Origin of the sequence: Flavobacterium cupriresistens, from assembly GCF_020911925.1 — a bacterium.
Lineage (GTDB): Bacteria > Bacteroidota > Bacteroidia > Flavobacteriales > Flavobacteriaceae > Flavobacterium > Flavobacterium cupriresistens.
The window spans coordinates 3,286,121-3,343,791 of record NZ_CP087134.1 but is presented as its reverse complement, the minus strand read 5'-3'; the positions used below and the strand labels follow the sequence as shown (position 1 = coordinate 3,343,791).

General features: G+C 36.5%; 42 protein-coding genes (1 of these 42 cut by a window edge). 26 read left to right on the top strand and 16 right to left on the bottom strand.

Annotation, left to right across the window (positions count from 1 at the left end):
* From ligA to rpsF, 9 genes are all read right to left on the bottom strand, one after another.
* On the bottom strand, nt 1-658 hold the 5' portion of the coding sequence (gene ligA, locus LNP23_RS14225) for an NAD-dependent DNA ligase LigA (protein ID WP_230001700.1). 1,349 nt of this gene lie to the left of the window's left edge; 658 of the gene's 2,007 nt are visible here — the first part of the coding sequence; the start codon lies at nt 656-658; its stop codon lies beyond the left edge, outside the window.
* A gap of 246 nt (nt 659-904) precedes the next feature.
* Nucleotides 905-2,839, bottom strand: a complete 1,935-nt coding sequence (locus LNP23_RS14220; protein WP_230001699.1) for an OmpA family protein — start codon at nt 2,837-2,839, stop codon at nt 905-907.
* Nucleotides 2,840-2,850: 11 nt separating this feature from the next.
* Nucleotides 2,851-3,783 carry a PorP/SprF family type IX secretion system membrane protein gene (locus LNP23_RS14215; RefSeq protein WP_047779272.1) on the bottom strand — a complete coding sequence of 311 codons (933 nt, stop codon included), beginning with the start codon at nt 3,781-3,783 and terminating at the stop codon, nt 2,851-2,853.
* A 43-nt stretch (nt 3,784-3,826) separates the two neighbouring features.
* Entirely contained in the window at nt 3,827-17,860 is a 14,034-nt protein-coding gene (locus LNP23_RS14210; RefSeq protein ID WP_230001698.1) for an Ig-like domain-containing protein, read from the bottom strand.
* 1,263 nt (nt 17,861-19,123) lie between these two features.
* The gene (locus tag LNP23_RS14205) at nt 19,124-19,597 is read right to left on the bottom strand and encodes a DUF6495 family protein (protein WP_230001697.1); all 474 of its coding nucleotides are present in this window, start codon (nt 19,595-19,597) and stop codon (nt 19,124-19,126) included.
* Between the two features lie 109 nt (nt 19,598-19,706).
* Complete coding sequence (locus LNP23_RS14200; protein ID WP_230001696.1) at nt 19,707-22,904, bottom strand: TonB-dependent receptor; 3,198 nt, start codon at nt 22,902-22,904, stop codon at nt 19,707-19,709.
* Between the two features lie 99 nt (nt 22,905-23,003).
* Nucleotides 23,004-23,444 (bottom strand): 50S ribosomal protein L9, encoded by a 441-nt coding sequence (gene rplI, locus LNP23_RS14195; RefSeq protein ID WP_047775815.1) that lies wholly within the window; start codon nt 23,442-23,444, stop codon nt 23,004-23,006.
* A gap of 67 nt (nt 23,445-23,511) precedes the next feature.
* Nucleotides 23,512-23,808: a 30S ribosomal protein S18 gene (gene rpsR, locus LNP23_RS14190; protein WP_002987043.1), complete on the bottom strand. Its 297-nt coding sequence runs from the start codon at nt 23,806-23,808 to the stop codon at nt 23,512-23,514.
* Between the two features lie 5 nt (nt 23,809-23,813).
* Nucleotides 23,814-24,155, bottom strand: coding sequence for a 30S ribosomal protein S6 (rpsF, locus tag LNP23_RS14185; protein WP_047775818.1), 342 nt, complete (start codon nt 24,153-24,155; stop codon nt 23,814-23,816).
* Between the two features lie 177 nt (nt 24,156-24,332).
* On the opposite strand from rpsF, the gene LNP23_RS14180 reads away from it, so the two are divergent.
* Complete coding sequence (locus LNP23_RS14180) at nt 24,333-25,031, top strand: LytR/AlgR family response regulator transcription factor (RefSeq protein ID WP_026729423.1); 699 nt, start codon at nt 24,333-24,335, stop codon at nt 25,029-25,031.
* A gap of 2 nt (nt 25,032-25,033) precedes the next feature.
* On the opposite strand, the gene priA is transcribed toward LNP23_RS14180, so the two are convergent.
* From priA to nadC, 5 genes are all read right to left on the bottom strand, one after another.
* Nucleotides 25,034-27,484: a replication restart helicase PriA gene (gene priA / locus LNP23_RS14175; RefSeq protein ID WP_230001695.1), complete on the bottom strand. Its 2,451-nt coding sequence runs from the start codon at nt 27,482-27,484 to the stop codon at nt 25,034-25,036.
* A gap of 127 nt (nt 27,485-27,611) precedes the next feature.
* Nucleotides 27,612-28,367, bottom strand: a complete 756-nt coding sequence (bla-B1-FLAV, locus tag LNP23_RS14170; RefSeq protein ID WP_230001694.1) for a subclass B1 metallo-beta-lactamase — start codon at nt 28,365-28,367, stop codon at nt 27,612-27,614.
* Nucleotides 28,368-28,392: 25 nt separating this feature from the next.
* Nucleotides 28,393-28,824: a DUF2147 domain-containing protein gene (locus LNP23_RS14165; protein ID WP_047775828.1), complete on the bottom strand. Its 432-nt coding sequence runs from the start codon at nt 28,822-28,824 to the stop codon at nt 28,393-28,395.
* A 3-nt stretch (nt 28,825-28,827) separates the two neighbouring features.
* Nucleotides 28,828-29,748, bottom strand: coding sequence for a YihY/virulence factor BrkB family protein (locus LNP23_RS14160; protein WP_047775830.1), 921 nt, complete (start codon nt 29,746-29,748; stop codon nt 28,828-28,830).
* Nucleotides 29,749-29,852: 104 nt separating this feature from the next.
* Nucleotides 29,853-30,710: a carboxylating nicotinate-nucleotide diphosphorylase gene (nadC, locus tag LNP23_RS14155; RefSeq protein WP_047775832.1), complete on the bottom strand. Its 858-nt coding sequence runs from the start codon at nt 30,708-30,710 to the stop codon at nt 29,853-29,855.
* A 403-nt stretch (nt 30,711-31,113) separates the two neighbouring features.
* Between nadC and LNP23_RS14150 the strand changes: the two genes are divergently transcribed.
* The 11 genes from LNP23_RS14150 to rlmH all read left to right on the top strand — a co-directional run bounded on the left by LNP23_RS14150 (nt 31,114) and on the right by rlmH (nt 45,156).
* Complete coding sequence (locus tag LNP23_RS14150) at nt 31,114-32,211, top strand: DNA alkylation repair protein (protein WP_230001693.1); 1,098 nt, start codon at nt 31,114-31,116, stop codon at nt 32,209-32,211.
* 514 nt (nt 32,212-32,725) lie between these two features.
* A complete protein-coding gene (locus tag LNP23_RS14145; protein WP_053004236.1) occupies nt 32,726-33,052 on the top strand; it encodes a DUF6660 family protein in 327 nt (108 codons plus the stop codon).
* Nucleotides 33,053-33,146: 94 nt separating this feature from the next.
* Entirely contained in the window at nt 33,147-37,463 is a 4,317-nt protein-coding gene (locus LNP23_RS14140) for a CusA/CzcA family heavy metal efflux RND transporter (protein WP_230001692.1), read from the top strand.
* 11 nt (nt 37,464-37,474) lie between these two features.
* Complete coding sequence (locus tag LNP23_RS14135; protein ID WP_230001691.1) at nt 37,475-38,692, top strand: efflux RND transporter periplasmic adaptor subunit; 1,218 nt, start codon at nt 37,475-37,477, stop codon at nt 38,690-38,692.
* A 10-nt stretch (nt 38,693-38,702) separates the two neighbouring features.
* A complete protein-coding gene (locus tag LNP23_RS14130) occupies nt 38,703-40,700 on the top strand; it encodes a heavy metal translocating P-type ATPase (protein WP_230001690.1) in 1,998 nt (665 codons plus the stop codon).
* Nucleotides 40,701-40,991: 291 nt separating this feature from the next.
* Nucleotides 40,992-41,873: a pirin family protein gene (locus LNP23_RS14125; protein WP_047775839.1), complete on the top strand. Its 882-nt coding sequence runs from the start codon at nt 40,992-40,994 to the stop codon at nt 41,871-41,873.
* A 3-nt stretch (nt 41,874-41,876) separates the two neighbouring features.
* Nucleotides 41,877-42,272: an OsmC family protein gene (locus LNP23_RS14120; protein WP_230001689.1), complete on the top strand. Its 396-nt coding sequence runs from the start codon at nt 41,877-41,879 to the stop codon at nt 42,270-42,272.
* Between the two features lie 5 nt (nt 42,273-42,277).
* Nucleotides 42,278-42,562, top strand: coding sequence for a GNAT family N-acetyltransferase (locus LNP23_RS14115; protein ID WP_047775842.1), 285 nt, complete (start codon nt 42,278-42,280; stop codon nt 42,560-42,562).
* Between the two features lie 109 nt (nt 42,563-42,671).
* Nucleotides 42,672-44,090 (top strand): amidohydrolase family protein, encoded by a 1,419-nt coding sequence (locus LNP23_RS14110; RefSeq protein WP_230001688.1) that lies wholly within the window; start codon nt 42,672-42,674, stop codon nt 44,088-44,090.
* 65 nt (nt 44,091-44,155) lie between these two features.
* Nucleotides 44,156-44,461 carry an antibiotic biosynthesis monooxygenase family protein gene (locus LNP23_RS14105; protein ID WP_230001687.1) on the top strand — a complete coding sequence of 102 codons (306 nt, stop codon included), beginning with the start codon at nt 44,156-44,158 and terminating at the stop codon, nt 44,459-44,461.
* 221 nt (nt 44,462-44,682) lie between these two features.
* A complete protein-coding gene (gene rlmH / locus LNP23_RS14100; RefSeq protein WP_029269532.1) occupies nt 44,683-45,156 on the top strand; it encodes a 23S rRNA (pseudouridine(1915)-N(3))-methyltransferase RlmH in 474 nt (157 codons plus the stop codon).
* A gap of 71 nt (nt 45,157-45,227) precedes the next feature.
* On the opposite strand, the gene LNP23_RS14095 is transcribed toward rlmH, so the two are convergent.
* Nucleotides 45,228-45,875, bottom strand: coding sequence for a hypothetical protein (locus LNP23_RS14095; RefSeq protein WP_230001686.1), 648 nt, complete (start codon nt 45,873-45,875; stop codon nt 45,228-45,230).
* 47 nt (nt 45,876-45,922) lie between these two features.
* Nucleotides 45,923-46,756: a dihydropteroate synthase gene (gene folP / locus LNP23_RS14090; protein ID WP_230005161.1), complete on the bottom strand. Its 834-nt coding sequence runs from the start codon at nt 46,754-46,756 to the stop codon at nt 45,923-45,925.
* Between the two features lie 148 nt (nt 46,757-46,904).
* On the opposite strand from folP, the gene LNP23_RS14085 reads away from it, so the two are divergent.
* The 14 genes from LNP23_RS14085 (at nt 46,905) to LNP23_RS14020 (ending at nt 57,603) form a co-directional block, all read left to right on the top strand.
* Nucleotides 46,905-47,444, top strand: coding sequence for a DUF1599 domain-containing protein (locus LNP23_RS14085; RefSeq protein WP_047775851.1), 540 nt, complete (start codon nt 46,905-46,907; stop codon nt 47,442-47,444).
* Between the two features lie 67 nt (nt 47,445-47,511).
* Nucleotides 47,512-48,633: a BT_3928 family protein gene (locus LNP23_RS14080; RefSeq protein ID WP_230001685.1), complete on the top strand. Its 1,122-nt coding sequence runs from the start codon at nt 47,512-47,514 to the stop codon at nt 48,631-48,633.
* Nucleotides 48,634-48,857: 224 nt separating this feature from the next.
* A complete protein-coding gene (locus LNP23_RS14075; RefSeq protein ID WP_230001684.1) occupies nt 48,858-49,103 on the top strand; it encodes a type II toxin-antitoxin system ParD family antitoxin in 246 nt (81 codons plus the stop codon).
* The gene (locus LNP23_RS14070; RefSeq protein ID WP_230001683.1) at nt 49,100-49,399 is read left to right on the top strand and encodes a type II toxin-antitoxin system RelE/ParE family toxin; all 300 of its coding nucleotides are present in this window, start codon (nt 49,100-49,102) and stop codon (nt 49,397-49,399) included. The genes LNP23_RS14075 and LNP23_RS14070 overlap by 4 nt, the downstream gene beginning before the upstream one ends.
* Nucleotides 49,400-49,457: 58 nt before the next feature.
* Nucleotides 49,458-50,123: a YqiA/YcfP family alpha/beta fold hydrolase gene (locus LNP23_RS14065; RefSeq protein WP_047775857.1), complete on the top strand. Its 666-nt coding sequence runs from the start codon at nt 49,458-49,460 to the stop codon at nt 50,121-50,123.
* 297 nt (nt 50,124-50,420) lie between these two features.
* Complete coding sequence (locus LNP23_RS14060; protein WP_230001682.1) at nt 50,421-50,915, top strand: TlpA family protein disulfide reductase; 495 nt, start codon at nt 50,421-50,423, stop codon at nt 50,913-50,915.
* Nucleotides 50,916-50,985: 70 nt separating this feature from the next.
* Entirely contained in the window at nt 50,986-51,738 is a 753-nt protein-coding gene (gene tpiA, locus LNP23_RS14055; protein WP_047775861.1) for a triose-phosphate isomerase, read from the top strand.
* A gap of 142 nt (nt 51,739-51,880) precedes the next feature.
* Entirely contained in the window at nt 51,881-52,714 is an 834-nt protein-coding gene (gene prmA, locus LNP23_RS14050) for a 50S ribosomal protein L11 methyltransferase (protein ID WP_230001681.1), read from the top strand.
* A gap of 34 nt (nt 52,715-52,748) precedes the next feature.
* On the top strand, nt 52,749-53,024 hold the full coding sequence (locus LNP23_RS14045) for an ATP-dependent Clp protease adaptor ClpS (RefSeq protein WP_047775865.1): 276 nt from the start codon (nt 52,749-52,751) through the stop codon (nt 53,022-53,024).
* 66 nt (nt 53,025-53,090) lie between these two features.
* Nucleotides 53,091-54,362, top strand: coding sequence for a sterol desaturase family protein (locus tag LNP23_RS14040; protein WP_230001680.1), 1,272 nt, complete (start codon nt 53,091-53,093; stop codon nt 54,360-54,362).
* Nucleotides 54,363-54,374: 12 nt separating this feature from the next.
* Nucleotides 54,375-55,073: a lysoplasmalogenase gene (locus LNP23_RS14035; protein WP_230001679.1), complete on the top strand. Its 699-nt coding sequence runs from the start codon at nt 54,375-54,377 to the stop codon at nt 55,071-55,073.
* Between the two features lie 100 nt (nt 55,074-55,173).
* The gene (locus LNP23_RS14030; RefSeq protein WP_230001678.1) at nt 55,174-55,626 is read left to right on the top strand and encodes a 2-dehydro-3-deoxyphosphooctonate aldolase; all 453 of its coding nucleotides are present in this window, start codon (nt 55,174-55,176) and stop codon (nt 55,624-55,626) included.
* Nucleotides 55,627-55,911: 285 nt separating this feature from the next.
* Entirely contained in the window at nt 55,912-56,730 is an 819-nt protein-coding gene (gene kdsA / locus LNP23_RS14025; RefSeq protein WP_047775870.1) for a 3-deoxy-8-phosphooctulonate synthase, read from the top strand.
* Nucleotides 56,731-56,748: 18 nt separating this feature from the next.
* Entirely contained in the window at nt 56,749-57,603 is an 855-nt protein-coding gene (locus LNP23_RS14020) for a hypothetical protein (RefSeq protein ID WP_230001677.1), read from the top strand.
* Nucleotides 57,604-57,671 lie beyond the last annotated feature (68 nt).

The following is a 57,671-nucleotide window of genomic DNA, read 5'->3' as shown; positions in this document are numbered from 1 at the left end:
GGCATTCTAACGGACGTTTGGCAACCTCAGCACTATCCTGTAATTTTAAGCTTCCCGAAGCTGTATTTCTTGGGTTGGAATAAGGCGTTTCGCCAATTTCGATTAATTCCTGGTTCATTTTTTCAAAACCGGCATAAGGAAGTATAATTTCTCCACGGATATCAAATCGATCCGGGTAATTTCCTTTTAGCTGTAACGGAATTGATTTTATGGTTTTAATATTGTTCGTTACATCATCTCCCTGAAAACCATCACCACGTGTTAAAGCCTGAGTCAATTTTCCGTTTTCGTACGTAATGCTTATTGAAGCACCATCGTACTTTAGTTCGCAGGTATATTGCAAATCAACATTGCCCAGTACTTTCTGGATTCGGTTTTGCCAATCTTTCAAATCGTCTTTGGAGTAAGAATTGTCCAGAGAATACATTCGGTATTGATGTGCAATTGTTTTAAAATTCTTGGTAACCGTACCTCCTACTCGCTGCGTTGGTGAATTTTCGTCAAAAAACTCCGGATTCTTATTTTCTAAGTCCTGAAGCTCTTTTAATTTGATGTCAAATTCATAATCCGAAATTGTAGCATTATCAAGTACATAATAATTGTAATTGTGCTGATTAAGTTCGTTTCGTAACGTTTGAATGGTCTCTTGAATACTCATAAAATACTAAAATGATACAGATTGGAATGTTGTTTAATTGTACCTCAAAATTAGGATTATTTTTATTGAAAAACATCAAAAAATGAAAGTTTTAAAAAACCAAAAATCAGGCTGTAAATTCATACAACCTGATTTCCTTCATGTCCATCATTCTTAAAAAAAGAATTAATAAAAACCAACTTCCAATGGTATCTTCGTGTTGCACTTTTAAGCTCCTGATCAAACCACCAGAGCCGGAATACAAAACTATTTCTGGATAATGATAAAGTCAGAACGTCTGTTTAATAAATGCTCTGCTTCTGAACATTTTACACCATTTTTACATCTGTTAATTAGTCTGCTTTCCCCATACCCTATTGCACTTTCTATTCTGGAAGCGTCAATCCCCTGAGAAACAATATAATCACGGGTTGATTTGGCTCTTTTATCTGAAAGCACCATATTATAAGCATCCTTTCCGCGAGAATCGGTATGAGATTCTATTTTGATTCGGATGTTTGGAAATTTTTGCATGATAAAAACAACCTTAGTTAGCTCTTCGATAGCCAGAGGTGTAATATCGTACTTATCATAATCAAAATAAATTGGTTTTACGTCTACTTTTTCAACTCCTTTTTTCTTTACGACTAAGTCATCGTAATTACTAAGTTCAAAATTGACATCTTTGATTTCGCCTCCGTTTACCTTGGTAGTTTCTACTGTTTTTTCATCACTACTGTAGTTCATTTTTGCCGCAATCATTTTAATCACTTTCCCACAAGGAACTTCTATTGCATATTTGCCCTCATAGTTGGTTTTTGTTTCGCCCAGAACTTCGCTATAGGAATTGTAAGCCATAATTACAACATCGTCCAGTGGCAATTTGGTTTTTCTGTCGACTGCCATACCGGATATCGATTGATTGCAAATTGGTTTTCCTTTTTCAAAAGCGTAAATATCGTCGTCTCCTTTACCGCCGTCTCTGTTGGAAGAAATGTACCCCAATTCACCGGCCTTATCAATTATAAAAGAAAAATCATCTTTGTTACTGTTTATTGGCGCTCCTAAATTTCGGGGTGTAGTAAAACTTCCATCAGACAACATTTTACTTTCATAAATATCTAAATCTCCCCAGCCATAATGCCCGTCTGAAGAAAAATAAAGAACTCCGTTTCTGAAAAAAGGAAAAACTTCATTCCCAATTGTATTGATTTTTGGTCCTAAATTTACAGGAGAACTCATGGTTCCGTCGGCCGCAATTTTCACATAATACAAATCTGTTTCACCAAATCCGTTCGGCATGTCTGACGCAAAAAAGAGCAACTGCCCGTCATCACTTAAAGAAGGGTGTCCAACGGAATACTCTTCACTGTCAAAAAACACTTTTTGCGGATTCTCGAGTTTATTATCTACTATTTTTCCTTCGATAATTTGAAAATTGTTGATTTTGTTTTCATCTACAACCAGTTTGTTTTTCTTTACAATATTTGTTGAATAGTAAATGGTTTTCCCGCTACTGTCAAAAGTGGCTGTCGCCTCATGGTATTTAGTCATTACGTTTGCCAGAAACACTGTTTCGTTAAACAAACTACCATCGGCAGGATTTCTGTCGGCCAAATACAAATTCAGGAAAGGCTGGTTGTTCCAGGTGTATAACTTATCTCCGAATTTTGTTGTGTCTCGGGCAGAAGAGAATACAATTTTATCTACAAAATAAGTAGCTCCAAAATCAGATTTACTGGTGTTAATATCTAAATTTCTAATTTGATAAAGAGATTTCGTTTTAGCTAAACTATCCATTTGGGTTTTCTGAGCGACATAGCGATTGATCTCTTTTTGATCTCCTTTTTTATTTAAATATTCTTTTGTGACCCTATCTGCCTCGTCATAATCCATAACTGCTTTCATAGATTGAATGTAACGCAGGTAGTAGATATCTGTTAAATTATTGCCTTGCACTTCGTATAACTTCCTGTACCATTTGAGTGCATTCCTTGAATCGGAATTGAAGTAATACGAATCAGCAGCGTTCTTTAACGTTTGTGCTGAAGGACTTTTTATGTTTTGCAAACACTCCTCATAGGCTTTTGAAGCATCTAAATAGGAAAAGTTTTTAAACAATGCGTCCGCTTTCTTTAAATTCGTTTGAGCAAAACTAACCGTAAAACTCACGAATAAACTTAGTATATACAATTTTTTCATAAGCTTCATTTTTAGAAGAATCTTGGGGATTTGATTTTACTTTGATTTTTAGTAAACTGGTAGCGCAGAATGAATTCATGTGTACCATCGTTGTACTTATTTAACTGGCTGACCGTATAATCGAAAGCATATCCGAGGTAAAAACTTTTTGTTATTTGAAAGCCTGCCAAGATACTAACGGAATCATCCGTTCTGTAGGCACCTCCAATTACAAATTTTTCCGCAATCATAAAATTCGCCGACACATCAGCAGTAAGTGGAGCTCCATTTACTGCTTTTACTAAAAATGCCGGTTTAAATTTTAAATTTGGACTTAAGTCAAATACATATCCTCCCATTAAATAATAATGTAAGCGATCATAATCTATTGATTCTTGTACATCATCGTAATAATCATTCTGAATGAAGCTTGGAACTGAAAACCCAACATACCATTTGTCGGTGTAATAATAAATTCCCGCTCCAACTGCCAGTTTCATCTGGTTGCTAATGTTTTGATTTAACAAAACATCGTTCTCATCATAAAATCTCCCTTTAGACCAATCTATATCCAACATTCTAAAACCTGCTTTTAAACCAAATGCTAATCTTTTTTCATAACCAAGTGGCAATGAATAAGAGAAGTTTCCATCCAGATACAATTCGCTTGAAGGACCGATTTTGTCGTTTACGACACTTAGTCCCAGACCAATTTTCTCATTGCGGAGTGGTGTGTGAGCAGAAAACGATTGTGTTTCCGGAGCACCGGAAATTCCAACCCATTGAGAACGATGCAAAAGTGTTGCTTCTAAAGTTCCGGTAGATCCGGCATAAGCCGGATTTATCGCCATAGTGTTGTACATGTATTGCGTGTACTGTGGATCCTGTTGTGCGCTGGCACAAAATGTAATAAAAGAACATATTAGAATGAAATACGTTTCTAATAATTTTATATATAGTTTCATAACGATACTTATTTAGTTAATTAATTAGATGATTAATAGAAGCTTATCTCATTATAGATAACCAGCCTTTTTTAATCGTTCCGTCTCCAGTGTCTATCACATAGAAATAAGTACCTGTTGGTAACATATCTCCTCTATTCACAACTCCGGAAACGTTCGCAGTTCCATCCCAAGTATTTTCATAATTTCTTTTACTGTATACTAATGCACCATATCTATTGAAGACTTTTAGTTCATTGTCCGGATAGGTTTGGATACAATCAATTCTGAAAAAATCATTTAGTCCATCGCTATTTGGCGTAAACTCGTTGTACACTGTTAAACAGGTCGGAGTAATTGTTGCTGTAGCGGTGTTATTGAGTAAATTAACATCCAGAGGCATTGAAACCACAATTTTTGCGACATCTAAATAATAATCCGCAGGTATTGCCGCTGCCATTTTGCCTTGTGGAGAACTACCCATTTTATTAGTGTTAACACTTAAAGGTGGTAATACCTCAGCCGTGATTTCCAGTTTTACGGTCTGACCTGAATTTAAAGTTGGTATACTCCACATTCCGGTAGAAGCCGTATATACACCTGAAGTTACAAATGCTCCGATAAAACGATAGCCGGCCGGTAAAAAATTATTAATCTCTACATTAATAAAATTCCCCATTCCTACGTTTCCTATTACAATAGTGAACATTACAGTATCTCCAAAATTTGCTGTAGGATTACTAACAACATTCGATATGGTTAAGTCTGAGCAGGTAGCTACTATTACATCTAATGATTTATAAGTATTATCATTACAGGTATTTAAATAGGCAACCTCAACTTTACCAGGACCGATATCGGACCAAGAAACTGTTACTGAGCCGTCTGATGCTCCTCCACCTGAAAGAATCGTTCCATTAGTAATAGACCATACGTAATTTGATTTTCCATTGGCAATTGAGTAGGTTACCCCGTCAAAAACACATGGCGTATCGTCACTAGCTGTGATCAGAACCAAATCATCATTAGAGAAATTAACTACAACTGCTAATCGTACAGCATTATTACAGCCATTAGTCATATTGTCCTGTGCTGTAGCATAGTAGGTTCCTGCAACAAGAAGTGTTCCTGCCGGTAATGCCGTTCCTCCAGTAGCTGAAGTATACCAGATAGCGCCTGTTTCATTAACCTCGATATCTTCTATCGTTGGATTTGCAGATAAACAGAACGTTTGTACTGGTTTTGAAGTTGTAATAATTCCTTGTGAATTTACATCTACGATCACTTCTAATCTATCCGGGTTTTCACAATTAACAGCGCTTAAAATAACACCATAGTAAGTACCACTGGTCAAAGCTGTTGTTAATGGAATTATAGTTCCACCAGTAGGTGTACTATACCACCCCACATTAGGTTCATTTACCTGAATACTAGCAAAAGTAGGCGCATTAACTATACAGAAGTTTTGTGTAACTGAACCTGTAGTTGGTTTAGGACTAGGTTGTGCCACTGTTACTTTAACCTGTAATCTCACTAAGCTTTCGCAGCCGTTTGTGGCATCATAAATAGCTCCATAATACGATTGTGTTGTTAAGAGCGTATTTGCTGGAATTGGTGTACCACCGGAAGCGGTATAGAACCAAGCAACATTTGTTTCATTGACTACTATGTCTGCCACTGTAGCAGCAGCTGTAGAACAAAATACCTGTTGAGAGTTTGGTGTGGTCGGGTTATTTGGAGCTCCAACAGTAACCTGAACTTGTAATCTGTTAGCACTTGCACAACCCGTTACCGGATCCAGAATAGCTCCATAATAAGCACCTGTCGTCAAGAGTGTTGTTAACGGAATTACTGTTCCACCAACAGCAGTACTATACCAAACTACATTAGCCTGATTGGTTTTGATACTCGCAAATGTCGGTAAGCTTAACAAACAGAAGTTCTGAACTCCTGCAGTTACCAATGTTGGCGTGCCCGGATCGGTTACGCTGATGGTAACCTGTAATCTTACCGCACTTTGACAACCTGTTGTTGCATCTAACAAAGTAGCATAATAAACACCACTGGTTAAAGCTGTTGCCGGAGCAATCGCTGTTCCACCTGTTGCGGTACTGTACCAAACGACATTAGTCTGAGTGGTTTGAATACTAGCAAACGTTGGTGCATTTATCAGACAGAAGTTTTGAGTTCCTGCTGTTACTAATGTCGGTGTGCCCGGATCGGTTACACTAATAGTAACTTGTAATCTCACTGCACTTTGACAACCTGTAGTAGTATTTACCAAAGCAGCATAATAAACACCGCTGGTTAAAGCTGTTGCCGGAGCAATCGCTGTTCCTCCTGTTGCGGTACTGTACCAAACTACATTAGCCTGATTCGTTTGAATACTCGCGAATGTTGGTGCATTTATCAAACAGAAGTTTTGAGTTCCTGCATTTACTAGTGATGGTGTACCCGGATCGGTTACACTGATCGTAACTTGCAATCTCACCGCACTTTGACATCCTGTTGTTGTGTCTAATAAAGCAGCATAATAAGTACCGCTGGTTAAAGCTGTTGCCTGAGCAATCGCTGTTCCACCAGTTGCAGTACTATACCAAACTACATTAGTCTGATTCGTTTGAATACTCGCAAACGTTGGTGCGTTTATCAAACAGAAGTCTTGTGTTGCATCTGTCGTTGTTGGTGTGCCCGGATCGGTTACACTAATGGTAACTTGCAATCTCACTGCACTTTGACAACCTGTAGTAGTATTTACCAAAGCAGCATAATAAACACCGCTGGTTAAAGCTGTTGCCGGAGCAATCGCTGTTCCACCTGTTGCAGCATTGTACCAAACCACATTAGCCTGAGTAGTCTGAATACTCGCAAATGTTGGTGCGTTTACCAAACAGAAGTTCTGAGTTCCTGCATTTACTAATGTCGGTGTGCCCGGATCAGTTACACTAATAGTAACTTGTAATCTCACCGCACTTTGACAACCCGTAGTAGTATTTACCAAAGCAGCGTAATAAACACCACTCGTTAAAGCTGTAGTTGGAGCAATCGCTGTTCCTCCTGTTGCGGTACTGTACCAAACGACATTAGTCTGAGTGGTTTGAATACTCGCAAATGTCGGTGCATTTACTAAACAGAAGTTTTGAGTGCCCGCATTTACTAATGTCGGTGTGCCCGGATCGGTTACACTAATGGTAACTTGTAATCTTACGGCACTTTGACAACCAGTAGTTGCATCTAACAAAGCAGCGTAATAAGTACCGCTCGTTAAAGCTGTTGCAGGAGCAATCGCTGTTCCACCAGTTGCAGTACTATACCAAACTACATTAGTCTGATTCGTTTGAATACTCGCAAAAGTTGGCGCATTTATCAAACAGAAATCTTGAGTTGTATCTGTCGTTGTCGGTGTGCCCGGATCGGTTACACTAATAGTAACTTGCAATCTCACCGCACTTTGACAACCTGTAGTAGTATTTACCAAAGCAGCATAATAAACACCGCTGGTTAAAGCTGTTGCAGGAGCTATTGCTGTTCCACCTGTTGCAACACTGTACCAAACTACATTAGCCTGATTCGTTTGAATACTCGCAAATGTTGGTGCATTTATCAAACAGAAGTTTTGAGTGCCCGCGTTTACTAATGTCGGTGTGCCCGGATCGGTCACGCTGATCGTAACTTGTAATCTCACAGCACTTTGACAACCCGTTGTGGCATCTAATAAAGCAGCATAATAAACACCACTTGTTAGAGCTGTTGTCGGAGCAATTGCTGTTCCGCCTGTTGCAGCACTGTACCAAACGACATTAGTCTGAGTAGTTTGAATGCTTGCAAACGTTGGTGCATTTATCAAACAGAAGTTTTGAGTTCCTGCAGTTACTAATGTCGGTGTGCCCGGATCAGTTACACTAATGGCAACTTGTAATCTCACGGCGCTTTGACAACCTGTAGTTGCATCTAACAAAGCAGCATAATAAGTACCGCTTGTTAAAGCTGTTGCCGGAGCGATAGCTGTACCTCCCGTTGCCACACTGTACCAAACGACATTCGTTTCATTCGTTTGAATGCTGGCAAAAGTTGGCGCATTTACCAAACAGAAGTCTTGTGTTGCATCTGTTGTTGTTGGTGTACCCGGATCAGTTACACTAATAGCAACTTGTAATCTTACGGTACTTTGACAACCTGTTATCGCATTTAGCAGAGCAGCATAATAAGTACCGCTGGTTAAAGCTGTAGTTGGTGCAATAGCTGTTCCTCCTGTTGCAACACTGTACCACACTACATTAGTCTGATTCGTTTGAATACTTGCGAATGTAGGTGCATTTACCAAACAGAAATCTTGTGTTGTGTCTGTTGTAGTTGGTGTGCCTGGATTTGTTACACTAATGATAACCTGCAACCTTACTTTACTTTGACAACCTGTTGTAGCGTCTAACAAAGCTGCATAATAAACTCCGCTTGTTAAAGCTGTAGTTGGTGCAATGGCTGTTCCGCCTGTTGCAACACTGTACCAAACGATATTAGTCTCATTCGTTTGAATACTTGCAAAAGTTGGTGCATTTATCAAACAGAAATCTTGTGTAGTATCTGTTGTAGTCGGTGTACCCGGATCGGTTACACTTATAGTTACTTGTAATCTCACGGCACTTTGACAACCTGTTGTAGCATCTAACAAAGCAGCATAATAAGTACCGCTCGTTAAAGCTGTAGCCGGAGCAATAGCAGTTCCGCCTGTTGCAGCGCTGTACCAAACGACATTAGCCTGAGTAGTTTGAATACTGGCAAATGTTGGCGTATTTATTAAACAGAAGTTTTGAGTTCCTGCAGTTACTAATGTTGGTGTGCCCGGATCGGTTACACTAATAGTAACTTGTAATCTCACAGTACTTTGACATCCTGTAGTAGCATTTAGTAAAGCTGCGTAGTAAACGCCGCTGGTTAAAGATGTTGTTGGCGCAATGGCTGTTCCTCCTGTTGCAACGCTGTACCAAATAACATTAGCCTGATTCGTTTGAATACTCGCGAATGTTGGTGCATTTGCCAAACAGAAATCTTGTGTAGCATCTGTAGTCGTCGGTGTGCCCGGATCGGTTACACTGATGGTAACCTGTAATCTTACGGCACTTTGACAACCTGTAACCGGATCTACAATACCTCCATAGAAAATTCCACTGGTCAATGCCGCTGTTGGAGCAAAAGCAGTTCCTCCACTTGTCGCATTGTACCAAACCACATTTGGCTCGTTTACCTGAATACTTGCAAATGTCGGTGCGTTTACCAAACAGAAGTCTTGTGTGGCATCTGTAGTAGTTGGTGTACCCGGATCGGTTACACTTATAGTAACTCGTAATCTTTCGTTACTTTGACAACCTGTGGTAGCGTCTAACAAAGCTGCATAATAAACCCCACTGGTTAAAGCTGTTGTTGGTGCAATAGCGGTTCCACCTGTTACAACACTATACCAAACAACATTAGTCTGATTCGTTTGTATACTCGCAAACGTTGGTGCATTTGCCAAACAGAAATCTTGTGTAGTATCGGTTGTAGTCGGTGTGCCCGGATCAGTTACGCTAATGGTAACTTGTAATCTCACAGCACTTTGACAACCCGTTGTAGCATCTAATAAAGCAGCATAATAAGTACCACTCGTTAAGGCTGTAGCCGGAGCTATAGCTATACCACCCGTTGCAACACTATACCAAACGACATTAGCCTGAGTGGTTTGAATGCTTGCAAACGTTGGTGCATTAACTAAACAGAAGTTTTGAGTTCCTGCAGTTACTAATGTCGGAGTGCCCGGATCGGTTACACTAATGGCAACTTGTAATCTCACAGCACTTTGACATCCTGTTGTAGCGTCTAACAAAGCAGCATAATAAGTACCGCTGGTTAAAGCTGTAGTCGGAGCTATTGCTGTTCCGCCTGTTGCCACACTGTACCAAACCACATTGGCCTGATTGGTTTGTATGCTCGCAAATGTTGGTGCATTTACCAAACAGAAATCCTGTGTTGTATCTGTAGTGGTTGGTGTACCTGGATCGGTTACACTAATCGTAACTAATAATCTTACGTTACTTTGACAACCTGTTGTAGCGTCTAGCAAAGCAGCATAATAGGTACCACTCGTTAAAGCTGTTGTTGGTGCTATGGCAGTTCCTCCAGTTGCTACACTATACCAAACGACATTAGGCTGATTGGTTTGTATACTTGCAAAGGTTGGCGCATTTACCAAACAGAAATCTTGTGTAGTATCTGTAGTAGTCGGTGTGCCCGGATCGGTTACACTAATTGTAACTTGTAATCTTTCGTTACTTTGGCAACCTGTGGTAGCATCTAACAAAGCGGCATAATAAACACCACTGGTTAAAGCTGTTGTTGGTGCTATGGCAGTTCCACCTGTTACTACACTATACCAAACGACATTAGGCTGATTCGTTTGTATACTCGCAAAGGTTGGCGCATTTACCAAACAGAAATCTTGTGTAGTATCTGTTGTTGTTGGTGTACCCGGATCGGTTACGCTAATAGTAACTCGCAATCTTTCGTTGCTTTGACAACCTGTGGTAGCATCCAACAAAGCAGCATAATAAACCCCACTGGTTAAAGCTGTTGTTGGTGCAATGGCTGTTCCGCCTGTTACCACACTGTACCAAATTACATTAGCCTGATTCGTTTGTATACTTGCAAAGGTTGGCGCATTTATTAAACAAAAATCTTGTGTAGTATCTGTAGTGGTTGGTGTACCCGGATCGGTTACACTGATCGTAACTAATAATCTCACATTACTTTGACAACCCGTTGTAGCGTCTAACAAGGCAGCATAATAAGTACCGCTCGTTAAAGCTGTTGTTGGTGCAATCGCTACTCCTCCAGTTGCTACACTATACCAAACGACATTAGGCTGATTGGTTTGTATACTTGCAAAGGTTGGTGCATTTATCAAACAGAAATCTTGTGTAGTATCTGTTGTCGTTGGTGTACCAGGATCGGTTACACTAATAGTAACTCGCAATCTTTCGTTGCTTTGGCAACCTGTGGTAGCGTCTAACAAGGCAGCATAATAAACACCGCTGGTTAAAGCTGTTGTTGGTGCTATGGCAGTTCCACCTGTTACTACACTATACCAAACTATATTAGGCTGATTCGTTTGAATGCTCGCAAACGTTGGTGCATTAACTAAACAGAAATCTTGTGTAGTATCTGTAGTCGTTGGTGTGCCCGGATCGGTTACGCTAATAGTAACTCGCAATCTTTCGTTGCTTTGACAACCTGTGGTAGCGTCTAACAAAGCAGCGTAATAAACACCAGTGGTTAAAGCCGTTGTAGGCGCAATAGCTGTTCCTCCTGTTACAACACTGTACCAAACTACATTAGCCTGATTCGTTTGAATACTCGCAAAAGTCGGCGCATTTACCAAACAGAAATCTTGTGTAGTATCGGTTGTAGTTGGTGTACCAGGATCGGTTACACTGATCGTAACTAATAATCTTACATTACTTTGACAACCCGTTGTAGCGTCTAGTAAAGCAGCATAATAGGTACCACTCGTTAAAGCTGTTGTTGGTGCAATCGCTACTCCTCCTGTTGCAACGCTGTACCAAACGACATTAGGCTGATTGGTTTGTATACTTGCAAAGGTTGGTGCATTTACCAAACAGAAATCTTGTGTAGTATCTGTAGTAGTCGGCGTACCCGGATCGGTTACACTGATCGTAACTAATAATCTCACATTACTTTGACAACCTGTTGTAGCGTCTAACAAGGCAGCATAATAAGTACCGCTCGTTAAAGCTGTTGTTGGGGCAATCGCTACTCCTCCTGTTGCAACGCTGTACCAAACGACATTAGCCTGATTGGTTTGTATGCTCGCAAAGGTTGGTGCATTTACCAAACAGAAATCTTGCGTGGTATCTGTAGTCGTTGGTGTTCCCGGATCGGTTACACTGATAGTTACCTGTAAACGAACAGAACTCTCACAACTGTTTAAAAGGTCTAAAACAGCACCATAATAAACTCCGCTGGTCAATGCCGCTGTTGGTGCAAAAGCAGTTCCTCCCGTTGCTACATTATACCAAACTACATTACTTTCATTTACCTGAATACTCGCAAAAGTCGGAGCATTTATCAAACAGAAATCCTGAGTAGTATCGGTTGTAGTTGGTGTATTAGGATCAATTATAACTATTGTCGCTTCCTGAAGTGTACCGGCAATATTTTCGCAGGTTCCATCACTGGAAACGGCCACATAATATATAATTGGGCTCAAGGCTTTTGTTAAGCCAGTTGCTGTTAAAACACCTGTGCCGCTTATTGCGTAAGTAACCCCGCCAATAACAGCTCCATTTGTTATAGGCTGCGTTTTATTCGCATCCAAATACCACGTAAATACTGCATTTGTTAAAGTAGGTGCGGTTGGTGTCAAGGATGCCGCTATGTTATGACATACGGATGTCCCGTCAACCAGAATATCGGTCTTGATAGAAGGAGGCAGTATTGTAAATGTAATCTGTTTTCTATCTATCGCCGCGGTTTCACATAATTCATCTGAACTAACCCCTACATAATAAGTATAGGTTCCCGGTGTTAAACCATTTACAATTAATTGAGCAGTTGTTTCTCCCGCAATTAACTGACTTGTTGTTCCATCAAAACTATACCAATAATATATCGGATTTGTTAGTACCGGAGTACCACTTAAGCCAGTTGCTAAAGTTACGGTTCCAGATGGAGAACAAATAGAAGTAACTGCTCCTCCGTTTAAAGTAATATTTGTTAAAGTATTTACCGGGCTTGAAGCTCTAACCTCAACGGTTACTTCTCCTCTTGTAAAAGCTTCACAGTTGTATCTTACCGGTTGTATATAATATTTATAAATTCCTGCCGCCAAGGTAGTCGGAATAGTATAAGAAATACCGGTTGCCACAACATTACCTCCTGTTGGTGCGTCATACCATTTATAAGTTGAACAAGCTACTTCGGGTATCTGGAGCGTGACCGCCGTTCCCGGACAGACCGTGACCTTATTGTTTATATCACCCCCTACTACTTTCGTATTGGCTACTCGGTCAACGGTATGAACTCTTAGATTATCCAAGACTCCCGCAACACCACCAAAACGAATTCTAACTCTGTCATAAGGTTCAGGTTGCGAATTCACTAAAACGATAGCCATTGAATCACCTGCTAACAATTTCAAACTTAATAAGGTGCTTGTATTATCTATCGGAGTTCCAACCGCAACATCACCTAAATAACGTTGAATCGTAAATCCGGTAAGTAAATTAATTGCCAAAATAGTTCCCGGTTTTGAGATTACTATTCTTAAAGTATCACTTACTATTGAGGGAGTTTTAAATGCTACAGTTAAATCAGCCGCAGCAAGTGCCCCAACACCGCTGTACATAGTAGCAAAAGTACTGATATCGTTATCTGCTACATTCCATGCATCGCTAACACCCACTGTAGCAGTCAAAGCTCCTACTCCTAAATCTACTGCTCCGTAATAAATATCCTGAATATCTCCAGGAGTACAAACTACAGTAGAAACTGATCTTGTATAATAAGCATCATATACTTTTGTGCTTTGTGCTACACTTACAAGTGATGCCATTTGAATTTTTATTCCATCATAATCTTGTGGTCCGGTACCATCACTTGGAACAAAAGTAAACTCGAAAGCACTGTCTCCTGACAATAGGTTCAACAATGATCCTGAAACCGTTTGAAAAGTTCCTATGTTTACTCCATTTTTAGTTCCGATCACAGATAGGTTTTGTCCTAAGGCCAAAAGACTTAATTCAGTTCCCAACTTAACCGTTACCGGAGTTCCTTTTACAATATTAGCCGGCCATTTCAAATCTTGCCAGGTAGTCCCAACTCCTAAAAGTCCAATTCCGGTTGTAATGGTAGAGTACGTTCGAGTACTTCCGTCAACGGCATTACCCGGATTTGATACTCCTCCCGTTATATTAAACCCAAAGGTTTGTGTAGTAGCATAAACTCGTTCTGTTAATGATTGACAACTATTCAGGTCAATAACATTAATAGAAACAGTTCCGGTTCTTGTACAATTCGCATTACTTGCTACTACTGTATAAGTATAAATTCCAGGCGTGTTTAATACACCAGTTTCAAAGGCTGGTCCTACTAAAGCATTCCCTTGTGGATCAAACCATGCCAATGTTCCATCAGATACTGCGTTTAAAGCTACATTGCTTCCAGTATTCACAGATATCGAAGGTGTCACCACCAAAGTTGGTAAGGCATTGATCGTCACGGTTACCGTTTGTTTAGACGAAGGACAGGTAATTCCATTGCCCTGCGCCTGAATAGAGTAAACGCCGCTTGTGCTTACACTTGCTGCAGCGTCTGCAGTTATAATCGCATTTGACGGATCATAAAAAGTATAAGTTGTATTTCCTGAAGTATCGAAACCAACTATTGCATCTTTCAAATTAACGCTTCCACATCCTTGTAGTGGAACTGCTATTAAAGTTAAACCTGTCGTTGTTGGATAGGTAACGGTTACCTCTTTTAAATTTCCTGCTTCATTTTCGCAATTGGTTGCATTCACAACGGAAATAAAATAAGAGTAAGGCGACGCTCCAGCTGTTAAACCACTAACCGTCAAAGCATAGGTAGTTGGATTTATTGCATAAGTCTCACCTGATCCACCGGTACCCGCGTCTAAGATTGGAATAGTCTTAGCCTGATCTCCGTAATATTTAAATTGTGCTCCGACCAAAGCTGATGTCGGAGAAAGTGTAACTACTCCGGCACAAGAAGCTTCAACAGGACTTGCAATTGTAATATTTGCAGCTGTTGCAAATGGAGATACGGTCACCGTAATTGGTTCACGAACGGTATTGATACAACCACCACGTGTTGCTTCCAGATAATACGTTGTTGACGCTGTTAATGAAGGAGTAGTATAACTTGCTAAAGCAGAAAGCTCTATACCTCCGGTTGCGGAATCAAACCATTTAAATGTTTCTCCTATTGCAGTTGTACTGGCGTTCAAAGTAGCCGTTTGTCCACTGCATATAGGTGAAGAAGCTCCTGTAACGGTTGCATTTTTATATCTAAATGATGCATCATAAATATTCAGACTGGTCAGAACAGTAGCAAGTCCGTTTAATTGAACACGAACACTGGTAAAGGCCCCACCAGCTGTAAAACTAGCTTTAAAACGATTTCCTCCTAATAGTTGGATATCCACAAGTGAACTAATAGAAATCTGATCACTATTAGGAACACCTGAATTAAAACTTTGTAAAGTGATATTGGAAAGAAGACTAATATCAAGAAGTCCGGTAGGAATTCCCAATTCAACATCTATAATATCACCTGATTGACCAGAAGTAGTGAACGTTAATGTTTGCTCAATATGATCTCCTAATAATCCTAAAGGAATGTTAAGTGTTGAAGCTGTTGTTACATCCCCATCAGCAGCATTTCCATCATTATTTGAGCTACATAATAAACATATTGTCGTTCCTCCTTTAGTAACAACCTCCGAATTGGCTTGCAGACAAGAACTAATTGAAGCACTTACGACAACATTAATAGGTGTTCTTACACTACTTATACAGCTGGAAAGAAGACCTCTCGCTGTAACATAATAAGTTGTATTTGCTGTTAGCACTGGTGTTACATAAGTGCTTGTGGCAGTAGCTAATAATGTCCCGCCAACAGCTGCGTCATACCAATCAAATTCAACATTCGGTTCAGGACTTGATACTTGCAAACTAACACTTTGTCCGGACTGAATGATCACATTAGACGATGCCGCAATTGGAGCAGCCGGTAATGGATTAACAGTAACGTCGACTTGCGTTCTTAAAGCGCTTATACAACTGTTAATTCCCGCTTCTATATAATAACTGGTGTTTGCTGTTAAATTTGGTGTTACGAAAGAAGTTCCCGTAAACAACAAAGTTCCGGCAGCCGCCGCATCATACCATTTATAAATTGTACCAAGCACTGGAGATTGAATGGTTATAGTTGAAGTCTGTCCGCTACAAATACTTGCAGGAACAGCAGCCACTATTGGTGCCAACGGATTATCAATCAATACTTGCACCGGCGAGCGCTCACTATTTACACAACCATTTCTGGTGATCTGTATATAATTAGTTACCGCCGAAGTCAAAGCCGGAGTAGTATAGGATGCTGTACTGGCTAATAAATTTCCTCCTGTTAAAGCATCAAACCAAGCAATTGTTTCACCAACAGCAAGACCTGCCGTTAATGTTGTGGTTTGTCCACTACAAATTGTTGTATTTCCGGTAACAGTAGGTACTTTATATCGGTAAGCAGCCTGATAAATATTCACACTGGTTAAAAGAGTAGCCAAACCACCTAATCGAACTTCGACACGGTCAAAATTGGCTCCTGCAGTTACACTGGCTCTAAATTTATTTCCTCCTAATAATTGTATACTTACTATATTATTAATTGAAACTCTATCGTTATTAAAAGTCGCTCCATTATAAGTAGCCAAACTAATATAATTCAATAAAGACAAATCAAGAAGACCAGAAGGTAATTCCAAATCAACATCTACAATATCTCCTGCTTTACCCGGATTATTAAATTGAAGCGTTTGCTGAACCCATCCGTTTACTAAACCAACAGGAACCGTTAGCTGTGCTGCTGTTGTAGCACTACCATCTACAGAATTGTTAGGATTCGTTGAAGTACACAATAAACAAAGTCCATTTAAAGTAGTGACCTGACTATTTGCCTGTAGACAACTTCCCGGCGGCGTACTTATAACGGTTACTAATACAGGTACTCTGGTACTGCTCACACAACTACCTGCAGCACTTTGTGCCTCTGCGTAATACGTTTTAGTGGCTGTTAGTACCGGAGTCGTAAAGGTTGGAGAATTACTAGCCAGAACCGTTCCTCCGGTGGCTACATCATACCAATTTATAGTTACTCCCGGTTCTGAACTTGTTGCGCTTAATATCGCGTTTTGTCCTGATTGTATTGTTACACTTTGTGTTAAAACTGTAGGAAGTGCAGGGACTGCTGTTGACACCACATCAACTTGAGTTCGGGTTGAACTTAAACAAGAGCCTATAACTGCTTCTACATAAAAACTAGTAGTGCCCACCGAAACGGTTGGGCTATAGCTGCTTCCTGAAGCTAAAAGTGTTCCAGCACTTGCTGCAGTATACCAATTATAAGTAGTTCCTAAAATTGGATTTATGACCGATAAGGTGGTTTGCTGTGTACTGCCACTCGAACAAATTGCAGTTCCGGTTGTACTAATTACCGGTGCAACAGGATTCGAGACATTTACAACAACCGGTATCCTCTCATTACTTTCGCAACCTGCTGCCCTTGTAACTCCAATATAATAGGTTGTATTCGTCGTTAAAGCTGGACTTGAAAAAGAGTTCCCTCCTATTAAAGCCGTTGTAGAAGTTGCCGAATCGTACCATGCCAAAGTAGTTCCCACTGAAGGAGCTGCTGTTAATGTAATAGAATTTCCAGAACAAACAGTCTGACTTAAACCGCCTGTCACTGTTGGGTCTGCAAACTCTAAACGAACATCATAAATTCTTAAATTAACTAAGGCACTTAAAACACCTCCCAGCTGAATTTGAACCTGATTGGCATCACTTGTCAGCTTAAACTTTAATATTCCGGTTGTATTACCCGGAAGCAAACTTAAATTAAGCAAAGGACTATCCATTGCAACACTTGGCCCTGCATTAGTGCCATTTAACTTAGCCTGAATGGTACCCGTAGATAACAATCCTAAACTAAGTAAGCCACTGCCGTTACCAATGTAAAAGACAATTTCATCACCAGCTTTAGCTGTTTGGTTCAAGACCATTGTTTCCTGGACCGAACACAAAACCCCGACGACCGTATTCATAGTCGTAAAGGTGGTCAAACCGGGATCATTGTCGAAAGCCGCCGTAGGATTAGTTATACTTGAGCCAACACATATACCAGAAATACCATTCGTTTGTGATACTGGTCTACAAAATGTTTGCGCAAATGTTTTATTGCATAAAAACAATAAAAATAATAGTCCTAACAATCTCTTCATAAAATGGAGATCATAAAAAGTAAAATTTTTTTTCATAATTTGGAAGATTAGAAAATGGACAATAAAATACCTCTTGCGATAAGTACGTATACTTAGGCAATTCAAAAAAGCACTAATAATCAATTGATTAAAACAAAACCTAAAGCCTTAAAAAATAAGGACTTAAAATCTATTTCTTAAAAAAAATAATATTGTAATTTGGTTAAATTAAATATGCTGCCGAGCATTTCTTATTCAATGTGAATAAAAAACGGACTCAAAATTTTTTGGAATACTGACCTGGATCAATCTTCCCTATGAAGTGATTTGTTGTAGTATTAATTTTCAGCGATGAAAATTATAAGCTTGGAAGAATTGGGGAATTCTTTAAAATATTTGGTATGTTTCAATCACTATAGAAAGATGATTAGGCCTTCTATAAACTTCTTTATTTAGAGTTGACTCTAAAAAATTGAATACATTAATTTTAATAAATACTATTTCTTAATTAAAGAAATATCATTAGCATAAAACTGCTAATTAACAAACCGCTGACTGGGGTTTGAAAATACAAAATTGACGTAACGGGAAAATCTTTGGAAAAAGTTTACAATCCAATCAAAATCAAGATTCAAAGACGTCTTAATTTTAATTCTGTAAATAAAGAGTAAAGCTAAAATAATAAAAACACCAAATGTAAACTCGATAAAGAAAGTAAATGTCAATTCCATAAGCAGATTAATTTAAGTTATTACTAAAATCTTCAAATTTAAAATCCTGCAAAAAAAACATAAAATTGTAACCTGTCTCTTCTTTAATGAAGTAATCAGATTACTTACTATTTAATAGGTATTTTTGAAAAAGTACAAAAAAGCATTTTGTTTAACTTTCACTACTTAAAATTATAAAAAAGGAAAATATAAAACAAGTATGTTTTTTTGAGTATACGATAATAAATTCATACTAATGAACAAGGAAATGCTCTAAATGGCATATAAATCAATAGTTTTTATACCAAAAGCAACTTCGTTTAACGTTAAAAAAAATAAAAATAGTTTTACTAAAACACAAAAAGAAAGTAAAGTATTACAAATAAAACCCGACGATTGATCAAAATAACAGCTAAAGTGCAAATTTGAAAAGTAAAACTTACAATTTAACTCTAAAAACAGGCTGTATTGCATATTTCACAAAAAAGCACGTAGAAATACGGGGTCAAAAAAGAAAAAAAGTTTAAACAAAAGTTAAAAAACTAAAAAAAGGTAAACAATTTAACATCAATCGTTTACCTTCTCTATACTTTCAATACTTTCTAAATGGTTATGATTCTATAATCGTATTGATTTGTTTAAATAATTGCCCGTCACTTAAAAAAGCACCTTGCTGAATCAATTCAAAAATAGAAGCATTTCTGTCTTCTGTAAACACCTTTTTTCCAACTTTCATTTCAATATTGTCCGTAAACATATTGTCACTCAACCATTGTAAACCCTCTTTGGTCAGAAAATCAGTTTCAGGAACCAATGCTTTTAAAACTATTGATTGCACATGCGTTTCGAAACATTGAAACAAAAAGATATGGTTTCGGGAAAAATGCTCCAAGAATTCAGCTCTGGATAAAACACCTTCCCAGATTAAATCTGAAAAAACATCCAACTCCTGTTCTGCAACTTCAGGTTTGTTTTCTTTAATAGAATCCCACTCTGCTTTATCAATAGCTTGCGTGGCCAAAAAGTTTGAAAATTCTGCGTGTAGCTCGTCAAATTGCTCTTTTGTTAATCTTGCGTATTTCATTATTATTTTTTCAAATTAAACCCCTCTAAATAGCTTTATAAACGTCTAAATTTTTAAACAAAAAAAGCCCCCTCAATTGAGGGGGCAAATTTACAATATCTTTATTCGATTAGAAAATATATCTAACACCAAATTGCATTTGCCATCTGGAGTTCAGACTGGCATCATAGCTAAATGTTTTTGTTTGTGTATTGGTAAAGGTATAAGTTGGTGTATTTCCAACAACGGAAACACCGATAGGCTGAACACTTGTAGGCACCTGAACAACTCCCCAATCCGAATTAAGCAAATTTCCAACATTTAAAATATCAATACTAAACTGAATGGTATTCTTTTTTTCTGAGGCAGATGAGACTTTGAAATTAAAATCTTGTAAAATTTTCATATCCCATTTCCCTCTCCACGGAGAAATTGCGCCGTAACGTTCTGCATATTCTCCTCTCCTGTCTCTTAAATAATCATCCTGCTCAATAAATTTATCAAAAGCAGCTCCTTGTGCAGCTCCTCCCGTAAATGTCATTAGTCCTATTTCAGCAGTCGTTGGGATATAAATCAAATCATTCACACCCGATCCGTCGTTATTAATATCTCCTCCATAAGTATAGCTAAATCGTCCCCCTCTGGCATATTCAAAGAAAGTAGAAACTGTCGTAGCCCATTTATCGCGCCCGTATTTCCATTTTTTTGATGCTACACCAATAAAACGGTTGTTATCTCCATATTTAGAATTAGAAAGCACATCCTTGTTTACGTTTCCTAACGCAGGATTAAAAGCAAATGCATCTCCGGTAATCTCTGCTTCAATAGAGTTCACATCTTTAGACACTAAATAATTGTACGCTACACTGGCATAAAATCCATTCTCAAAAGTTTTCTGAAGTTTAATCGAACTATTAAACGCAAATCCTTTATTGGAATTCCCCATTACGTAGGCATTGTTTGTTCCTTTATCAGCTGCTGTATAAATTAGTCTGCTGTCAACACCACCTAAAGTTCCGGTCGGATCTTTTAAACCCCAGTTTTGCACGTGAACACCATTAATATCTTTATTATAAGACATATCAAGAGTTAAAATATAATTTCCTTCAAATTTATGGTCATAACCTACACTGGTTCTCCAAACTTGCGGCCATTTATAATCCGGATCCATAATCTGCAAAAAGCTATCATCAGCACCACTTACCTGGTTCCCTAGCCAAACAAAAGGAATTCGGCCTGTAAAAATTCCCGTTCCTCCACGAAGCTGTGATGTTGCATTACCACTTACATCCCAGTTAAAACCAAGTCTTGGCGACCACAAAATTTTATCACTAGGCAAATTGGTAGAAATTAACGGTGTCACTTGTCCGTTTGACGGATCATAATATTTAATACTATAATCTCTTCCTGCTCCGCCATTATCCGTATCTATATATTTTTGAATCAGATCTGCGGTATTAAAATACAAAGGTTTATCAGCTCTTAATCCTATTGACAATTTAAAATTATCTGTGATACTCCAATCATCCTGTGCATAAAAAGCCCATTGTCCAACGTTTAATTCTGCTAATTTCCAACCATGGTCTTCACCGGCTTTAAAATTCCCTTTAGCATTATACGTATCTATTGCATATTGCATGTTCTGAGCTATGATACTTGTCGCATAGGGTTTAGCCGCATCATCCAAAAAAGCCTGCGTAGTAAAATAAGGCGTAAAGAAAGTCCCCGCATACCCATTTGGATTTCCAAAATTATCATAACCTGCTAAATTGAAAGAATTCTCGAAGTTGAATTTCTCAAAAGAAGTTCCAAAAGTAAACACATGACTTCCATTAATATAGGTCAGGTTATCAGTAATCTGAATTACTCTTTGTTTAAGTGTATTGTTGATCGAAAAAGGTTCATGACCTGCTATAATATAATTTGATCCCGATCCGTCCTGAATATTAATAACCGGAGCAGGAGATGAAAACGGATCTCTAAAGTCGTTAAAATAAGTATATCCTGCCTGAAGTTTATTAGAAACAGATTCACTGAATTTTGAGTTTAGTTCCAATAAAAAAGAGCTCAGCTTATTGTTGATCTGATAACCTGCATTCTGAAATTGAAGAATAGAAGCATTTGGACCTCTGAATCCTAAAGCAGTTGGGTGTGCCGGTTTATCTTTTGAAGCATCAAGAAAATTGTAAATAAGCGCCAGTTTATGATTATCCGTAATATTCCAATCCAACTTGATAATTCCTTTTGTTGAATTTGATTCATGAATAAATCCCTGATAAGCACCCGGATTGTAATTAAAATTATTACCATTGGCGTCTTTTAAATTCATCAGCGCATTTGATACCGCAATTAAATCAGACTCTAAAACTCTGGATTCATTGATTCCGGTAACCCCATCATTATTGTTAGCGATAAAGTTAGAGCCTAAATCGTTTCTTTTATCAATTTCGAAATTCCCGAAAATGAATAATTTATCCTTAATAATCGGAGCACCTAAACTAAACCCGGCCTGAGTTTGTTCTAAAGAGGGTACAAATATTTTTTCTCCTTTAATTTTACTTCCCGTTAAATCCTGATTTCTATAAAATACATAAGCAGTACCATGATACTCATTACTTCCGGATTTGGTAACCGCATTTACAGAAGCCCCTGTAAAACCGGATAAGGTAACATCGTAAGGAGCAGTCGCCACCTGAATCTGATCGATAGCATCTAATGAAATAGGCTGAGCATTGGTTTGCCCACCCGGAGTTGCGGCGTCAAGTCCAAAAGGATTATTAAAAATCGCTCCGTTTAAAGAGTAATTGTTATACTGGTCGTTTCTACCTCCAAAGGACCCTCCGCTGGCCGTCGGTTCCAATCGAGTGAAGTCTTCTGCTGATCTCGAAATGGTAGGCAAGGCGGTTAACTCTCTTCTGCCAATTGTGGTTTCAGCGCCTGTTCTTCCACTTTGAAAAACTTTATTTTTAGACACTACTTTAACTTCTTCCAAAGCTTGGCTTTCGCTGGCTAAAAGAACATCTAAATTAAAAACTTTCCCTAAATCAAGATAAACATCATTGTACTCTTGATTTTGGTAACCAACAAAAGTGACAATAATCTTATAGGGGCCGCCAATTCTCATGTTCAAAATATTAAATCTTCCGTCTTCATTAGACAAAGAAGAGTACTTTGAACCCGTCGGAGTATGAATCGCCAGGATCGTAGCTCCGGGCAACAGTTCGTTGGTTGAACTTTTTACAATACCCTTGATACTCGATGTTGTAGTCTGCCCTAAACCAACAGTAAGGCTGAAAACACATAACAATAGTGCAAATAATTTTTTCATTTTCTTGGTTTTGTGTGAGTTATAATCTCAAAATTAACCAAAAAAAAATCACTCCGAGGAGTGATTCTTATATTTTATTAACAAAAAGTTAACGGTCTGTTATTTCTCTGCAATAATTTCGTACGCTAATTCAACAATAACATCTCTGTGTAAACGGATGCTAGCTGCATATTTTCCTGTACGTTTTACGATACCACTAGTGATGAATTTTCTATCAATAGCGTTACCAGATTTAGCTAATGCGTCAGCAATATCGATGTTTGTGATAGAACCAAAAAGTTTCTCTCCACCAGCTTTAGCAGTAAGTTTAATCTCTAGAGCTTTTAAAGTTTCAGCTAACGCTCTTGCATCAGCAACAACTTTAGCTTCTTTGTGAGCTCTTTGTTTTAGGTTTTCAGCTAATACTTTCTTTGCAGAAGGAGTAGCTAAAATACCAAATCCCTGAGGAATTAAAAAGTTACGTCCGTAACCTGGTTTTACTGATACTACATCATCTTTAAAACCTAAGTTTTGTACGTCTTGTTTTAAAATAAGTTCCATGTTGTTGTCCTTATATTTTAGAAGTTAGGTTCCGTTTTAACGGGAAACCAACAACTGAGTTTTTAAATTATTTTAATAAATCGGCCACGTATGGCATTAAAGCTAAGTGACGTGCTCTTTTCACAGCTACAGACACTTTTCTTTGGTATTTTAAAGAAGTTCCAGTTAAACGACGTGGAAGAATTTTTCCTTGTTCGTTAACGAATTTCAATAAGAAATCAGCATCTTTATAATCGATGTATTTGATTCCTGATTTTTTGAAACGACAGTACTTTTTAGTTTTGTTAGTTTCAATGTTTAAAGGCGTTAAATATCTGATATCTCCGTCTTTTTTTCCTTTTGCAGATTGCTCTATTGTAGACATAATAATTAAGCTTTAGTAGATTTTAATTTAGTTCTTCTTCTTTCAGCCCAAGAGATCGCATGTTTATCTAAACTTACAGTTAAGAAACGCATAATTCTCTCATCACGTCTAAATTCAGTTTCAAAAGCAATTAGGACTTCTCCAGCTACTTTGTACTCAAATAAGTGATAAAAACCACTTTTTTTGTTTTGGATTTCGTAAGCCATTTTTTTAAGACCCCAATCCTCTTTAGATACCATTTCAGCTCCTCTACTAGTAAGAAATTCTTCAAATTTCGTTACTGTTTCCTTCACCTGAACCTCAGATAAAACGGGATTTAAAATGAAAACAGTTTCATAATGATTCATAAATACAATATTTATTTGTTAAAATTGGGTGCAAAAGTAGACATTTTATTTATATATCCAACACTTTTTTACGTTTATTCGTTGTAAAGCAAAAAATAAAATCTAAATTTAGTTTTTTTACTAAAATAATAATATATTTACTACTGCTATCCTGAATTTATTCTAAATTTGAATGTTATGAAACTAAACTGTGTTGTTGTAGATGATAGTTCTATACAAAGAACCATTATCGCCAAACTAGTCAATAATCACCCAGGTTTGCATTTAATCGGTGACTTCTCGAATGCGATTGAAGCCAAAAGTTGTATCTCTTTAAATAATATAGATTTAATATTCCTTGATATTGAAATGCCTGTTATTAACGGTTTTGACTTCCTTGACGGACTAAAGTCCAAGCCGCAGATTATATTCATTACTTCTAAAGCTGAATATGCTTTGAAAGCTTTTGATTATGACGCTACCGATTATCTTCAAAAACCTATTGCCGTAGACCGTTTTAATGCTTCCGTAAAAAGAGCCATTGACATGCATCTGCTTAAAAAAGAAGTAAAAGAAGAAGAAGGTGAACATATTTTCATCAAAAGTAATCTTAAGAAACTTAAAATTTTTACTGCGAAAATCAAATGGATTGAAGCTTTTGGAGACTACGTAAGAGTAGTAACCGAAGACGACAGCAATTTGGTTCTTTCTACAATGAAATCTTTTGAGAATGATTTATCAAAAGACAAGTTTATTCGTGTACACAAGTCTTATATCATCAATATCGATAAAGTAGAACGATTTAACAGCAAATTTGCAGAAATAGGAATCACAAAAATACCTTTAAGCAGAAACAAAAAAGAAGACTTAGTGAAAGCTCTTTCTACTTCGTCTTAATTTTAATAGAAATCGACATTTATTACCACCTTAATAGGTCGGTATTGTCCAACCGCTTCAAAACTATTCAGCATTTTCTGAATAGTTTTTTTTGTACTTCCCAAAGGCAAATTTTGCGGAATTTTAATTAAGATCGTTCTGATGTATTCGTTCCTTATTCTGTTTATTGCAGGTTCTTCAGGGCCAAGCACAGGCATATTGAGGTTTTGACTCAATACCTGATACAACCACATTGAACCTTCTTTTAATTTATCAAAATCGCGATGCTTCAAAGTCAGCTTAATAATTCTAAAGTAAGGCGGATATTTATAGATCTGACGATCGTATAATTGTTCCTTATACATACCTATATAATTATTAGTCGTTACCTGCTGAATGGTATTGTGATTTGGATTATAGGTTTGAATCACCACTTTCCCTTGTTTTTCGGCTCTTCCGGCTCTTCCGGCAACCTGCGTCATCATCTGAAAACTGCGCTCGAAAGCTCTGAAATCCGGATGATGCAACATATTATCTGCATTCATAATCCCAACCAGACTCACATTGTCAAAATCCAAACCTTTGGCCAGCATTTGAGTTCCTACCAAAATATCAATTTCCCGATTCTTGAAAGAGTCAATAATTTTTTCAAAACCAAATTTACCACGGGTGGTATCCTGGTCCATTCTTCCGGTTTTAGCTTTCGGAAAAAGAGACCCCAATTCTTGTTCAATTTGTTCGGTACCAAAACCTTTTGTAGTCAAATCAATACTCGAACAACTATGACAATGTGTGGGTTTAGCAATTGCATAACCACAATAATGACAACGCAACTGGTTTTTATGTTTATGATACGTCAGACTTACATCACACTGCTGGCAATGCGGAACATGCCCACAAGTAAGACATTCTATTACGGGCGAATAACCACGTCTGTTTTGAAATAAAATCACCTGTTCCCCCAACATTAATGCTTCGGATATTTCTTCGAGCAGCACATCACTAAAATGCCCTGTCATTCTTTTTCTGAAATGCTTGTCTTTCAAGTCAACCAGAACAATATCCGGCATTCGAACATTATTGTAACGCTCCGTAAGGGATACCAAACCGTATTTTTGGGCTTGTGTATTAAAATAGGTTTCTATACTTGGAGTTGCTGACCCCAACAACACTTTGGCTTTATGAAAATTAGCCAGCACTACAGCCGAATCTCTGGCATGATATCGTGGCGCAGGGTCTGTTTGTTTGAATGTCTGCTCATGCTCTTCGTCTACAATTAGAAAACCTAAATCGACAAACGGCAGAAACAAAGCCGACCTTGCTCCTATCACAATCTGTGCTTTAGCTGCATTTTCTAATGTTTGCTTCCAGACTTCTACCCTTTCATTATTACTGTACTTTGAATGAAAAACAGCAATTTTATCGCCAAAATGAAATCTCAACCGCGAAACCAATTGTGTTGTAAGTGCAATTTCAGGCAACAAATACAAAACCTGTTTCCCGAGTTCTAAATACTCTTCAATCAATTTTATATAAATCTCTGTTTTACCGCTGGATGTCACACCATGAAGCAGACAAACGTCTTTCTCGGCAAAAATTTCTTTAATCTCAGTAAATGCCTTGTTTTGAACTTCACTCAACTGCAATTGATTCTCCGAAGCTTTTCCCTGATACGTAACACGATCTTGTTGCAGAAAATATTCTTCAAAAATTTCTTTTTCAATGAGCGTTTTCACCATCGTCGATGTAGACTGTGAAACTTCAATCATTTTTTTTACGGTAACCGGCTTCTTTTCTGATGCGGTTAACTGGAAATAAGCCAGTACTACTTCTTTTTGTTTATTTGCACTCTTCAACACTTCCAGTAGCTGTCCTAAACCTTCATCTGTTTCATATTTACTGTGTAATTTTACATATCGAACAAGCTTCGGTTTGTACCCTTCTTTTATCTCTTCTTCTAAAACGATGATGTCTTTATCCAGCATTTTTTGAAGCACCGGAAAAATACTTTTTTTGTTTAAAATCGAAATAATATCCTGAACCTTCAAAGAACTCTGTTGCTGCAAAGCTTCATAGATCAGGAATTCCTCATCAGAAAGTTCGTTTTGATTAACCGAAACATCTGCTTTATGCGAAATAATTGTTTCACTTTCCAACAGTAGTCCACCCGGAAATGCACCTCTGTACACATCACCAATACCACACATATAATAATCTGCCACCCAAAGCCAGTGTTTTATCTGCGTTTCGGTAGCAATAGGTTTTTCATCTAAAATCTGGTGGATTTCTTTGGCTTCATACAAAGTCGGGGCATTTTCATGGACATCGAGAACCAGTGCCGTATAAACTTTGCTTTTACCAAAAGGCACCGCTACCCTCATTCCTTTTTTAATAAAATGAAATTCTGCCTCAGAAACCCTATATGTAAAGGTTTTAGCTAAGGAAAGCGGTAAAATAACTTCAATAAAATACATCGATTTTCATATGATTTCAGAACAATTACAGATTCAATTATTCTATACATTTTTTTATTCTAAACACAAGTATCTATTCAGCCATAACAAAAAACAGAGAGTGTTTCGTCTTAGCTGAATTTACAAACTATTTCTTATCTGATTTGCCTGAGGCTTTTTCAGCATTATATTTATTGACCAACTCCAGCGTATGATCCAGAGAGCGTATATCTGCCCAATCCTCATGCCCCGGAATAATATATTTCGGTTTCTTAAATTTTGCTTGTACTTTCTTAATCGATTTTTCCCATTCTTTGACGTCAGAATCTCCCAAATACCCTAAGTCTTCCGCAGCAGCATTTTTCACAAAACAACCACCATAGAGCACTTTTTCATTAGCAAACCAAACTACAATATTGTCCGGTGCGTGGCCTTTTCCGGGATAATATACCTCAAATTTATATTTCCCAACCGTAAATGTAGTATCAGTTGGCAGTACAAATTCCGCTCTTGGTTTGTTCTCTTTCTTTAAAATAGCATCAGTCGCTTTTCCGGTATAGGTTTTAATTCCTTTTTGTCTGTAGAACTCTATCCCTCCGGCTCTGTCATCGTGAGAATGTGTCGCAAAAGACATAATCACTTTTTTGTTATGTCTTGCTTTTATACTATCCAGCAAGGGCTGAAATTGCGTTTTGTCCCAAGGAGCATCAAACAATACAACTCCTTCGTCTGTTACAAGATACATGGCGTTTGCAGAAATCAGCGTTCCTTTATAATCATGAAAAGTTTTATAAACATAAAAGTCACCTGTGAGATGACTTATGGGTAATAACGAATTCTTAGTTTGTCCAAAACTGCTTGACAGCATGGTTAAGAAAAATAGTATCGATCCTAATTTTCGCATTTTTACGATTTAAAAAAATGATTTTTTAGTTTTTTACTCGTGACCAATATTGTGTTCTTCCCATAATCGAAAGTCCAACATAACCACGTAGTTTTAGTTTATCTACAGATTCTAAAGTGATATAACATTTGTATTTTTTACCAGTTGTAGGATCTAAAATAGTTCCGCCATTGTATTCACTACCGTCTTTTTTAAGACCGTTTATAATAATCATGCCTAAAATTGGCTTGTTTTTTTCTGCACCGTCACACTTTACACATACATCCTTCTTATGGTCTGCACGAAGTATTTCTACAATTTTACCGTATACTTTTCCGGATTTCTCATAGACCTCAACAATTGATTTTGCCTCGCCTGTTTCGTCGTCAATTGTTTTCCATTTCCCAATAACAGTCTGGCTTTGAATTGTACCTAATGTTAGAAAAAACACCCCAATCGTTAACATCCAATTTTTCATAATTTATTTGTTTTTTTGTTTTAATTTTCTGATAGTGGCATTCAATTCAAACCCCAATAGCAGTATCATACAGTTTATCCAAATATAAAACATTAGAATTAATAATGTACCAATAGAACCATAAAGTTCGTTGTATTTTGAGAATTTTATAACCCAAATCCCAAAAAAGAACGAAGATATAACAATTAAGACAGTCGTAAAAACAGACCCTATACTAATAAATGGCACTTTGTTATATTGCTTAGTACCATAACGCAATAATACCGAAGATGTTATCAGAATCATTAATATTACAAACACATAACGACCTAAAATAATCAGCGGAATACGATCACTCAACACATCCTGAATAATTGTTTTCTGGATAAAAACCTCGAAGACCACAATCGTTGCAACCGTTACAAACAAAATAATGGTCATAATCAGCGAGATGGCTAATGCAACCAGATATTGTCTGAAAAAACCACGTTTATCAAAAACATGTTTAGAGGATTCAAAACCACTAAGAATCCCGTTAATTCCATTTGCCATTAAAAAAATAGAAAGCAAAAATCCCGAAGACAATAAACCCGAATGACTATTATTTAAAATATCACTAATAATCTTACTGATAGCATCATAAGTATTTGGAGGAACCCCCTGGTGCACAAATTGTAAAAAATCGGCCTGAAATCCTTCGATCGGAATAAAAGGGATTAAGTTTAAAATGAACAACGCAAAAGGAAACAAGGCCATAAAAAAACTGAAAGAAACAGCACTGGCATGATACGAAAATGCGCCTTCAAGAATCCCTAAAGTATATAATTCCAATAAATCATATAACGAAAACCCCTCTAGCCAGGGCAATTTTATTCTCTTAAAAATCCGCACTATAGAACGCAATACCGGAATTTTTTCAATCCGATCTTCTATCTCTTGAGACATACTTTTATCATTTTAGATTTTTGATTGTAGAGGTTAGATTTTAGATTTTAGATTTGAGGTCCTGTTTTCTGTCTTTAATTGATAATTTACAATTCAGATCGCTGCTAGAAAGCTTTTAGACTCAGGTCCATATTGTAAACAGAGTGTGTTAGTGCACCCGATGAGATGAAATTTACACCACATAAAGCATATTCACGAATGGTTTTTTCGTTGATATTTCCTGAAGATTCTGTCTGGCATTTGGTACCGATTAATTGCACTGCGGTTTTAGTATCTTCATAATTAAAATTATCAATCAAAATTCTGTAAACGCCTTCGCTTAACAAAATTTCACGAATTTCATCTAAATTTCTAGCCTCAACAATGATCTTTAAATCTAAATTATTAGCCTTCAGATAGTCTTTGGTTTTCTTTATGGCAAGTGTAATTCCACCTGCAAAATCGATATGATTGTCTTTCAGCATTACCATGTCGTAGAGTGCAAATCGGTGGTTTTTACCTCCTCCGATTTTTACGGCCCATTTTTCGGCTACTCTGAAATTTGGAGTTGTTTTACGAGTATCTAATATCTTAGCCCCTGTTCCTTCTAAAAGTGCCACATATTGCCCCGTTTTTGTAGCAATTGCAGACATACGCTGCATGGTGTTTAAAACGACTCTTTCTGATTTTAAAATGGACTGAGAGCTTCCGGAAACTTCAAAAACAATATCTCCGTATTCTACATGTGTACCATCTTCTATAAAAGTTTTAATTTTTAATGCCGGATCTACATATTCAAAAATCATTTTAGCCAATGCAACACCGGCAATAATCCCTTGATCTTTCACCAAAAGCTTAGCCTGGCCATGTGCGGCTTCAGGAATACAAGCCAACGAACTATAGTCGCCTGTACCTACATCTTCTCTAATAGCGTTACTAATAAGTAGTTGTAATTCGGTTTGAAATTGTACGTCGCTAATCATTTTTTAAAATTTTATAAGATGCTAAAGTAGGACATATTTCGGGGATTTGAAAGTGAAACAAACGCTAAAAATTTTAAAACAACAAAATTCACGCAAATTCCTGAAAGAAAAATAGTAAAAACTTGCAATACCTCTGAAAATCAATTTTCAATAGTCCAAAAAAGCATTTCTTAGAAAACAATCTTCATAAAACCAATAGAAAAAATTAAGGCCTCATAAAGATCTCCTGCTACTTTTCTGCTTTAGAATGCCTCACCGAATGCATCTTAGTTATGATTACAATAATCACTCCCAAGGCTTTTTACCAGGTTTCCAAACCTTGAATACCGGACTAAACTTAATACGAAAATCGATAAAAAATCGCTCAACATTAAATATCTTTGAAATTCATTCAAACAAAATTATGGGATTAATTAAAGACATTTATTCGGTTGCTTTCTATGAAAAATTCAGTCAGGCTGTAGCCGAAGTACATCCGGCATTTGACAAACAAAAATTCATAGCCACCATTTACGAAGGTGATTTTGCCCAAAAAGAATGGAAAGAACGCATGAAACATACCACCATTGTTTTTCATCAGTTTATGCCTGAAAATTTAGCGGAAGCGGTTGCTTTAATTGATAAAATCATTGAAAACTTAAAGAAAAACAAATTTACAGACGGCAATCTGGCCTTTATCTTTTTTGCCGATTATATTGAAGTTTACGGTTTGGAGGATTTTGAAACTTCGACGAAAGCCTTTGTTTCCATCACTCAATTCATTAGTTGTGAATTTGCCGTTCGTCCTTTTATTTTAAAATACAAAGAAAAAATGATTGCTGAAATGGTGAAATGGTCTTTGCATGAAAATCATCATGTCAGACGATTGGCCAGCGAAGGAAGTCGTTCGAGATTACCTTGGGCAATGGCAATTCCGTTCTTGAAAAAAGACCCTGTTTCTATACTGCCTATTTTAGAAAATCTTAAAAACGACTCCTCCGAATATGTACGCAGAAGTGTAGCCAATAACCTGAATGACATTGTCAAAGACAATCCGCAGATCGTCCTTGAAATTGCCAACAAATGGAAAGGAATCAGCAAAGAAACCGACGGAATTATCAAACACGGTTGCAGAACTTTGCTCAAACAAGGCCATCCTGAAATATTGAGTCATTACAGCTTAGAAAGCACTAATATTGAACTTACCGGTTTTGAAATCAAAACTCCTGTTGTAAAAATCGGAGACTACTTACAGTTTCAATTTCATTTAAAAAACAATAATAAAGCCCCAAAAACGGTTCGATTAGAATATGCCGTTCACTATAAAAAAGCAAAAGGTCATTTAGCCAAAAAAGTCTTTAAAATAAGCGAGAAAATCTATCCACCGGAAGAATTAATTAAAGTAGAGAGAAATCAATCTTTTAAAATAATCACCACTCGTGTTTTTCATATCGGAGTTCATGAGCTATCGATTATTATTAATGGGACGGAAAGCGAGACATTGTCTTTTGAATTGGTTTAAAAAGGGGGGCTTCGGCTTCGCTCAGCCTGACAGATGGGTAAAAAGGTCTTTGCGGCCCTTGCGTGTTTTGCGGTTAAACAACTTTTACAAAACAACAATCAATTTACTATTTCATACAATTGTCACCCTGAGCGAAGTCGAAGGCTCGTTGAACAAAGGGGGGCTTCGACTTCGCTCAGCCTGACACAAGGGTAAAAAGGTCTTTGCGGTCCTTGCGTAAGCCCTTGCGTGCTTTGCGGTTAAACAACTTTTACAAAACAACAATCATTTACTATTTCATACAATTGTCACCCTGAGCGAAGTCGAAGGCTCGTTGAACAAAAGGGGACTTCGACTTCGGTCAGCCTGACACATAGGTAAAAGGTCTTTGCGTCCCTTGCATAAGCCCTTGCGTCCTTTGCGTAAATCCTTGCGCACTTTGCGGTTAAAAACAGATTCTACAAAAATGTTATTTTTCTGCCAAAAAATATATTTTTTTCATAAACCATCAAAATTTTATCCTTATTTTTACCCCGTGAAATGGATTAATATCATATTATCAGTTTACTTAATCGTGCTATCGTCTTTGCCTTGTGCAGATACGCTAGCTACTGATGCAACTACACCTGCAACAGAAAAAGTAAGCCAAATTGATGATCAGTCTCACGAAAAAGGATCGGATCTTTGTCCGCCATTTTGCAGCTGTAATTGTTGCGCTGTGCAAATACTAAGCACAACTCCTGTTATTTCATTCTCTTTTAATAAGCCTACACTACTTATTAAAAAACCTTTATCCTCTTACCATTCCATTCTTACTTCTAATTTTTACGGAAGTATCTGGCAACCGCCTCAGATAGTATAATGTAGCCCGAGTAATTTCGGGTAGATGTGTTGTGGACTTACCACAAAAAAACAGGCCGATTTCGTCTGATTTCTCATTCATTATATCCAAAAAAATGCTAGATAACATTATACAATTTAGTATAAAGAATAAATTCATTATACTTCTAATTACCCTGATTCTTATAGCCTGGGGAAGTTATTCCCTTAAAAACCTACCGTTGGATGCTCTCCCTGATATTACCAACAATCAGGTGCAGATTATCACTACAGCGCCAACATTGGCAAGCCAAGAAGTAGAACAATTGATCACCTACCCACTTGAACAGTCGGTAAAAACGATACCAAAAGTAATCGAACTGCGAAGTATTTCCCGTTTTGGACTATCAGTTGTTACGGTTGTATTTGAAGAAGGTGCCGATACGTATTGGGCACGTGAACAAGTTTTTCAAAGGCTTAAACAAGCCGAGGAAATCATTCCTAAATATGCCGGAACACCCGAATTAGCTCCTGTTTCAACGGGTCTTGGTGAAATTTACCAATATGACGTGTATGCCAAAAAAGGCTATGAGGACAAGTACAATGCAACCAGCTTAAGAACCATTCAGGACTGGATTATTGTACCTCAACTACAAGGCGTAAAAGGCGTTGCCGAAGTAAGCACCTGGGGAGGAAGCGTAAAACAATACGAAATTTCCGTTGATCCCAACCGATTGAATAGTGCCGGCGTTACCATTACAGAAATTTTTGACGCGCTCGAAAAAAACAATCAGAATACAGGTGGTGCTTATATTGAAAAAGATGAATTTGCTTATTTCATTCGTGGAGTCGGAATGGCGTCAGGAATTAAAGATATTGGAAATATTGTGGTTAAAAACCGAAATGCAACTCCTATTCTAATTCGCGATATCGCAACCGTGCAACTCGGAAATGCGATTCGTTTTGGTGCCACTACCAAAGACGGAAAAGGTGAAATTGTGGGTGGACTAACCCTTATGCTTAAAGGAGAAAATTCGAAAGCTGTTGTGGAACGTGTCAAAGAAAAAATGATTCAGATCAACAAAATGTTGCCTGAAGGTGTTGTTGCCGAAGCTTTTATTGACAGAAGTAAATTGGTTGATAATGCTATTGGAACGGTTACTAAAAATCTACTTGAAGGAGCTTTAATCGTCATTTTTGTATTGATCTTATTCTTAGGAAATCTTCGTGCGGGATTAATCGTCGCTTCTGTGATTCCTTTGGCCATGCTTTTTGCTGTAATTCTGATGAATGCATTTGGCGTCAGCGGAAACCTTATGAGTCTTGGGGCAATCGACTTTGGGATTATAGTCGATGGTGCCGTAATTATTGTCGAAGCCACCATGCACCACTTGCAAAAACTCAAGAAAAAAAGAGAGCTAACACAATCTGAAATGAATGAAGAAGTTTATGCTTCGGCTTCAAAAATCAGAAACAGTGCTGCTTTTGGGGAGATTATTATCTTAATTGTGTACCTGCCTATTTTAGCTTTGATCGGAACTGAAGGAAAAATGTTCAAACCAATGGCTATGACCGTAGGTTTTGCAGTTATAGGAGCTTTTATTCTATCCCTGACTTATGTCCCTATGATGAGTGCTTTATTCCTGTCTAAAAGCACAGAACATAAACCGAATTTCAGCGACCGAATGATGGCTTGGTTCGAAAAATTATATACGCCGCTTTTAGAAAAAGCATTACGTTTTAAAAAAGCGGTTTTAGGTATTGCTGTGGCCTTATTTGCTCTTTCTCTGATCATCTTTCAAAACATGGGAGGAGAATTTATCCCTACTATCGAAGAGGGCGATTTAGCCATTAATGCTACAATTATGACCGGAAGTTCTTTATCACAAATGATCAAAACAACAACGGAATATGAAAAAATGTTGAAGGCAAAATTTCCGGAGATTAAAACCATCGTTACAAAGATCGGTAGTGGTGAAATTCCAACCGACCCTATGCCAATAGAAAGTGGTGATTTGATTATTGTTTTGAAGGAAAAAAAGGAATGGACAAGTGCCGACAACTGGCAAGATTTAGCTCAATTGATGAAAGCTGAAATGGAAAAAATCCCCGGAGCCAACATCGAAGTTTCACAGCCGATACAAATGCGTTTCAACGAATTAATGACCGGTAGCCGAAGCGATATTGCCATCAAAATATTTGGTGACAACCTCGATGTTCTGGAAAGAAAAGCCAATGAACTAATTAAGAAAATCAATAAAATCGAAGGTATCGGCGATCTAAAAGCCGACAAAGTAAGTGGGTTACCTCAGATTACCATTAAATACGATTACGATAAAATTGCCTTGTATGGTTTAAATATTGAAGACTTAAACAAGATACTTCGCTCTTCTTTTGCAGGGGAAGCAGCCGGTAAAATTTATGAAGAAAACAGACGATTTGATATTGTAGTTCGAATGAACAAAGACAATCGAAACGACATCGCTGATGTGAGCAATCTGTTTATTCCGTTACCAAACGGACAGCAGGTACCGCTTTCGCAAGTGGCGACTGTAGAATACGAACAAGGTCCTGTACAAGTAATTCGCGAAGACGGTAAACGCAGAATTACCATTGGACTGAATGTTCGTGGACGTGATGTGAAAAGTGTTGTAGAAGAAATTCAACAAAAACTGGATAAAAACTTCAAACTGCCTGCCGGATATTATGTGACTTACGGAGGGCAATTTGAAAATCTTATCGAAGCCAACAAACGTCTTTCTATTGCTTTACCAATTGCACTGAGCTTAATTTTAGTGCTACTTTATTTTACTTTTAAAAGCACCAAACAAGCGGCTTTGATTTTTACCGCGATTCCGCTTTCGGCCATCGGTGGTGTATTTGCCTTATGGATGCGTGGTATGCCTTTTAGTATTTCAGCAGGAATTGGTTTTATCGCGCTGTTTGGAATCGCAGTTCTTAACGGAATTGTTTTGATTTCTTATTTCAATCAATTAAAAACAGAAGGAATCACTGATCCGCTGCAACGTGTATTAATTGGAACAAAAACAAGATTACGTCCCGTTTTAATGACAGCAGCAGTAGCTTCTTTAGGATTTTTGCCAATGGCATTATCTACGAGCGGTGGTGCCGAAGTTCAAAAACCATTAGCGACGGTTGTAATTGGTGGTTTATTCTCCGCAACCTTACTAACGTTAATTGTTTTACCTATACTCTATTTATTGTCTGAAAAAAAAATTAATCTAAAAGCAAAAATGACAAAATCAATAGCAACTGTTTTTTTACTACTGATCAGCAGTTTTTCTTTTGCTCAAAACCAACAGACCGTTACATTGGAAAAAGCAATCGAAATAGCAAAATCTAATAACATCAATTTAAAAATTGCCGATAAAGAAGTAGAAAAACAAACGATCCTTAAAAAGACTGCTTTTCAACCCGATGCTTTGCAGATACAGTACCAAGGCGGACAGTTTAACAGTGTCGATTATGATAGCAATGTTTCTGTGCAGCAGTATTTCCCAATCGGAAAAATCACCAAAGCGAACCGACAATTGCAGGAAGAATTGGTGAAATTGGCTGAAAAACGAAAAGCCATGTCTGCCTATGAAATTGAAAAGGCAGTAACATTAGCTTACTATCAATATTTATACGGCGTTTCTATTCAAAAATTAAATACCGAATTGTTCAATATTTATGCTTTATTTCTAAAAAATGCAGAGCTGCGTTTTAAGACCGGCGAAAGCGGAAATATCGAAGTAATTAGTGCCAAGGCTAAAGTCAAAGAAATTGAAACTCAAAAAGAGCAGCTAGCCTACGATTTGACTATTTATCAAAAACAGTTGCAGTTTTTTGTTCAAACTAAAGAAGATATTGTGCCTGATACCACGACCTCTTTACAGTTTACAACACTTGCAGATTCCAACAAGTCTAAAGTAGAAAACCTAATGACAGAGTACTATCAGCAACAAATTTCGGTGTATCAGAAAGAAGCGAATACCTATAAAGCACTACGAACACCAAAACTGGGTTTAGGGTACTTTGCACAAACCATTGATACTAAATCTTTGTTTCAGGGATTTACGGCGGGTTTACAAATTCCGCTGTTTGGTGGCGTTAATACCGCTAGAGCCAAAGCCGCAGCGATAAACATTACACAATCAGAATTGGAGTTAGAGAAAAATAAATTCTCTTTGGAATTACAAATACAAGAATTGAATAACGATTTTGAAAAACAACAAAAAGGGCTGTCTTATTATCAAAAAGAAGGCCTGCAATATGCCGAGCAGATTATTACAACAGCCCAGAAAAGCTATTCAAATGGCGATATGAGCTATTGGACTTATATCAGTTTTTTAAATCAGGCCATTGACATAAAAAAACAATATGCCGAGACTTTGAATATGTACAATCAAAGTGCCATTCGTTTACAATTCCCTTCTATTTCTAATAACTAATATTCATCATAATGAAAAATATAAAAAATACAACAAAGCGTTTTACCCTCCTGTTTGTCCCTGTCGCCTTTCTTCTAATGCTCATATTACTCCTAACATCGTGTAATGAGAAAAAAACCGAAGAGGTTCAGGAAGACGAGAAATTAGAAAATGAAGTAATGTTGACGGCTGCTCAATTTAAAACAGTTGGCATTCAGTTTGGAATGGTGGAAAACCGTAACCTTAACACGATCATTAAAGCAAATGGGTATACGACGGTTCCTCCTCAAAATTCCGCTAAAATTGCCACATTACTTGGAGGTACAGTCAAAGACATTTTAGTTTTGGAAGGTACTTATGTCAACAAAGGCAAAGTGCTGGCTACTATTCAAAATCTGGAAGTGGTAGAAATGTTAGAAGAATACAAATCGGCTACAGCCAATATCGAGTATTTACAATTAGAATACAATCGTCAAAAAACATTGGCTGATGAAAATGTAAATCCACGAAAAACATTTCAGGAGGTCAAAGCAAAATTGGCTGTAGAACGAGCACGAGCACAAGCGGCAAAAAACAAATTGCTGGCGCTTAATATTAGCCCAAACAGCAACAATGCATTAATCCCTATTCTATCACCGATAAGTGGTTATGTAGGTAAGATCAGTATTGCCAAAGGAGCATTTGCGGAAACAGGAATTCCGTTATTTGAAGTAGTTGACAACAGTCAAATGCATTTGGATTTAAATGTATATGAAAAAGATTTAGGCTCAATTTCAATAGGTCAGGAAGTCGATTTCATATTGACCAACCAATCCAATAAATCCATAAAGGGTAAAATATTCGGTATCAATAAATCTTTTTCTAACGAAAGTAAAACAGTTGCCGTTCACGCCAAAATAAATCCCGATGATGCTAAAGGACTAATCTCCGGAATGTATGTTTCTGCCAATATAAACCTTAATAGCGCTACCGTGCCGGCACTGCCAAAAGCATCAATTGTAAAAAATGGTGATAAATATTTCATCTTTATTCAAGAAGAAGAACATGCCGAAAAAGGCGGAAAACACGATTCTAAAGAGGAAGCTGAAGAAATACATTTTAAAGCCATTGAGGTTATTCCGGGCACTACCGATATGGGATATACTGAAATAAAATTTGTAACTTCAATCCCGAATACAAGCAAAATTGTTACACAAGGTGCTTTTTATCTATTGTCTGCTCAAAAAGGCGGTGGAGAACACACTCACTAATCTAAATTTTATGATACATAATGACGATACTGATTGCTGTGAAACAAAACAAAACACAGCTCCCAAAAAAAATACAGAAGCAGGTTGCTGCTCACATGATGATAACAAACATAGCGACGACGATGGACATGACCACTCAGTAGGAGATCAGACTACTTTTCAGCTTTTTTCTCCGGCAATAACTAGTTTTGTTTTACTAATCATTGCCATTGTTTTCGACAATTATTTACCTCAAACGTGGTTTACAGGTTGGGTTAGAATTGTTTGGTATATAGTCGCTTATTTACCGGTTGGTTTTCCTGTCATAAAAGAAGCAATTGGAAGTGCCAGAAATGGTGCTTTCTTTTCAGAGTTTTTATTAATGAGTATTGCTACCATCGGTGCTTTTGCAATTGGTGAATATCCCGAAGGCGTTGCTGTAATGCTTTTTTATGCTGTTGGCGAAACTTTCCAAACATTGGCAGTAACTCGTGCCAAAGCAAACATCAAAACACTATTAGACCAGCGTCCGGATGAAGTGACGATTCTTGAGAACAATCAGCCTAAAATTATTAAAGCAAAAAATGCTCAAATTGGAGACATCATTCAATTAAAACCAGGCGAAAAATTAGGCTTAGATGGCGAACTTCTTTCTGAAACAGCTTCCTTTAATACCGCAGCATTAACAGGAGAAAGTAAACCTGATACCAAAAACAAAGGCGAAAATGTCCTTGCGGGAATGATCAATCTCAATGCCGTAGCTGAAGTAAAAGTTACCACTTTGTATACCGATAGTAAATTGTCTAAAATTCTGGAAATGGTTCAGGAAGCGACTTCCAAAAAAGCGCCAACCGAATTGTTTATCCGAAAATTTGCCAAAATATACACGCCAATTGTGGTTTATGCAGCAATCGCGATCTGTTTACTGCCTTACTTTTTTGTAGACAATTATCTTTTTAAAGATTGGTTGTATCGTGCCTTAGTCTTTTTGGTAATCTCTTGTCCTTGTGCCTTGGTGATTTCAATTCCACTGGGTTACTTTGGCGGAATTGGAGCGGCAAGTAAAAACGGGATTTTGTTTAAGGGCTCGAGCTTCTTAGACATCATGGCGGCAATTCAGGTTGTGGTAATGGACAAAACCGGAACTTTGACAAAAGGGGTTTTTAAAGTTCAAAAAGTAGTAGCAGTCGGGATTCCCGATGCTGATTTAATAAAATATACGGCTGCACTCGAAACCAAATCAACACATCCTGTTGGTACTGCCATTATTGACTATGCCAACGGAGCAGAAAAAAACAGTGTTGTTACCGCTGTTGAAGAAATTGCAGGTCACGGTCTAAAAGGTACAGTTGACGGCAATGCTATTTTGGCCGGAAATACCAAACTAATGAAAAAGTTCGATATTAGTTATGATACCGAAATAGACCAAACGCCTTTCACTATAATTGTTGTAGCCGTCAATCAAAAATATGCCGGTTATTTCCTCATCGCCGATGAAATAAAAGAAGACGCCAAAGAGGCCATTGAAAGTTTACATCGAATAAATGTAAAAACCGTCATGCTTTCGGGGGATAAAACAGCTGTGGTTAATACCGTTGCCAAAGAATTAAATATCGATGTGGCTTATGGTGACTTATTACCCGAAAATAAGGTTGAAAAAGTTACGGATTTAAAAAACAAAGACCTAAAAATTGCCTTTGTTGGCGATGGCGTAAATGATGCACCTGTGATTGCGTTGGCACATGCCGGAATCGCAATGGGTGGCTTAGGAAGTGATGCTACTATAGAAACGGCCGATATCGTGATTCAAAACGACCAGCCAACAAAAATATACACCGCCATAAATATTGGTAAAAAAACCAAACAAATTGTATGGCAGAATATTAGTTTAGCCTTTGTTGTAAAAGCCATTGTACTTGTACTGGGTGCCGGCGGCCTCGCTACCATGTGGGAAGCTGTTTTTGCTGACGTGGGTGTCGCTTTATTAGCGATTCTGAATGCAGTTAGGATTCAGAGAATGAAGTTTTAAATAAAATTAAAGTATATTAAAAAGGGGTATTTGTACGATTCTGTACAAATACCCCTTTTTTTTACGTAAATATTTCAAACCTAACAGGTTTTAAAAACCTGTTAGGTTTAGGTTTAAAAATGGCCTTTAGTAATTAAATATTTATCCTTACTTTTATGATAACTCTGTTCTTAATCTACATTAAGTTGCATTTTTAATAATGATAGTAACTTTGTCAAACCAATTATAAAGAACCCCAGCAATAATTACAATAAATCTCAATCGTCAAAAGATCAATTTTAAAAATATACCATGTCAAACATCAGTTTAATTATCGAAGAACGCGCCGCCAACATTGGCAATTTTATGGTAGGGAGATTATTGCCTTTTCGTGAAAAAAGAGCAGTCGGACCATTTGTATTTATCGATCATATGGGACCCGCACATCTGAACCAACACCAGAATATGGACGTCCCTCCTCACCCGCATATCGGACTTTCTACACTGACCTTTATGTTTGAAGGAAGTATCATGCATCGTGACAGTCTGGGAACAGAACTCGAAATAAAACCGGGCGCTGTAAACTGGATGACCGCAGGAAAAGGAATCGTACATTCCGAAAGAACACCCGAATATTTAAGAACTTCCGATAAAGTCCTTCATGGATTACAGATTTGGGTTGCTTTGCCAAAAGAATTAGAGCAAATGGAACCTAATTTCACACATGTGGAGGCAGATGATATTCCACAATGGGAAGAAAATGGAGTTTCATATAAATTAATTGCCGGAGAAGCTTTCAATAAAAAATCACCGGTTCCCGTGTATAGTCCGTTGTATTTTATTGAGATCAAAAGTGAAACGACTCAAAAAATCAATATTGGAAAAGATCTGTATGGAGAAAGTGGTTTATATATCCTGGAAGGAAGTATTAAAAGCGGAGAGCATGTTTACGATCCGAAGCAGATCCTGATTACAAATGACAGTACTTTATGTGAGTTTGAAATTGCTGCTCATTCTACTGTTTATATTTTTGGAGGAGCTCCTTTCCCTGAAGAACATTTTATCTTCTGGAATTTTGTTTCCTCTGACAAAGAATTAATCGAAAAAGCAAAAAGAGACTGGACAGCACAGACGTTCCCAAAAGTCCCGGGAGAAACTGAGTTTGTTCCTTTACCTGAACCCCGAATGAAATAACATATGGAAACTATATCAGCACAAATTGACACGCGCTTGTATCGCACCGAAATAAAATCTGCCAGCGGAAATACGGTAATAGCAGACGAACCTCAAGAAATTGGAGGTAAAAATCTGGGGTTTAGTCCTTCTGAACTTTTAGCTTCTTCATTAGCAGCCTGTACACTTATTACATTGCGAATGTACATCAACCGCAAACAATGGCAAGTTTCTGAAATCAATATTAAGGTCGATTTTGAAAGAGACTCTAATCAGAATGTCTCTTTATTTACCCGAAAAATTGAAATTATCGGCGAGGTAGACGATACACAACGACAACGTTTAGAAACCATTGCCAACAGTTGCCCAATTCATAAAACATTAACACATTCAATAGAAATCAAAACCACATTATTTTAACAATCATGGAAATACAACAAATAAACGAAGGAAGAAAAGGATATTTTGAAGCTGTAGAAGACGGAAAACAAGCGGGAAAAATGACTTATAGCTGGGCCGGAGACACCAAATTCATCATTGACCATACAGAAGTAAATGAAGAATTCAACGGGAAAGGTGTTGGTAAAAAAATGGTCATGGCTGCCGTTGAATACGCAAGGGCCAATGATTTTAAAATTATTCCGCTTTGTCCTTTTGCCAAAAGTGTTTTCGATAGAACCGCTGATATACATGATGTTCTTTTTTCATAAAAATAACCCCGTAGAGACGCACTGCTGTGCGTCTTTACTTAAATATTCCCCCTTCCTTTTCAAAAGTCCTGTAAAATAACTACATTTGCATGTAATTTAAACCTAGACTATGACAAGGATAATTACACTTTTCTGTATTTTTATAGCACAAATCGGCTTTTCTCAATCGGCTGAACGTTATTTGGAAAAAATCAGAAACAACGAAGCCCTTTCTACTGCTTTTTTTCAACAAATGCCTAAGGGAGGCGATCTACACCATCATTTTTCGGGATCAATTTATGCAGAACCTCTTTTGGAAAGAGCAATTTCTGAAGATTTCTATTTGAATTTAGAAACTATGGCGGTCTCTAAAACAAAACCTGCAAATGGAAACTGGGAAACCTTTTCTTCACTTAAAAATAAAGGAAAACTGGATTTTTACAAACAGCAAGTGATGCAAACCTGGTCTGCAAAAGATTACAACGGGGTATCTGTTCCTTCTGACGACTTGTTTTTTGATTCCTTCGATAAGTTTTATGCAACAATTGACGGGCATTTTGCCGAAGGAATGCTTGAATTAAAAAAACGAGCCCTTGCTGAAAATGTAAGTTATATCGAAACGCAATTATCAACGATACCTTGTGATATGAATGTTGCTGATTTAGCCGATTTTAATACCAAACTCCGTCAGGCTGCGGCACAAAAAGACGAGAAAGCAGTTCTAAAGTATTTAGATGAACTGTATAAATCACTACAACAAAAAGATGCTAAAAAATACGCCGAAGATTTCAATACAAACTTCGTCGCAAAACTACATAAGGAACTAAAAATTGATGACGATCGTTTTACCATGCGTTATCAGAACTTTGTACTTCGTTTTATGGAACCGGTAGATTTATTCAAAAATCTGGTTATTGCTTTTATCTCAGCAAACGACAGCAAATTAGTTGCAGGCGTAAACATTGTTTCTCCTGAACATGGTGAAAATTCTATGAACGATTACTGGCTTCATATGGTCATGTTCAAATATTGCCATTCTAAATTTGACGATGTAAAGTACACACTCCACGCAGGAGAATTAACTCTTGGATTAGTGCAACCGGAGGATTTAACCTGGCATATTAACTCCGCCATTTATACGGCCGGAGCCAATAGAATTGGACACGGAGTAGATATTGCATACGAAGCAAACTCATACGACTTGTTGCGTTATATGGCCAAAAACAATATTCCGATTGAGATCAACTTAACGAGTAACGAATTCATCTTAAAAGTAAAAGAGAACAGACATCCGTTTACACTTTATAAAGAATTTAATGTCCCAATTGTAATTAGTACTGACGATGCCGGAATTCTAAGAACCAACATGACCGAACAATATGTTCTACTGGCAAAAAGATATCCTGATGTGACTTATGAAACGATCAAAAAATATGTTTACAATAGCATCAATTACAGCTTTATTCAGGATGCTTCTGTAAAAAAACAACTATTGAAAGATCTGGACGCCAGATTTAAAACTTTTGAAAATCAATTTTCTAAAAACTAACTTAAATCAAACCAAACAGGTTTTAAAAACCTGTTTGGTGTAGTTTAAATTTTACAACATAAAATATGATTCTGGAAGCAGCCTATCTTTACGTAAAACCAAATTTGGCAACTCAATTTGAAAGCGATTTTACAAAAGCAAGTCAGTACATTTCTTCTATTGAAGGCTATTTAGGGCATCGCTTAGAAAAATGTCTGGAGATAGAAAACAAATACCTTTTACTAGTAGACTGGAATACATTGGAAGATCATACTGTAGGTTTCAGAACTTCAGCCGCATACTTAGAATGGAAGAAACTTTTACATCATTATTACGAGCCGTTTCCTGTCGTAGAACATTTTGAAACCGTTTTTAAAAATAAGAAGCCATAGCATTAATTTTGCCACAAATTAAAAAGATTCCCACAGATTAAAAAAAAGAAAAAATCCTTTTGAATCTTTTAAATTTGTGGCAAAAAAAATTAAAAAAATCAGCTCATTTTTTCATATATTAATTTGTGCCAATTCGTGAAATTCGCGGCAAAAAAGCAAACAATAAACTAGAGAAAAATCCTTCCGAATCCTTTTAATCTGTGGCAAAAAACTAAAAAACCATGAACATCAAACTCATCGCCATAGGCAAAACCGACAATAAATCGCTTCAGACTTTGATTGACGATTACACCAAACGTTTGTCATTTTATATCAAATTCGATTTAGAGATTATTCCCGACATCAAAAACGTAAAAAATTTATCTGAGAGTCAGCAAAAGGAAAAAGAAGGCGAGCTAATTCTTTCCAAATTAACCCCAACCGATCAGCTAATTCTACTCGATGAAAACGGGAAAAACTTCTCCAGCGTTGGTTTTTCTGAAGAATTACAAAAGAAAATGAACTCCGGAATCAAAACACTTGTTTTTGTAATCGGAGGTCCTTACGGATTTTCGGACACGGTTTACAGCAAAGCGCAAGGTAAAATTTCGCTTTCCTTAATGACCTTTTCCCACCAAATGGTGCGTTTGTTTTTTATTGAGCAATTGTATCGTGGGTTTACGATTTTAAGAAATGAGCCTTATCATCATCAATAAAAGATTTGTTTTAGGTTTTCTTTGTTTCAAGTTTCCTTTGTTTCAGGTTTTCTTTGTTTCAGGTTGGAGATTTAGAAAACAAATTCTTCTTCGGTATTTATAAATACAAAATCAATTTTTTCCTGTATCATTTTTTCAACAAGAATTTTACATTGAATGTAATCTCCGTACGTCATATTTTTATCATACGAAAATTTAATCTCAGCCTTAGGATTGATTACTAAACTATCCAAAAACGGTTTTAAATCACTTTTAGGAAAATCATACGTTTTTCTTCCGCTGTATTGTATCCTTCCATTTTTCTTGAAATACAGCTGACTTCTGTTATTGGCAATTTCCATTTTATAATGCACTTTCGTGAAAGGCAAAAAGGCTAAATTCTTTCCAACAGAATCCGCATACGAATAATAATTCTCTGCTTTTTCGTTTTTGTGTGCTTTCTCGGCTCGTTTCTTTTCCTGAAGTTTCATTACTTCGCGAATTACCAATTTAAGCGGCAAGCGCTTGTCAATATTGAAAATCCAATTGGTTGAAATGATGCTGTTTTTGCGATTTACTTCAGCGATGGTATCCTTGCCATCTGTTTTAAAAAAAATGTAGATTGGCGAAAGATCTTCTACATTTTTAACCACCGTTACATTTGATTTTGGCAATAAAACATCTTCTTTTTTCCCGCATGAGAAAAACAGAACTACAAAGAGTAAGCTAAAGTATTTCATAATTTAAAATAATGGTAAGATTTAAAATGACAAACCGGAATGTTACATTAATTTTGTTTAAAACTCATTTTAGTAAACAAAGTAACGCATTCAACCGCTTCTTTTACATCGTGAACGCGCAGTATTTTAGCTCCTTTTGATAAAGCAATGGTATTAAGAATTGTGGTACCGTTTAGAGCTTCCTCTGCCGTTATGTGGAGCGTTTTATAAATCATAGATTTTCTGGAAACACCAGCCAAAACAGGTAATTCCAAAAGATTAAAAAGTTCCATTTTTTGCATCACTTCAAAATTCTGATCTGTCGTTTTCGCGAATCCAAAACCGGGATCCAGTATCAAATCATTAATTCCGAGGCTTCTCGCTTTTTGTACTTTTTCAGAAAAATAAAACAACATCTCTTTCAAAATATCGTCATACTGCGTCATGCTTTGCATCGTCTGTGGATTGCCACGCATGTGCATCATAATATAGGGTACGTTATATTTTGCAATCACATCAAACATTTTGTCGTCTAACTCACCTGCTGCAATATCATTTATAATAGCTGCACCGCTTTCTATACTTGCTTTAGCAACTCCAGCTCTAAAAGTATCAACAGACAACAAAGCGTCAGGAAAATGCTTTAAAATAAGTTCTATAGCCGGTACAACGCGGTCAATTTCCTCCTGCTCCGATACAAATTCTGCATTTGGCTTACTGGAATACCCTCCAAGATCAATAAAATCGGCCCCTTCGGTTAGTATATTAGTTGCTCTTGTGATGATCTTGTCTTCATTATTGTATTTTCCTCCATCAAAAAAAGAATTTGGCGTCAAATTCAAAATTCCCATTACTCTGGGAACTGACAAATCTATAAGTTGTCCTTTGCAATTCATTACAATCTTGTTTGGGTTTATTTTGTTTCAAGTTCATTTTGTTTCAAGTTTCGAGTTTGAACGTAAAACATGAAACTTTAAACTTGAAACCTCTCAGGCTTTCAAAAAATTATCCTTATTTTTGGAAAAAAATTAAGCAAATATACAACAATAAATGAAGAATACTTCTTTAGAATATGATAGCGTAGTAACGGTTTGCCGTACTTTATTTATCAATAAAATGAAAGATTATGGCAGTGCCTGGCGTATTTTGAGACTGCCTTCACTAACCGATCAGATTTTTATAAAAGCGCAACGAATCAGAAGTTTACAGGAAAACGAAATTCGCAAAGTTGATGAGGATGAAAGTGGCGAATTTATCGGAATCATTAACTATTCGATTATGGCTTTGATTCAATTGGAATTAGGCGTTGTTGACCAACCTGATCTGGACGTAGAAAAAGCAACCGAATTATACGACGCTAAAATTAAACTTACTAAGGAATTAATGGAAGCCAAAAATCATGACTATGGCGAAGCATGGCGCGATATGCGTGTGAGTTCGCTTACCGATCTGATTCTGCAAAAACTGCTCCGTGTAAAACAAATCGAAGACAACAAAGGAAAAACTTTAGTCTCTGAAGGCATTGATGCCAATTATCAGGACATGATTAATTATTCCATTTTTGCGTTGATTTTGAACCCAATGAAATAATAAATTTCAAAAATGAAATCCCAAATTCCAAGGTTACTTTTTGGAATTTTAAACTAAATTCTAAATTATGAAAAACGTTATTACCCAATTCTCCAGACTGTTTGTCGGCATATTATTTATTATTTCAGGATTAATCAAACTTAATGATCCGGTTGGATTCTCTTATAAACTGGCGGAATATTTTAGCGAGCCGGTTTTCAACATGCCGTTCTTAGAGCCTTTAGCACTTGGATTAGCTATCTTTTTAGTAATTTTAGAAGTCGTTTTAGGAGTAATGTTATTAGTAGGTTACAAAGCAAAAGCAACGATTTGGTTCCTATTGCTATTGATCATTTTCTTTACTTTCCTTACCTTCTACTCTGCTTATTTTGATGTAGTGAAAGATTGCGGTTGCTTTGGAGATGCTTTACATCTTACGCCTTGGCAGTCGTTTACAAAAGATATTGTATTGCTTTTCTTCATTTTGATTTTGTTTATCAATAAAAAATTAGTTAAACCTTTATTTTCAAAACTACTAACTAATATTATTACTTTAATCAGTGTAATTTTATGTGTTTTTATGGCCGTTTGGGTATTAAATCACAATCCTATAAAAGATTTCCGTCCATTCAAAGTTGGAAACAACATCGAAAAAGGAATGGAAATTCCGGAAGGTGCTCCTAAATCTGTAGTTGAAATGATTTTTATCTACAAAGTAAACGGAGTTGACAAAGAGTTCACCGAAAAAGATCTGATGAACATTCCTGAAGGCGCCACTTTTGTAGACCGTAAAGACAAAGTAATTACAGAAGGATATGTACCACCGATTCACGATTTTACTATGGTAAAAGACGACTCAGATTACAAAGACGAATTATTAAAAGAACCTAAATTAGTTATTTTTGTTACCTACGATTTGAATTTATCTAATCCTGAGGGAATGAAAAAATTGGAAAAAGTAAATCAGGAAGCTAAAGCGAAAGGATACAAAGTAATTGCAATGACAGCTTCCGGACCGGACGTAATTGCAAAAGCTAAAAAACAATACGGTTTAAATGTTGATTTTTATTTCTGTGACGCAATCGCTTTAAAAACAATCGAAAGAGCAAATCCTAGCATTGTGGTTCTGAACAAAGGAACTATAGTACAAAAAGTGCATTATAACGACGTTGACGATTTAAAACTATCAAATGTTGCTTATAGTCTTTAAAAAAAGAAGTAATTTAAATGGCGCCAATATTCTATATTTTAGAGGTATTGGCGCTTTTTTATTTATCATTGTCATTTTACAAGTTCATCCATAATTTAGTTTAATCTCCCTCCAGCCATTTTACTTTTATTTCCTATAAATTTTATATTAATAAAAATGATAAAGTAAACTAAGCTACAACATATACCAATAATTGGTATCTTTGAATTAAAACTTTAGAAATCATGCCGAAAAACACCTCTATATTACTTGGAGATTATTTTGATAATTTCATAAACAGTCAGGTAAAAAACGGGAAGTTTACTTCTGCCAGTGAAGTTGTTCGCGCAGCATTACGACTGTTTGAGCAGGAAGAAACAAAAAAGAGTGAATTAATCAGTGAACTTAAAAAAGGGGAAAAATCCGGATTTGCTAAAGATTTTAACCGCGAATCATTTTTGAATAATCTTCATGAAAAACATTCAAAATGATGAATTACGAAATAAGTAATTTAGCAACAAAAGATTTAGAAAACATATGGCTGTACACCGCTGAAAATTGGTCGATTGAACAAGCTGACCGATATTTAAATTTATTATTTGAAGAAATTGAATATTTATGCTTAAAACCAAATTCCGGTACTGATTTTGGGGCAATAAGAAAAGACTATTTTCGTTCAAAAGTAAAATCACATCTTATCTTCTATAAAATAAATATAAAAAAGAATCAATTAGAAATCATCCGTATTCTGCATGAGATGATGGACGTTGAAAATCATATCAAATAAAAGCTATAGAGGACAGATTAAAAAAAATCAAAAAAATTAAACTAAATCAAAAACCACAATGAAAAAACCATTTCGTCTTATTCCTTTTTTACTTCTTACACTTTCCTGTTTCTTTGGCTTTAGTCAAACCCAATCAAATAATCCAAACCAAGCTTATATCTTTTTTCTGCACAATAAATTTATAGAAGAACACGATTTGAATGAAGCTCATCCTGAGTACGGTAAAGCCGAATACAACGAAATAATCAATTCTTTTAAAGCAGATAATTTTATCGTTTTTAGTGAGAAAAGAAAGAAAAACACCAACGCAGCCCGTTATGCGGAAAAAGTGGTAAAACAAATCAACAAACTAATAAAAGAAGGAGTTAAACCCAACAAGATAACTGTAATCGGAACCTCAATGGGCGGTTATATTGCACAGTATGTTTCTACTTATCTGGCAAATCCGGAGGTTAATTTTGTATTTATTGGCAGTTTCAGAGATATTGATATTGAAGAAATTCCGGACATCAATTTCTGTGGAAACATTCTGACCATTTATGAAAAATCAGATGTTCTGGGAGTTTCGGCTATCAAACGAAAAGAAACTTCAAAATTGAAAGTCAATCACTTCAAAGAAATCGAATTAAATACCGGTTTAAAACATGGCTTTTTATTCAAAGCCTCAGACGGTTGGATTGTTCCCTGCAAAAAATGGGCTAACGGAAATTATGAGCTAAATTAATACTGCTAAAAAAAACGCGAGAAAGAAATTTTTGGCGTTTTTTTGCTTTGAAAACTCTTTTGAAAACTGAAAAAACGATTTTTTTTAGTTTTTTAGAAATCCTCTCTCAAGATTTTACTCCGAAATTAGATTTTCACAACGAACTATTACGATTTCAGACCTCTTTTTTTAACCGAAATTTCCTGTTTTGTGATAAAACAAAGCAGTGTTCAAATTTTGTTAATCTCCATTTGGCATTCGATTTGTTTGTTTAACTTTGTGAATTCGGTATTTCAAATAATAAACCAAACTCTTACTATGAAACAAATAGCTCTAATCCTCATTGCCTTTATTACTTTTTCATGTTCGCAAGCTCAGAAAACCAGTTTTTCAAAAGAAGCGCTTTCTCAAAAATTATTAGCTACCGATGACAGTCAGGTAAGTTTTAAAAACATTCTAAAAAAATACAAGGGAAAAACTTTGGTAATCGAAGTTTGGGCTTCTTGGTGTGGTGATTGTGTAAAAGCAATGCCAAAAGTAAAAGAGCTACAAGCCAATAATCCTGATGTTTCTTATTTATTTCTTTCTGCCGATAAGACCGCAGATAAATGGAAAATCGGAATTGAAAAACACGAAATAAAAGGAGATCATTTTATGATGACTGACGGTATGAAAGGAGTTTTCGGAAAAGCAATTGACTTAGATTGGATTCCAAGATACATCATTGTTGATAAAACCGGAAAAATTGTATTGTACCGTGCAATCGAAAAAGATTTTGATCTGATCAATTCGACTTTACAAGGATTAAAATAAAATGCAATAAAAAATCAGTTGCAACTTCAATAAAAAACAAAAAATTAAAAGAATACTAAAAACTACCAAAATGAGAAAAAAGATTGTCGCAGGAAACTGGAAAATGCATAAAAACGCAGAACAAACTGAAGAATTATTAAGCGAATTAATCACCAAAATACCAGCTCAAACTACCGCTCAGGTAATTGTTGCACCAACATTTGTAAACTTGGCCGGAGCTGTGGCTAAATTAAAAAACACCACTATTGGAGTTTCTGCACAAAACGTTCACCAAGCTGAAGGTGGTGCTTTTACAGGAGAAATTTCTGCAGATATGTTGACGAGTATTGGTGTCACTACCGTAATCCTTGGTCACTCGGAGCGCAGAGCTATTTTTCATGAAACTGACGCTTTAATCGCAAACAAAGTAGATACTGCTTTGAAACATGATATGACTGTTATTTTCTGTTTTGGAGAAGAATTAAAAGACCGTCAATCCGAAAATCATTTTAATATTGTTGAAAATCAATTGCGTGACGGATTGTTCCACATTGCAAAAGAATCATGGTCTAAAATTGTCTTGGCTTACGAACCTGTTTGGGCAATCGGAACCGGAGAGACTGCTTCACCGGAGCAAGCACAAGAGATGCATGAATTTATCAGAGAGGTGGTTCGTAAAGCTTTCGGAGCTGACATTGCTGATGAAGTTTCAATTTTATACGGCGGTTCTGTAAAACCGGATAACGCTAAGGAAATTTTCTCTAAACCGGATGTAGATGGTGGTCTTATCGGAGGAGCAGCTTTAAAAGCAGATGACTTTTTAGCTATTGTAACAGCAATCTAATTTTAGATTTATATAAAACTAAAAGCGATACGTAACAGTATCGCTTTTTTTATGTCTAAAAATTATCCCAAAATTGACAACGTTCTAACATATTTATAAACAACTTCTCCTTTGTATTCTTACCTTTGCAAAAAAATTATTTATGTCGAATATATATTTAGGGTATCATTTTACTATTGAACCAAAAGAACTAGGATCAGAAATATTAATTGCTGAATTGGGAGAAAAAGCATTCGAAAGTTTTACAGAAACTGAAAATGGAATTTCAGCTTTTGTGAAGAAAGATTTATGGGATGAAACTATTCTGGATGACATTTATATTTTACAATCGGAAGAATTCAAAATCGAATATACTTTTGAAGAAATCGATCAAGTGAACTGGAACGAGGAATGGGAGAAGAATTTTGAAGCAATTGATGTGGATGGAAAATGCCATGTTCGCGCCCCTTTTCACGAAAAAACAAATGCCGAATTTGACATTATCATTGAACCAAAAATGAGTTTCGGAACGGGTCACCATGAAACGACTCACATGATGATTCAGCATTTATTGGAAACAGATGTTGCCGGTTTGAAAACTTTAGACATGGGTTGCGGAACAGCAATTTTAGCCATTTTAGCTGAAATGAAAGGCGCCGAGCCAATTGATGCGATTGACATTGATAATTGGTGTTATCTGAATTCAATTGAAAATGCAGAACGCAATAACTGTAAACATATTACCGTTTATGAAGGCGATGCTGCTTTATTGGAAGGTAAAAAATACGATTTGATAATTGCTAATATCAACCGTAATATCTTACTAAACGATATGCATGCCTATGTGGATTGTTTAAATCCAAAAGGGACTTTGCTTTTAAGCGGTTTTTACGAAGAAGACATTCCATTTATCGATGCTTCGTGCACAGAAAAGGGATTGACTTACGTAAAAAAGTTCCAAAGAAATAACTGGGTTTCATTAAAATACGTAAATTAGTCAGTAATTACAACAGTACAAAAATCTAAACAAAATGAGTACTAAAGAAAAAGTAAGAGAAAGGGTTCGGGAAAAGGAAGCTGTAGGTTTTAATAACGAAATCATTGTTTACAATGACGATGTAAACACTTTTGATCACGTAATTGATACTTTAATGCGTGTTTGCAGCCACACTTCAGAACAAGCGGAACAATGTTCCTTAATTGTACACTACAACGGAAAATGCGCGGTAAAAACGGGTCCGATGGACAAGTTAAAACCACAATGCACACAACTTTTGGAAGCGGGTCTTAGCGCCGAAATTGTTTAAGTCCGGAATATTTTAAAAAGCATTCAATTTTATTCTATATTTGATTAAAATTGAATGTTTTTTTTTATGGAAGAATATGGAAAAATATTAATTATCGCTACGCCTGTTTTTTTAGTATTAATTATAATCGAAAAAATATACGGGCTCTATAAAAAGGATGATACTGCACCTTTAATAGACAGCGTGTCGAGTATTAGTTCAGGAATTACCAATTCGGTAAAAGATGTTTTGGGCCTTAGTCTGACTTTTATTTCGTACGAATGGATGGTTTCTAAAATTGCACTTTACCATTTAGAAGCCAATGTCCTCTCCTATTGTATTGCCTTTTTTGTCATCGACTTTTATGGGTACTGGAGCCACCGATTGGCGCATCAGATTAATTTTCTCTGGAACAAACATGCTATTCATCATAGCAGTGAAGAATTTAATTTGGCTTGTGCGCTGCGACAACCTATTGCCAGCTTAGTCAACTTATTCACCTTTTTATTGATTCCGGCCGCCTTACTTGGTGTTCCTGCCTCTGTTATTGCGATAACTTTGCCGCTTCATTTGTTTTTGCAATTTTGGTATCACACCAAACATATCAAGAAAATGGGGTTTGTTGAGCATATTTTGGTAACGCCCTCTCATCATCGGGTGCATCACGCTATAAATCCGGAATATTTAGACAAAAATCATTCGCAAATATTCATTTTTTGGGACAAACTTTTTGGCACTTTCCAAGAGGAATTGGATGATGTTCCTCCTGTTTTTGGAATTACAAGACCGGCAAGTACCTGGAATCCTATTCGAATTAATTTCCAACATTTGACTTTATTGATCAAAGACGCCTGGCGTGCTCCAAAATGGAAAGATAAACTCACCATCTGGTTTAAACCAACAGGCTGGCGACCTGAAAATTTTGAAGAATTATACCCCGTAAACAAAATTGAAAATGTTTTTAATTTTGAAAAATACGGTATCCATAATTCTCAAAAACTGATTTATTGGTCTGTTGCTCAGGTTCTCATAACCCTTTTATTCGTCACTTATTTGTTTGACAATATTGCCAAAATCGGCCTGCCCAATATCTTTGTTTACGGCTTTTTTATTTTGATTACGATCTACAGTTATAGTGAACTGATGGATAAAAGCCAATATGCCCCTTTGTGGGAGGGCTTTCGTTTTACAATTGCCATTGCGATTATCACCTATTATGGTGATTGGTTTGGTTTGAATGTTGTATTCCCATTTGCCAATTATGTCGTTATTGGTTATTTGACGTTATCCTTTTTAATTTCCCTGTATTTTGTTACTATTGATTTTAAAACTAACCAAAATCAACTCGCCAATTCATAACCCAAACTTACTATGAAAAATCCCCCGCTTCTTAAAATCTATATTGGTTTTAGTACTGTTTATCTTTTGCTCTTACTTTCGGGCTACGAGAGTTTTGATTTATTTTTAAAACCCATTCTGATTCCCTTGTTAGGATTTGGCGTTTATTTTTATAAAAAATTCCCATCAAAGAATACCCTTTTAACTGCCTTATTATTTTCCTGGATTGGAGATGTAATTTTACTTTTTGCAGATATTGCTGAGATCTATTTCATTTTAGGTTTGGTTTCGTTTCTTCTGTCACATCTCGTTTATTGCGTTCTTTTTAATAAACAGACTAAAACTCAAAACAAGAAAAAAAGAACCCTTTTTCTAATTGGAAGTCTCGTTATCGCCTGTTACTTAATCGGGATGTTGACTGTTTTATTACCTTCTTTAGGAGAATTAAAAATCCCTGTGATTGTTTATGCATCCGTAATTTCTTTTATGTTACTGTTAGCTTTTAACGGGTTCTTAATCTGGAAAAAACCCGGTAATCAATACGTTTTTATTGGTGCCGTTATGTTTGTTATTTCAGACAGCATTCTGGCAATCAATAAATTTTACGCCCCAATTGAGAAAAGTTCTTTTTTTATAATGTTAACCTATCTTGTGGCACAATATCTGATTGTAATTGGTATCTTAAAATTAAATTCCGGTCTCACTGTAGCAACAGAATCTAAGAAAATTTAAGACTTAATCTAATGTATTTCTGTCTGTATTTTTCTTAATCCAGATTATTTTAAAAACCATTTTTACGGCTTACATTTGTAATACAAAATACGCACTCAACATGAAAAAAACAGTTCTTTTTATCGTTTTACTTCTTTCGGTAACCTCTTGTATCAGTACAAAGTCCACTTTAAAAAATGTAAACGATAATGCTCCTGATTTAGTATTAAAAAAAGACAATACCTTTATCATTACTTTATTCAGTAACGACAAAAAGTACGGTTTCGATCCAGATTATCCTGTGAATATTTTTTACAGAAACACAAAAGATGAAGCTTTAAACGAAACCCGTTTTTTAAATGCTTTGGCTGGTCCAAACGGAGAAAAAATCACTTATACGCGATTAGAAACCTGTTGCCCTTTCCCTACGAAAAGAAGTGATATGGGAGCCGGATTCCTGAATGTGTATGAACTGAAATGGGACGGGCAAAAGAAACCCCTTAAACTTTATCTGAACATTTACGAAAAAGGAATTTTGATGGTTCCGATGGGATTGCGTTTGAAGCAGGACTAGAGTTATTGTTATTATTAATTGATGTTTGATTCTCTTTGCGCTCACGAGCGTCCCGCTCGTGAGCGCAAAGAATTTAAAATGTATAAACTTTCTTTTGGAATCAATTTTAAAAAAACAGAATTCAAATTTTATAAATCAAACCCATATTTAATCATGACGGCTGAAAAATTTAATTTAAACGAAAAAGCCTACAGCATCAGCACTATTAGCTCTTAAAAAATTCTTAAATCTTCATCTCAAACTCATAAATCATAACTACCTTTGCACTGTCAAAAAAAACATACTATGAACATACAACATATTCCACAAATTAAGCATACAGATAGCGGAAATTTCTTTTTATTAGCAGGTCCTTGTGCTATTGAAGGAGAAGAAATGGCGCTTAGAATTGCCGAAAAATTAGTTGGTATTACCGACAAACTTCAGATTCCTTATGTATTTAAAGGATCATTTAAAAAAGCAAACCGTTCCAGAATTGATAGTTTTTCAGGAATTGGTGACGAAAAAGCCTTAAAAATTTTAAGAAAAGTTTCTGAAACTTTTCATGTTCCAACGGTAACAGATATTCACACGAACGAAGATGCCGATCTGGCTGCTCAATATGTTGATGTTTTGCAAATTCCGGCTTTCCTAGTGCGTCAAACGGACTTAGTGGTAGCTGCTGCAAACACAGGTAAAGTGGTAAACTTGAAAAAAGGACAATTTATGAGCCCTGAAAGCATGAAACATGCCGTTCAGAAAGTATTAGATTGTCATAACGAGAATGTAATGGTTACCGATCGTGGTACTATGTTTGGTTACCAAGATATGATTGTTGATTACAGAGGAATTCCTACTATGCAACAATATGCTACTACAGTTCTTGATGTTACGCATTCTTTACAACAGCCAAATCAGACTGCCGGTGTTACAGGTGGAAGACCTGATATGATCGAAACTGTGGCCAAAGCAGGTATTGCTGTTGGGGTTGACGGTATTTTTATCGAAACTCATTTTGATCCTGCTAATGCAAAAAGTGATGGTGCCAACATGTTACATTTAGACTATTTTGAAGGTTTAATGACCAAATTGGTTGCGATCAGAAAAACGGTTAACTCATTTTAAATTTTAATACTAAGTTCATTGAAAACTAAATTTTTATTTTTTGTCTTATTGGGTTTTTCATTAAACACTTTTGCACAGGAAGAAATCGCAGTAGAAAGATATACCGCCCATAACAAAGGAAAATTCTTTGTATCATGGGGTGGTAACAGAGACAGTTATACCAAGTCTGATGTCAATTTCAGAGGAAAAGATTACAACTTTACAGTTGATAACATGACTGCTCATGACAAACCAAAAGGATGGCATATTGACTATGTAAATCCAGCTAATATGACCATTCCGCAAACGAATTTTAGATTGGGATACTTCATTAATGATCATTATAGCGTTGCTATCGGTTGGGATCATATGAAGTATGTAATGACTCAGGATCAAACCGCAAATGTATCGGGTTATGTTAATTTGCCTTCGGATCAAATTGGCTCAACAAACAATGGGGTTTACAACAATACTCCCGTTGACTTTACAGATGGTAAATTCTTAATGTATGAGCATACCGATGGTCTGAACTATGTAAATACGGAAGTTTCCAGACATGATGATATCTCAGAATGGTTTGGATTACCAAATACAGACAAAGTTCAAATCAATTTGACTGAAGGGTTAGGAGCCGGAGTTTTATATCCTAAAACGAATACAACTTTGCTAGGAAAAGAACGTCATGACGATTTTCATATTTCAGGTTATGGATTGTCTGCAAAAGCGGGGATTAACTTTACCTTTTTTAAATATTTCTATCTTCAGGGAGAGTTAAAAGGTGGTTATATCAACATGCAGGACATCAGAACTACAAGAAGTAGTGAAGATAGTGCTTCACAGGATTTCTTCTTTTTACAACGAATTATCGCTGTTGGAGGAATTTTCAGAATCTAAAAAATAGGTCACTTTATATTTTAAAAATAGCTGTCATTTTATTTGGCAGCTATTTTTTTTATCATTTA

Excerpts from the sequence above, each read along its gene's own strand:
- LNP23_RS14220 (WP_230001699.1), bottom strand. The coding sequence starts at position 2,839 with ATGAAAAAATTGTATATACTAAGTTTATTCGTGAGTTTTACGGTTAGT.
- LNP23_RS14215 (WP_047779272.1), bottom strand. The coding sequence starts at position 3,783 with ATGAAACTATATATAAAATTATTAGAAACGTATTTCATTCTAATATGT.
- LNP23_RS14210 (WP_230001698.1), bottom strand. The coding sequence starts at position 17,860 with ATGAAAAAAAATTTTACTTTTTATGATCTCCATTTTATGAAGAGATTG.
- LNP23_RS14205 (WP_230001697.1), bottom strand. The coding sequence starts at position 19,597 with ATGAAATACGCAAGATTAACAAAAGAGCAATTTGACGAGCTACACGCA.
- LNP23_RS14200 (WP_230001696.1), bottom strand. The coding sequence starts at position 22,904 with ATGAAAAAATTATTTGCACTATTGTTATGTGTTTTCAGCCTTACTGTT.
- rplI (WP_047775815.1), bottom strand. The coding sequence starts at position 23,444 with ATGGAACTTATTTTAAAACAAGACGTACAAAACTTAGGTTTTAAAGAT.
- rpsR (WP_002987043.1), bottom strand. The coding sequence starts at position 23,808 with ATGTCTACAATAGAGCAATCTGCAAAAGGAAAAAAAGACGGAGATATC.
- rpsF (WP_047775818.1), bottom strand. The coding sequence starts at position 24,155 with ATGAATCATTATGAAACTGTTTTCATTTTAAATCCCGTTTTATCTGAG.
- LNP23_RS14180 (WP_026729423.1), top strand. The coding sequence starts at position 24,333 with ATGAAACTAAACTGTGTTGTTGTAGATGATAGTTCTATACAAAGAACC.
- priA (WP_230001695.1), bottom strand. The coding sequence starts at position 27,484 with ATGTATTTTATTGAAGTTATTTTACCGCTTTCCTTAGCTAAAACCTTT.
- bla-B1-FLAV (WP_230001694.1), bottom strand. The coding sequence starts at position 28,367 with ATGCGAAAATTAGGATCGATACTATTTTTCTTAACCATGCTGTCAAGC.
- LNP23_RS14165 (WP_047775828.1), bottom strand. The coding sequence starts at position 28,824 with ATGAAAAATTGGATGTTAACGATTGGGGTGTTTTTTCTAACATTAGGT.
- LNP23_RS14160 (WP_047775830.1), bottom strand. The coding sequence starts at position 29,748 with ATGTCTCAAGAGATAGAAGATCGGATTGAAAAAATTCCGGTATTGCGT.
- nadC (WP_047775832.1), bottom strand. The coding sequence starts at position 30,710 with ATGATTAGCGACGTACAATTTCAAACCGAATTACAACTACTTATTAGT.
- LNP23_RS14150 (WP_230001693.1), top strand. The coding sequence starts at position 31,114 with ATGGGATTAATTAAAGACATTTATTCGGTTGCTTTCTATGAAAAATTC.
- LNP23_RS14140 (WP_230001692.1), top strand. The coding sequence starts at position 33,147 with ATGCTAGATAACATTATACAATTTAGTATAAAGAATAAATTCATTATA.
- LNP23_RS14135 (WP_230001691.1), top strand. The coding sequence starts at position 37,475 with ATGAAAAATATAAAAAATACAACAAAGCGTTTTACCCTCCTGTTTGTC.
- LNP23_RS14130 (WP_230001690.1), top strand. The coding sequence starts at position 38,703 with ATGATACATAATGACGATACTGATTGCTGTGAAACAAAACAAAACACA.
- LNP23_RS14125 (WP_047775839.1), top strand. The coding sequence starts at position 40,992 with ATGTCAAACATCAGTTTAATTATCGAAGAACGCGCCGCCAACATTGGC.
- LNP23_RS14120 (WP_230001689.1), top strand. The coding sequence starts at position 41,877 with ATGGAAACTATATCAGCACAAATTGACACGCGCTTGTATCGCACCGAA.
- LNP23_RS14115 (WP_047775842.1), top strand. The coding sequence starts at position 42,278 with ATGGAAATACAACAAATAAACGAAGGAAGAAAAGGATATTTTGAAGCT.
- LNP23_RS14110 (WP_230001688.1), top strand. The coding sequence starts at position 42,672 with ATGACAAGGATAATTACACTTTTCTGTATTTTTATAGCACAAATCGGC.
- LNP23_RS14105 (WP_230001687.1), top strand. The coding sequence starts at position 44,156 with ATGATTCTGGAAGCAGCCTATCTTTACGTAAAACCAAATTTGGCAACT.
- rlmH (WP_029269532.1), top strand. The coding sequence starts at position 44,683 with ATGAACATCAAACTCATCGCCATAGGCAAAACCGACAATAAATCGCTT.
- LNP23_RS14095 (WP_230001686.1), bottom strand. The coding sequence starts at position 45,875 with ATGAAATACTTTAGCTTACTCTTTGTAGTTCTGTTTTTCTCATGCGGG.
- LNP23_RS14085 (WP_047775851.1), top strand. The coding sequence starts at position 46,905 with ATGAAGAATACTTCTTTAGAATATGATAGCGTAGTAACGGTTTGCCGT.
- LNP23_RS14080 (WP_230001685.1), top strand. The coding sequence starts at position 47,512 with ATGAAAAACGTTATTACCCAATTCTCCAGACTGTTTGTCGGCATATTA.
- LNP23_RS14075 (WP_230001684.1), top strand. The coding sequence starts at position 48,858 with ATGCCGAAAAACACCTCTATATTACTTGGAGATTATTTTGATAATTTC.
- LNP23_RS14070 (WP_230001683.1), top strand. The coding sequence starts at position 49,100 with ATGATGAATTACGAAATAAGTAATTTAGCAACAAAAGATTTAGAAAAC.
- LNP23_RS14065 (WP_047775857.1), top strand. The coding sequence starts at position 49,458 with ATGAAAAAACCATTTCGTCTTATTCCTTTTTTACTTCTTACACTTTCC.
- LNP23_RS14060 (WP_230001682.1), top strand. The coding sequence starts at position 50,421 with ATGAAACAAATAGCTCTAATCCTCATTGCCTTTATTACTTTTTCATGT.
- tpiA (WP_047775861.1), top strand. The coding sequence starts at position 50,986 with ATGAGAAAAAAGATTGTCGCAGGAAACTGGAAAATGCATAAAAACGCA.
- prmA (WP_230001681.1), top strand. The coding sequence starts at position 51,881 with ATGTCGAATATATATTTAGGGTATCATTTTACTATTGAACCAAAAGAA.
- LNP23_RS14045 (WP_047775865.1), top strand. The coding sequence starts at position 52,749 with ATGAGTACTAAAGAAAAAGTAAGAGAAAGGGTTCGGGAAAAGGAAGCT.
- LNP23_RS14040 (WP_230001680.1), top strand. The coding sequence starts at position 53,091 with ATGGAAGAATATGGAAAAATATTAATTATCGCTACGCCTGTTTTTTTA.
- LNP23_RS14035 (WP_230001679.1), top strand. The coding sequence starts at position 54,375 with ATGAAAAATCCCCCGCTTCTTAAAATCTATATTGGTTTTAGTACTGTT.
- LNP23_RS14030 (WP_230001678.1), top strand. The coding sequence starts at position 55,174 with ATGAAAAAAACAGTTCTTTTTATCGTTTTACTTCTTTCGGTAACCTCT.
- kdsA (WP_047775870.1), top strand. The coding sequence starts at position 55,912 with ATGAACATACAACATATTCCACAAATTAAGCATACAGATAGCGGAAAT.